Annotated in this window: 39 protein-coding genes and 4 pseudogenes (1 of these 43 running past the window's edge); 18 read left to right on the top strand and 25 right to left on the bottom strand. The window is 69.9% G+C overall.

Annotation, left to right across the window (positions count from 1 at the left end; all coding sequences use genetic code 11):
• Window positions 1-139, bottom strand: partial view of a hypothetical protein gene (locus tag Adu01nite_RS45210; RefSeq protein ID WP_203735579.1) — the 5' end (the start) only. It extends 272 nt beyond the left edge of the window; 139 of the gene's 411 nt are visible here — the first part of the coding sequence; the start codon lies at window positions 137-139; its stop codon lies beyond the left edge, outside the window.
• A 58-nt stretch (window positions 140-197) separates the two neighbouring features.
• Between Adu01nite_RS45210 and Adu01nite_RS45205 the strand changes: the two genes are divergently transcribed.
• On the top strand, window positions 198-602 hold the full coding sequence (locus Adu01nite_RS45205) for a hypothetical protein (protein WP_203735578.1): 405 nt from the start codon (window positions 198-200) through the stop codon (window positions 600-602).
• Here Adu01nite_RS45205 and Adu01nite_RS45200 read toward each other — a convergent pair.
• From Adu01nite_RS45200 to Adu01nite_RS49205, 3 genes and pseudogenes are all read right to left on the bottom strand, one after another.
• Entirely contained in the window at window positions 599-1,261 is a 663-nt protein-coding gene (locus Adu01nite_RS45200; protein WP_203735577.1) for a ThuA domain-containing protein, read from the bottom strand. The genes Adu01nite_RS45205 and Adu01nite_RS45200 overlap by 4 nt on opposite strands.
• 14 nt (window positions 1,262-1,275) lie before the next feature.
• Window positions 1,276-1,608 carry an NAD(P)-dependent oxidoreductase gene (locus Adu01nite_RS45195; protein WP_203735592.1) on the bottom strand — a complete coding sequence of 111 codons (333 nt, stop codon included), beginning with the start codon at window positions 1,606-1,608 and terminating at the stop codon, window positions 1,276-1,278.
• Between the two features lie 544 nt (window positions 1,609-2,152).
• Window positions 2,153-2,308: pseudogene (locus Adu01nite_RS49205) on the bottom strand (DapH/DapD/GlmU-related protein); the annotation flags it as partial.
• A gap of 151 nt (window positions 2,309-2,459) precedes the next feature.
• Here Adu01nite_RS49205 and Adu01nite_RS45180 point away from each other — a divergent pair.
• Window positions 2,460-2,678: a hypothetical protein gene (locus Adu01nite_RS45180; RefSeq protein ID WP_203735576.1), complete on the top strand. Its 219-nt coding sequence runs from the start codon at window positions 2,460-2,462 to the stop codon at window positions 2,676-2,678.
• Window positions 2,679-2,783: 105 nt separating this feature from the next.
• Entirely contained in the window at window positions 2,784-3,869 is a 1,086-nt protein-coding gene (locus Adu01nite_RS45175) for a LacI family DNA-binding transcriptional regulator (protein ID WP_203735575.1), read from the top strand.
• Window positions 3,870-4,003: 134 nt separating this feature from the next.
• Here Adu01nite_RS45175 and Adu01nite_RS45170 read toward each other — a convergent pair whose 3' ends face one another.
• Complete coding sequence (locus tag Adu01nite_RS45170; RefSeq protein ID WP_203735574.1) at window positions 4,004-4,933, bottom strand: NAD(P)-dependent alcohol dehydrogenase; 930 nt, start codon at window positions 4,931-4,933, stop codon at window positions 4,004-4,006.
• Window positions 4,934-4,999: 66 nt separating this feature from the next.
• On the opposite strand from Adu01nite_RS45170, the gene Adu01nite_RS45165 reads away from it, so the two are divergent.
• Window positions 5,000-5,569 (top strand): TetR/AcrR family transcriptional regulator, encoded by a 570-nt coding sequence (locus Adu01nite_RS45165; protein WP_203735573.1) that lies wholly within the window; start codon window positions 5,000-5,002, stop codon window positions 5,567-5,569.
• Between the two features lie 278 nt (window positions 5,570-5,847).
• Here Adu01nite_RS45165 and Adu01nite_RS45160 read toward each other — a convergent pair whose 3' ends face one another.
• The gene (locus Adu01nite_RS45160; protein WP_239133198.1) at window positions 5,848-7,323 is read right to left on the bottom strand and encodes an amidohydrolase family protein; all 1,476 of its coding nucleotides are present in this window, start codon (window positions 7,321-7,323) and stop codon (window positions 5,848-5,850) included.
• Window positions 7,324-7,458: pseudogene (locus tag Adu01nite_RS49025) on the bottom strand (twin-arginine translocation signal domain-containing protein); the annotation flags it as partial. It abuts the gene before it with no gap.
• Window positions 7,459-7,546: 88 nt separating this feature from the next.
• Here Adu01nite_RS49025 and Adu01nite_RS45155 point away from each other — a divergent pair.
• Together Adu01nite_RS45155 and Adu01nite_RS49020 are read left to right on the top strand one after the other, a co-directional pair.
• On the top strand, window positions 7,547-8,161 hold the full coding sequence (locus Adu01nite_RS45155) for a TetR/AcrR family transcriptional regulator (protein ID WP_203735571.1): 615 nt from the start codon (window positions 7,547-7,549) through the stop codon (window positions 8,159-8,161).
• A gap of 344 nt (window positions 8,162-8,505) precedes the next feature.
• Window positions 8,506-9,024 (top strand): annotated as a pseudogene (locus Adu01nite_RS49020) (DUF2264 domain-containing protein); the annotation flags it as partial.
• 36 nt (window positions 9,025-9,060) lie between these two features.
• Here Adu01nite_RS49020 and Adu01nite_RS45145 read toward each other — a convergent pair.
• Complete coding sequence (locus Adu01nite_RS45145) at window positions 9,061-10,878, bottom strand: phosphoenolpyruvate carboxykinase (GTP) (protein ID WP_203735570.1); 1,818 nt, start codon at window positions 10,876-10,878, stop codon at window positions 9,061-9,063.
• A gap of 272 nt (window positions 10,879-11,150) precedes the next feature.
• Here Adu01nite_RS45145 and Adu01nite_RS45140 point away from each other — a divergent pair, with 272 nt between their 5' ends.
• Both Adu01nite_RS45140 and Adu01nite_RS45135 read left to right on the top strand, forming a co-directional pair.
• Window positions 11,151-12,413, top strand: coding sequence for an esterase/lipase family protein (locus Adu01nite_RS45140; RefSeq protein WP_203735569.1), 1,263 nt, complete (start codon window positions 11,151-11,153; stop codon window positions 12,411-12,413).
• On the top strand, window positions 12,410-13,162 hold the full coding sequence (locus Adu01nite_RS45135) for a 4'-phosphopantetheinyl transferase family protein (RefSeq protein WP_203735568.1): 753 nt from the start codon (window positions 12,410-12,412) through the stop codon (window positions 13,160-13,162). The genes Adu01nite_RS45140 and Adu01nite_RS45135 overlap by 4 nt, the downstream gene beginning before the upstream one ends.
• Here the strand turns inward: Adu01nite_RS45135 and Adu01nite_RS45130 are convergent.
• The 6 genes from Adu01nite_RS45130 to Adu01nite_RS45105 are packed head-to-tail and all read right to left on the bottom strand — an operon-like array spanning window position 13,151 to window position 32,007.
• Window positions 13,151-18,712 (bottom strand): ATP-binding protein, encoded by a 5,562-nt coding sequence (locus Adu01nite_RS45130; RefSeq protein ID WP_203735567.1) that lies wholly within the window; start codon window positions 18,710-18,712, stop codon window positions 13,151-13,153. The two genes, Adu01nite_RS45135 and Adu01nite_RS45130, sit on opposite strands and share 12 nt — an antisense overlap.
• A gap of 14 nt (window positions 18,713-18,726) precedes the next feature.
• Window positions 18,727-26,391, bottom strand: coding sequence for a type I polyketide synthase (locus tag Adu01nite_RS45125; protein WP_203735566.1), 7,665 nt, complete (start codon window positions 26,389-26,391; stop codon window positions 18,727-18,729).
• Window positions 26,388-28,079: an acyl-CoA dehydrogenase family protein gene (locus tag Adu01nite_RS45120; RefSeq protein ID WP_203735565.1), complete on the bottom strand. Its 1,692-nt coding sequence runs from the start codon at window positions 28,077-28,079 to the stop codon at window positions 26,388-26,390. Before Adu01nite_RS45120 ends, Adu01nite_RS45125 begins: the two co-directional genes overlap by 4 nt.
• Before the next feature lie 2 nt (window positions 28,080-28,081).
• Window positions 28,082-30,229, bottom strand: coding sequence for a (Fe-S)-binding protein (locus tag Adu01nite_RS45115; RefSeq protein WP_203735564.1), 2,148 nt, complete (start codon window positions 30,227-30,229; stop codon window positions 28,082-28,084).
• A 3-nt stretch (window positions 30,230-30,232) separates the two neighbouring features.
• Complete coding sequence (locus Adu01nite_RS45110) at window positions 30,233-31,201, bottom strand: electron transfer flavoprotein subunit alpha/FixB family protein (RefSeq protein ID WP_203735563.1); 969 nt, start codon at window positions 31,199-31,201, stop codon at window positions 30,233-30,235.
• A gap of 26 nt (window positions 31,202-31,227) precedes the next feature.
• On the bottom strand, window positions 31,228-32,007 hold the full coding sequence (locus tag Adu01nite_RS45105; protein ID WP_203735562.1) for an electron transfer flavoprotein subunit beta/FixA family protein: 780 nt from the start codon (window positions 32,005-32,007) through the stop codon (window positions 31,228-31,230).
• A 241-nt stretch (window positions 32,008-32,248) separates the two neighbouring features.
• Here Adu01nite_RS45105 and Adu01nite_RS45100 point away from each other — a divergent pair, with 241 nt between their 5' ends.
• Entirely contained in the window at window positions 32,249-33,700 is a 1,452-nt protein-coding gene (locus Adu01nite_RS45100) for a nitronate monooxygenase (RefSeq protein WP_203735561.1), read from the top strand.
• A 112-nt stretch (window positions 33,701-33,812) separates the two neighbouring features.
• On the opposite strand, the gene Adu01nite_RS45095 is transcribed toward Adu01nite_RS45100, so the two are convergent.
• The 3 genes from Adu01nite_RS45095 to Adu01nite_RS45085 all read right to left on the bottom strand — a co-directional run bounded on the left by Adu01nite_RS45095 (window position 33,813) and on the right by Adu01nite_RS45085 (window position 37,327).
• Window positions 33,813-35,261: a HAMP domain-containing sensor histidine kinase gene (locus Adu01nite_RS45095; protein ID WP_203735560.1), complete on the bottom strand. Its 1,449-nt coding sequence runs from the start codon at window positions 35,259-35,261 to the stop codon at window positions 33,813-33,815.
• Window positions 35,258-35,941 (bottom strand): response regulator transcription factor, encoded by a 684-nt coding sequence (locus tag Adu01nite_RS45090; protein ID WP_203735591.1) that lies wholly within the window; start codon window positions 35,939-35,941, stop codon window positions 35,258-35,260. The genes Adu01nite_RS45095 and Adu01nite_RS45090 overlap by 4 nt, the downstream gene beginning before the upstream one ends.
• A gap of 222 nt (window positions 35,942-36,163) precedes the next feature.
• Complete coding sequence (locus Adu01nite_RS45085) at window positions 36,164-37,327, bottom strand: amidohydrolase family protein (protein WP_203735559.1); 1,164 nt, start codon at window positions 37,325-37,327, stop codon at window positions 36,164-36,166.
• Window positions 37,328-37,898: 571 nt separating this feature from the next.
• Between Adu01nite_RS45085 and Adu01nite_RS45080 the strand changes: the two genes are divergently transcribed.
• Window positions 37,899-40,052 (top strand): MMPL family transporter, encoded by a 2,154-nt coding sequence (locus tag Adu01nite_RS45080; RefSeq protein ID WP_203735558.1) that lies wholly within the window; start codon window positions 37,899-37,901, stop codon window positions 40,050-40,052.
• A gap of 80 nt (window positions 40,053-40,132) precedes the next feature.
• On the opposite strand, the gene Adu01nite_RS45075 is transcribed toward Adu01nite_RS45080, so the two are convergent.
• The gene (locus tag Adu01nite_RS45075) at window positions 40,133-40,702 is read right to left on the bottom strand and encodes a TetR/AcrR family transcriptional regulator (RefSeq protein WP_203735557.1); all 570 of its coding nucleotides are present in this window, start codon (window positions 40,700-40,702) and stop codon (window positions 40,133-40,135) included.
• 56 nt (window positions 40,703-40,758) lie between these two features.
• Between Adu01nite_RS45075 and Adu01nite_RS45070 the strand changes: the two genes are divergently transcribed.
• From Adu01nite_RS45070 to Adu01nite_RS45050, 5 genes are all read left to right on the top strand, one after another.
• Window positions 40,759-41,400: an NAD(P)-dependent oxidoreductase gene (locus tag Adu01nite_RS45070; RefSeq protein ID WP_203735556.1), complete on the top strand. Its 642-nt coding sequence runs from the start codon at window positions 40,759-40,761 to the stop codon at window positions 41,398-41,400.
• The gene (locus tag Adu01nite_RS45065) at window positions 41,397-42,305 is read left to right on the top strand and encodes an SDR family NAD(P)-dependent oxidoreductase (RefSeq protein ID WP_203735555.1); all 909 of its coding nucleotides are present in this window, start codon (window positions 41,397-41,399) and stop codon (window positions 42,303-42,305) included. Before Adu01nite_RS45070 ends, Adu01nite_RS45065 begins: the two co-directional genes overlap by 4 nt.
• A gap of 449 nt (window positions 42,306-42,754) precedes the next feature.
• Complete coding sequence (locus Adu01nite_RS45060) at window positions 42,755-44,659, top strand: peptidoglycan-binding domain-containing protein (RefSeq protein WP_203735554.1); 1,905 nt, start codon at window positions 42,755-42,757, stop codon at window positions 44,657-44,659.
• Window positions 44,656-45,324: a hypothetical protein gene (locus Adu01nite_RS45055; RefSeq protein ID WP_203735553.1), complete on the top strand. Its 669-nt coding sequence runs from the start codon at window positions 44,656-44,658 to the stop codon at window positions 45,322-45,324. Before Adu01nite_RS45060 ends, Adu01nite_RS45055 begins: the two co-directional genes overlap by 4 nt.
• Before the next feature lie 285 nt (window positions 45,325-45,609).
• A complete protein-coding gene (locus Adu01nite_RS45050) occupies window positions 45,610-46,242 on the top strand; it encodes a hypothetical protein (protein WP_203735552.1) in 633 nt (210 codons plus the stop codon).
• A 148-nt stretch (window positions 46,243-46,390) separates the two neighbouring features.
• Here Adu01nite_RS45050 and Adu01nite_RS45045 read toward each other — a convergent pair whose 3' ends face one another.
• Window positions 46,391-47,140, bottom strand: a complete 750-nt coding sequence (locus Adu01nite_RS45045) for a GNAT family N-acetyltransferase (RefSeq protein WP_203735551.1) — start codon at window positions 47,138-47,140, stop codon at window positions 46,391-46,393.
• A gap of 10 nt (window positions 47,141-47,150) precedes the next feature.
• A complete protein-coding gene (locus Adu01nite_RS45040) occupies window positions 47,151-48,227 on the bottom strand; it encodes an RNA polymerase sigma factor (protein ID WP_203735550.1) in 1,077 nt (358 codons plus the stop codon).
• Between the two features lie 161 nt (window positions 48,228-48,388).
• Between Adu01nite_RS45040 and Adu01nite_RS45035 the strand changes: the two genes are divergently transcribed.
• A complete protein-coding gene (locus Adu01nite_RS45035; RefSeq protein WP_203735549.1) occupies window positions 48,389-51,364 on the top strand; it encodes an AfsR/SARP family transcriptional regulator in 2,976 nt (991 codons plus the stop codon).
• A gap of 79 nt (window positions 51,365-51,443) precedes the next feature.
• Window positions 51,444-51,773, top strand: a complete 330-nt coding sequence (locus Adu01nite_RS45030) for an AMP-binding protein (RefSeq protein ID WP_203735548.1) — start codon at window positions 51,444-51,446, stop codon at window positions 51,771-51,773.
• Here Adu01nite_RS45030 and Adu01nite_RS45025 read toward each other — a convergent pair.
• The 5 genes and pseudogenes from Adu01nite_RS45025 to Adu01nite_RS45005 all read right to left on the bottom strand — a co-directional run bounded on the left by Adu01nite_RS45025 (window position 51,770) and on the right by Adu01nite_RS45005 (window position 56,348).
• Window positions 51,770-52,639, bottom strand: a complete 870-nt coding sequence (locus tag Adu01nite_RS45025; protein WP_203735547.1) for a hypothetical protein — start codon at window positions 52,637-52,639, stop codon at window positions 51,770-51,772. The two genes, Adu01nite_RS45030 and Adu01nite_RS45025, sit on opposite strands and share 4 nt — an antisense overlap.
• Before the next feature lie 223 nt (window positions 52,640-52,862).
• A pseudogene (locus tag Adu01nite_RS48280) lies at window positions 52,863-53,108 on the bottom strand (transposase); the annotation flags it as partial.
• Window positions 53,109-53,247: 139 nt separating this feature from the next.
• Window positions 53,248-55,035 carry a hypothetical protein gene (locus Adu01nite_RS45015; protein WP_239133197.1) on the bottom strand — a complete coding sequence of 596 codons (1,788 nt, stop codon included), beginning with the start codon at window positions 55,033-55,035 and terminating at the stop codon, window positions 53,248-53,250.
• Between the two features lie 414 nt (window positions 55,036-55,449).
• Complete coding sequence (locus Adu01nite_RS45010) at window positions 55,450-55,971, bottom strand: DUF6036 family nucleotidyltransferase (protein ID WP_203735546.1); 522 nt, start codon at window positions 55,969-55,971, stop codon at window positions 55,450-55,452.
• Window positions 55,968-56,348 (bottom strand): hypothetical protein, encoded by a 381-nt coding sequence (locus Adu01nite_RS45005; protein WP_203735545.1) that lies wholly within the window; start codon window positions 56,346-56,348, stop codon window positions 55,968-55,970. Before Adu01nite_RS45005 ends, Adu01nite_RS45010 begins: the two co-directional genes overlap by 4 nt.
• A gap of 654 nt (window positions 56,349-57,002) precedes the next feature.
• Between Adu01nite_RS45005 and Adu01nite_RS45000 the strand changes: the two genes are divergently transcribed.
• Window positions 57,003-57,671: recombinase family protein (locus tag Adu01nite_RS45000; RefSeq protein WP_239133196.1), on the top strand; the 669-nt coding region annotated here is incomplete at its 3' end.

Genomic DNA, 57,671 nt, shown 5'->3' with positions numbered 1-57,671 from the left:
AGTCGAGGGCGACCTGGGCTCTGGTTCCGGCGGCCGCCGGGCCGCCGGTGAGTGTTACGGCTGCCAGCGCGGCGGCCGTGGCGGCACCGAGCGATCTCCGTACGGATTGGTAGGTCAACGTACGTGTCAGCTTGATCATGTACATCTCGCATACTCCTGTTCGCAATGATTCGGGTTCACCACGCGAAGCGCTCGCGGTGCAGTCGGGCGGGCGCGACGCCGGCTCGGCGGGTGGAGCGCAGGACGGCAGCGCGATCGTGACCAATGCCAACGGGGGCGCCAACGGCAGCAGCTTCAGCCTGCGGATCGGCACCACCGCGGCGTTCTCCGGCGGCGTACGGCAGCAGATCACCGTGCCGGCCGGCACCTACCAGCTCGCCGTGTCCACCAAGACCACCGGGACCGTATCCGCCGCCCAGGTGACCGTCACCGATGCCGGCGGCGCCGTCCGGACCCTGACCGTCCCGGCCGGGAGCGCCTGGACCGTTCGCCGTCCGGCGGCTTTCACGCTGGCGGCCGGCACCGCCACGGTCGCCGTCCAGGCGGCCGGCACCGATGGTTACCTCTACGTCGACGGCCTCTCCCTGGTCCGCGCGTCCTAGTGGTCGCGGCCTGCTCCGGGCATGTCAGCAGCCCAGAGCAGGCCGCGTTCGGTGATGGTGTCGACCTCGGGCAGCGCCAGGTCGGCCGGGGCGTGGCCGAGCGTCGAGACGAACACGCGACCCGCCCCGAAACGGCGCAGCCAGACCACCGGCATCACCACCCCGGCCGTTTCGGGCTCGCCGTGCTCGCCGCTGAACGTGGTGGTGGCCAGCACCTCGAGGGTGGGATCGGTGTGGCAGTAGTACTGCTCGGTGTGCACCCGGAAGCTTCCGATCCCGTGCACGACGGGATGATCGCCGGTGATGTCGACCCGATGGTCGATCAACCCGCCCGGATGGCAGAGGAATCGGCCGCCGACCATGTACTGGTAGCGGCGCGCCTCGTGGAAGGTGGCCACGACGCCGCCGTGCCAGCCGGCGAAGCCCGCTCCGGCCCGGACCCGGTCGACGACGTTCTCCTCCTGTTCGGCGGTGATCCGGCCGGCGGTCCAGCACTGCAGGATCAGGTCGGCCCGGGCGAGCGCAGTCCGGTCGTCGTAGACCTCCAGGGTCTCGGCGACCTCCACGGTGAAGCCTCGATCCCGCAGGCGGGGCAGGAACAGCTCGGTGCAGGCCACCGGCTCGTGCATGGCCCCACCTCGTACCACCAGAACTCGCATCGGTTATGCCTCTCTCAGGCGGTGTGTGCCAGGTCGTCGGGGTGGACCGGCCGGAGCAGCGGTTGCCCGGCGGCGAGCCGGGTGAGCTCGTCCAAGGCGCCGTCGGTCATCCGCAGGATCTCTGATCCGGACGATCCGGCCACGTGCGGAGTGATCATGACGTTCGGCAGGTCGTACAGCGCGGAATGCGCGGGCAGCGGCTCGGGATCGGTGACGTCCAGGATCGCGTGCAGCCTTCCGGCGGCGCACTCGCGCTCCAGGGCCGCGGTGTCGATCAGGCTGCCCCGGGCGGTGTTGATGACGCAGCTGTGGTCCGGCAGTGCGGCCAGCTGGGCGGCGCCGATCATGTGCCGGGTAGCGGGCAGCTCGGGCGCGTGGATCGACAGGACGTCCAGAAAGGGTCTCGGCCAGGCCGTCCGGCGGCGGCGAACCCTTGCGCAGGTTCCAGTGCAGGGCGATGCCGAGGCCGTCGACGATGTGGCCGCCGTGCCAGGCGCCGCCGTCCCACGGGAGCCCACGTAGCCCGGCCGCGAGCTCCTGCGGGGTGGGCAGGCGGATCGGCTCGGGGAACTCGCTGCCGAGCAGGTCGAGGGCGTAGCCGGCGCACAGGACGTGGTAGGAGTCCGTGCCGTCGAAGAGGTCGAGGGTGGGGACGTGGTGAAGTCGTTCGGCCTGCTCGTCGGCGGGCAGCTGGGACGGGGCCCGGCCGAGCAGGAGGTCGGCGATCTCGATGGCGTCGCACTGTGCGCGCACGGTGACCTCGCCGCCGGGCTGGTCGGTGAACTGCCGCGAGTCGGGATTCCAAGCGTTGGCCAGGATTGCGGTGGCCTGGTCCCGGGCGCGGTCGGCGAAGACGGTCAGGTCACTCATGGCCGGCCCCGGCTGCGGGACCCGCCAGCGCAGCACCCGGGCCGGGTTGCCGCCGACGACCGCGCCGGCCGGGACGTCCTTGGTGACCACCGCACCGGCGGCGAGCACCGCACGGTCGCCGACCGTGACGCCGTCGAGGATCACCACGTGCGAGCCGATCCAGACGTCGTTGCCGACGGTGATGCCGCGGTAGGACATCGGCTGCCGGAACACCTCGGTGTCCGGGTCGGTCCAGCCGTGGTTGAACCCCAGGATCGAGGTGTGCGCGCCGATCCGGACCGCGTCCCCGAGCCGGATCTTCCCCCGGACCACGGCGTACGCATTTATCGTGCAGTCCCGCCCCGGCCTGCAGCGTCCCGGTGAGGTAGGCGCCGGCCGCGACATAGCAGCGGTCGCCGAGAGTCAGCTCCTCGTTCTGCACCGACGCCAGGCCGGAGACGAAGCACCGGTCGCCGAATTGGTGGCCGCGCCCGGCCAGATCGCGCTGCACCGCCTGCTGGGCTGCCTCGATCTCCGGGGACGCATCACTCCAGAACAGCCAGGGTGAGTAGTCGATGTGGTCTGCCGTCATGTAGCGGAGTAGATCTCGCCGCGTACGATCGAAGCAATCAAAACGTTCAGACTCGAACACGAACGTTCGTGAGGAGCGCGCGTGCCGGCCGATGCGGAACGACTGACCTTCGCCCGGCAGCGGCAGGATCGACTGCTTCGCCTGCTGCGGTCGCAGGGTTCGATCGTGGTGCGTGAGGTGGCCGAGCAACTGGGTGTCTCGCAGCTGACGATCCGCCGCGACATCAACGCGCTCGCGGGCCGGGGCCTGCTGACCCGGGTGCACGGCGGGGCCACCCTGCCCGACGAGCCCGGGCCGGGGCGAGGCTCGCGCTTCACCATCGGCATGGTGGTTCCGCACATGGGCTACTACTGGCCGGAGGTCATCGCGGGTGCGCAGGAAGCCGCTGCGGCGGTGCGGGCCCGGCTCGTCCTGCGCGGCTCCTCCTACGACATCCATGACGACCGGCGGCAGATCGGCTCGCTCGCCGGCACGGCCGGGCTGGACGGCCTGATCGTGGCCCCGGACGTCGAATCCCCGGAGTGGCCGGTGCTGTTGCGCTGGCTGGACTCGCTCCCCGTGCCGGTGGTGCTGGCCGAGCGCCGCCCGCAGGCGCCGGCGCACACCCACGGGCTGGAGTCGGTGGCCTCGGACCATGCGGCCGGCGCGGCCATGGCGGTCCGGCACCTCCACGAGCACGGGCACCGCCGGATCGGCCTGCTGACGCACAAATCCGGCCCGGCGCCCCGGCACCTGCTCCGCGGGTGGCGGGCCGAGTTGCGGGAGCTCGGCCTCGATCCGGACGCCCAGCTGTCCGGATACACCGACGGGTTCACCGAGGCGGGCCGCGAGGTCCTGCTGGACGCGCTGCTCGACGACTGCCGCCGCACCGGGACGACGGCGCTGATACTGCATTCGGATCCGAGCGCGGTCGCTCTGGTGCAGCACTGCGCCGACGTCGGGCTGGCGGTGCCTGGCCGGCTCGCGGTGGTGGCCTACGACGACGAGGTGGCGGCGTTGTGCCAGCCGCCGGTGACCGCGGTCCGGCCGCCCAAACGGCACGTCGGCCGCAGTGCGGGGGAGCTGATCGTCGCCCGGCTCGCCGAGGGGCAGCGCCGCCCGCCCCATCACCTCTCGATCAGCCCGGTGCTGAACGTCCGCGCGTCCAGTGTCCCCTCAGCCGGGTAACCGGTCGCCGACCAGCGCCAGGCACTCGCTCGCGGCCTACGAAACGCTGCTCGAGAGGTGTCGCCTACTCATCGAGCAAGCTCGAAGAGGGCCTGCGCCAGGCCCGCTGACCTCCTCTGGCGCCGGTTTCGGTGTCAGGGGACGAGTACGAGTTTGCCACGGTGGCCGGGTTCGGTAAGGGCGCGGTGAGCGTCGGCGATGCGGTGCAGCGGGAAGATCGTGTCCACCGTCGGCCAGACCGAGCCGGTGGCCACGTGCCCGGCCAGGTCGTCGAGGAGCCGGGTGTCCGGGTAGCTGCTGAACGTGCGGACGCGCTGCTCGCCGAAGACGGTCGAGGCGGCGATGGCCGTCATCGCTTTCGCTGAGCCGAAGTTGATGGTGACCATGCGCCCGCCGCGCTTGAGGCGCCGTCGGTAGGCGAGCAGGTCAGTTCCGGTCGTGTCCACGATGACGTCCGAGGGCTCAAGATCAACCGAGGTCACCGTCCGATAGTCGATGACCTCGTGCGCACCCAGGGACCTCACGAAGTCGAGGTCCTTGGCGCCGGCCAAGGCGGCCACGTGAGCGCCGAGGGCGGCAGCGAGCTGGACGGCGACCATCCCGACGGTGCCGGCGGCGCCGCGAATCAGGACCCGTTCGCCGGGGCGGACCCGGGTCACGTCGCGCAGGGCGGTCAGCGCTGTCGTGCCCGAAGTCACCAGTGCAGCCGCGTCGGTCCATGTCAGTGCGGCCGGCATGCGGGCCACCCGGTCGGCCGGTACCACGACGTACTCTGCGGCGGAGCCGGTGACGTGACCTGATTTCGGGGAGACCATGCCCCAGACGGGTGTACCCGTGGACAGGTCTGTCCCGGCGAAGTCGAGGCCGACGCCGAGCGGGAATCTGCGGCCGGTCACGATCTTCAGGGTGCCGCTGCGGACCACCGCGTCGTGGTGGTTGACCGCGGCTGCCTCCACCTTCACCAGCACCTCGCCGGAACCCGCCGACGGCCGGGGCACCGTCGTCAGTTCCAGCACTTCAGGTCCGCCGTAGCGCTGGAATTGTGCCGCCGCCATCTGCTGCATGGAGAACCTCCGGTTTTTGTTCGATGTGAACGTCACTAACATAGCAGCAATGTTAGAGTCGTCAACATGGCGGAGCGCAAGACTTATCACCACGGGACGCTGCGGCAGGCGCTGGTCGACGGGGCCAAAGAGATCCTCGCCGAGAGAGGGCACGACCAGTTCAGCCTCAATGAGGTCGCCCGGCGTGCCGGGGTCAGCACCGCCGCCCCCTACCGCCATTTCCGCAACCGAGACGAACTACTGAGCGCGGTAGCCGAGGAGGGCTACGTGACGCTTGCCGAAAAGCTCGAGAACGCCAGCGGCCTCGCTCGCCTGGGCGGCGCCTACGTCCGGTTTGCGCACGACAATCCGGGGCTGTTCGTCACCATGTTCCGTAGCCGGCCTGAAGGGGCGGAGTCCGCCGCGGGCCGGGCCGCCTTTGAGATGCTGCTACGGGCGACCGCCGCCGCCCAGGACAGTGGGGAGATCGCCACCCACGCCACACCGGAGATCACCGCCCGTTCCCTCTGGGTCACGCTGCACGGCTTGGCCGTGCTGCACCTACAGCAACCGCACGACCGGTACGGCCTGGGCGAAGAACCGGAACAACTCGCCACGACCACCCTGTCAGCGCTGCTGGGCCTCAAGAGTGATTGACGCGGCGCCTGCCCAGGCCGGCGTGAGGCGTCCTGGACCTGGCGCGCGGCTGGCACCGGACCCGCCGAGGATGAGTTGGGTGACCGTGCGATCGACTTGTTCGACGTGCAAAGGGCGCCTGTCGCACGCGTTGCTGGGCGTAAGGGCGTCGTGCTACACCGACCTGGAGCCGGGCACGGGCCTCGTCGCGGCCGAGAACTGTTCCGAGCTCGGCGGACGTGATGACAAAACCAGCCGAGATCTGCTCGCGGGTCGACAGTAGGCGGGGCCGCGGGGGATCAGTCCTGTGCCGTCATGAGCTGCGCGATGCGTGCTTCGAGGTCGGCGGACGTGTGGGCGTGTCCGTCGCGCATGACGAGGGAGATGGAGCTCAGGCCCTCGATCGAGGCCAGTGGGTCGGCGTCGAGAAGGAGCAGGTCGGCGTCCATCCCCACCGCGATCCGGCCCATCCGGTCGGTGCGGCCGAGGTAGGTCGCCGGCTGGCTGGTCGTAGCCCGCAGAATCTGTAGCGGGGTGAGACCTGCGCGTCCCAGTTCGCGGAACTCGATCGCGAAGCTGTTGCCGACCCCGCGACCATTGCCGTCGGTTCCCGTCATGATCGGCGCTCCTTCCTTCGCCCAGAGACCCACGGTCTGGAGAGTGCGTTCGTAGTACTCGTGGAAGATGTCGAGGTCGGCCGACGGGGTGGAGCGGAACGATGCGACGGCGGCCAGGTGTTCCTCCTGTTCCTTGGCGGGGAGCTGCTTGAGCCAGGGGTCGTCACGGAACTCCGCATCGTCGAGGACGTACTTGCTCCTGATGTTGGCCATGGTCGGGATGTTCCAGGTCCGCCTGTCGACGAAGGATCCGGCGAGCTCGGTCGCGCGGTCCTCGGAGTAGGTCGCGAAGGCCTGTTCCAGGAGAGCGAGCTGTGCGGCATTGGTGGTTTTGGTGGCCGGGCCGAGGAAGTTCTTCTTCAGGAAGGTGTCGAAGGCCCAGCCGGCGAAGGGAATGCTGGCAGCCCAGGTGGGGAACGGCAGGGTGGACGGGGTCTGTGCCCAGAGTTCGTCGGCCTTCGTGGAGAGTGTGAGGAAGACGCTCGAACCGGTCCCGAGATGCTCGATGGAGTCGAATCCCTTCTCGGCCGCAGCGTCGATGTGCACCGGTGGAGGCAGATGACCCGCGATGCGCAGGCCCTTCTCGTGCGCCGCGTCGATGGCGGCGGAGAAGACGTCCTGGTCGGTCAGGATCATCTTGATGAAGTCGGCACCCTGATCCCATTGGCGGGCGATCTCGGTTCGGGCGTCGTCGGCGCTGTTCGCATTGAACGGCAGGAGCAGTGCGCCCGGCATCTGCAGGAGCCGCGGGGCTGTCTCGTTCAGCCCGAGCCGGTTCTCGGCACGGTTGGTCAGAAGCTCCTCGGAACCCTCCATCTGGCGAATCCCGGTGATGCCCTGGGCCAGCATCAGCGCGAAGCCGAGCTCCTTGTCGGGTGACTGGAGCACGTGGGTGTGCATGTCGTTGTAGCCCGGGACGGCGAAGCGCCCCGCGCCGTCGATGACACGCAGGGACGACTGGACCGGCGCCGACGCGGTCGGCATGACCTCGGCGATGCGCCCGTTGCGCACGACGATCGACTGACCGGCACGGCGGCTGCCGTCGATCGGGTCGATGACGGTCACGTGGTCGATCCGCACGCCGTCCGCCGCGGTGACGGTGGTTCGTGGCGGCACCACCGGCGCTGTCGCGCTCCTGATCGTTTCGTCGGCGGCCACCCCGAGCCCCACAGCGGCGGTACCCAATCCCGCGCGCTTCAGAAAGGTCCGCCGGGTGCTGCGCCGCGCCGTCCTCGCCTCCGAAGAACCACGTTCCACCTGCTCATCGACGGGGTCGTCCGTACTCTCAGGCATGTCTTCGTCCTCCGCTCGATCAGGTAATTGATCGTACCACCACTATTGATAGCTCCATCAAAACTGCGGAGTGCGGTAGATTCGAGAGGTGTCAGCCCTCAGTTCGCCGCGTCCCGCCCGGCAGAACCGCCGCAAGGAACGGACCCGCGCGGCCCTTGTCGCAGCAGCACAGCACCTCCTGTCGGAGGGTGCGGATGCGCACGCCAGCATCCAGGCGATCACCGAACTCGCCGATGTCGGATTCGGCTCGTTCTACAACTACTTCTCCTCCAAGGAGGAACTCTTCGAAGCGGCGGCGACCGCGGCCGTCGACGACTATCTGCGCTGGCTCGCCGAGCGCCTACCCGATGGCGTCGATCCTGTTACCCGCCTGATCGAAAGCGTGCGCCACACCGGACGGCTGGCTCTCGAGCAACCGCGGATCGCCGCGATCCTTACCCGCCGCCTCGCACTGCTCGACGACGGCGATGATCCGCGCGGGCAGAGGATCCGGGCGGATGTGCGCGCCGCGATGGCCGTGGGCGGCGCGGTGCCGGAAACGCTCGAGTTCGACATCCTCGTCACCGCCACCCTCGGTGCGATCATGGCCGTTCTCCGGCGAACGATGTCGCTCTCGCCCGCAGAGACCGCCGAAGCCGCCGATGTGCTCGCCCACGCCGTCCTGCGGCTGCTGAGCCTGCCTTCGGCAGGGGCGGTCCGTTGAGCACATCGATGGCTCTTCGAAGTTGAGCGGGGTGGGGTGTTGACGGCGACCCAGGTGTAGAGGCCCTTGAGGAACGTCGGAACGAAAAGTCACGCTAAGGACGATCTTGACAAGAATCGAGCGGGCGTCGAAGCTGACGCTCGCTCGCGGGGTTGGTGCTTGTGCACGGCTCGTTCGCCGGATCGAGGCCGGGCCGCACCCGGGGATCACGCTGCCCGGCTACTGCGATCGGAGGCTGCCGATCGGGGCGCTGCTGGCGATGACCAGGCCATGACGCCAGCCGCCGGGAGCGGATCAGAACCAGTGAGAAGAGATTAGCTCCACTGAGAACCTGCAGTGGGGGCATGACGGTTCCGATCGGAGAGCGGTGGACGAGATGGACTCCGCGATGCGTCGACCGGCTCGCGTCCGCCGAGCGGGACCGCGTGGTCGCCTGGCTGTCCGGCGTGGTCGGCAAGCGCACCCCGGACAGCACCTGGGTGCTGTTCCGGGTGATCACCGGCCAGTTCCTCGCCTCGGTGGGCGGACCGCACGACCCTGGCGAGATCGAGGCCGGCCTGGAGCGCATCGAGGCCTGGCACACCGGCGACGGCTGGTACACCGACGGTCCCGGGCAGAATTTCGACTACTACAGCGGCTGGGCGCTGCACCTGTACTCGATCCTCTGGGCGCGGATGGCCGGCGACGCCGTACGGACGGCTCGTTACGCCGGGCGGCCGGCCGCCTTTCTCGAGAGTTACCAGCACTTCTTCGCCGCCGACGGCCGGCCGGTGTTCCAGGGCCGGTCGCTGACCTACCGGTTCGCCACGGTGGCGCCGCTCTGGCTCGGCGCGCTGGCCGGCGACGACACCGTGCCGCCGGGGCGGGTCCGCCGTCGTCGGCACGATGCGCCTGGGCCGTCAAAGTCGGGCCGGGACCGGCAATGCGGCCTCCAGGCGGGCGCGCAGGTCGGCGAGGTGCGCGTTCAGCTGGGCGGGCAACCGTTCGAAGCGGGCGAAGTGCTCGGCTATCGAGTCCGCCTCCGCCAGCCACTGGACGGTATCCACGTCGAGCAGTTCGGCGACGTCCTCGTCGGACAGTTGCAGGCCGTCCAGATCCAGCGCACCCGCGGCCGGAAGGTAGCCGATCGGCGTCGGCACCGCGGCGGTGCGACCGTCGGTGCGGCCGAACACCCAGGCCAAGACCCGGCTGTTGTCCCCGAACCCGGGCCACAGCCAGCGCCCGTCGGCGGCCTTGCGGAACCAGTTGACGTGGAACACCTTCGGCGGCTTCGCGCCGGGGGAGTCGGCCATGCTCAGCCAGTGGGCCCAGTAATCGGCCATGTCATAGCCGCAGAACGGCAGCATGGCGAACGGATCGCGGCGCAGCTGCCCGACCGCCCCGACAGCGGCGGCGGTCGTCTCGGACGAAACCGTGGCGCCCAGAAACACGCCGTGCGTCCAGTCCCGGGCCTCGATGACCAGCGGCACCACGCCGGCCCGCCGCCCACCGAGAAGGATTGCGTCGATCCGCACACCCGCCGGGTCCTCCCAGTTGTCCGCGATCGACGGACACTGCGCGGCCGGCGCGGTGAACCTGGCGTTCGGATGCGACGACGGCGTCTTCGACGAGGGCGTCCAGTCGTGCCCCAGCCAGTCGATCGCGTGTGCCGGCGGCTCCGGGGTCAGGCCCTCCCACCAGACGTCACCCTCATCGGTCAGCGCCACATTGGTGAAGATGCAGTTGGCGTACAACGTGCCGATCGCGTTGGGGTTGGTCTGCGGACCGGTGCCCGGGGCCACCCCGAAGAAGCCGTTCTCCGGGTTGATGGCGCGCAGTTCACCGTCGGCGTTGAATCGCATCCAGGCGATATCGTCGCCCAGCGTCTGAAGCGTCCATCCGGGCATCGTCGGTACCAGCATCGCCAGGTTCGTCTTGCCGCACGCCGACGGGAACGCCGCGGCGATGTGCCGCACCTCGCCCGCCGGGTTGGTCAGTTTCGCGATGAGCATGTGCTCGGCCAGCCAGCCCTCGTCCCGCGCCATCACCGAGGCGATACGCAGCGCGAAGCACTTCTTGCCCAGCAGCGCGTTGCCGCCGTAGCCGGAGCCGTACGAAATGATCTCCCTGGTCTCCGGGAAATGGGCGATGTACTTCGTCTCGCTGCACGGCCACGGCACATCGGGTTGGCCGGGCGTCAGCGGCGCGCCGACGCTGTGCAGTGCCTTGACGAAATTGCCGGCCGGACCGATCAGGTCGAGGGCCTGCTTGCCCATCCGCGTCATGATGCGCATCGACACGACGACGTACGGCGAGTCGGTGATCTGCACGCCCAACTGCGAGATGGGCGATCCGAGCGGTCCCATCGAGAACGGCACCACATACATCGTCCGGCCGCGCATCGCTCCGGCGAGGCAGGTGTTCAGGGTCTGCCGCATCTGGTCCGGGTCGGCCCAGTTGTTCGTCGGACCCGCGTCACCGGCGTCTGCCGAGCAGATGAACGTGCGGTCTTCGACGCGGGCCACGTCCGACGGATGCGAGCGGGCCAGGAAGCTGTTCGGCCGTAGCGACGGGTTCAGCCGGATCAGCGTCCCCGCGGCGACCAGGGCGCCGGTCAAACGCGTCCATTCGGCCTCGGTGCCGTCGCACCAGATCACGTCGTCCGGTTCGGTAAGAGCGGCGACCTCCGCCACCCAGGACAGAAGCCCGGCGTGCTGGGTGGGATGTTGGTTTTCCATGATTCCATGTCCTCCGTCTTGTCGCGGAGGTGACCACAAATCGTGGGTCATCCTTGGCCGAGTCCATCAGCCCGCCGGACACCACGGCAGGGCCAGAAGACCCGACCGGCTTCGTTCCCCGCACCGGGGACGAGGTCTCCGGCGCGGCGCGTGAAGGCCGACCGCGAGCGGTGACACCGCGTGATCCTCGATGACGGTAGCCGACCAGCACTTGCTCACCGGGCCGGTACGCCGCACGCTGACGGGGAACCTCTATCGGGAGAGGACCGGGGATGGGCGTCGATGAGTTCCGGGCAGCCGGGCGGGTGGTTGGTGACGCGCTGGCGGGGGTCGTGGCCGTGGTGCGGGACACCCACCGGGCGATCGCCGACCGGGCGTTCACGGCGCTGGGACCGGCGGCGAATCCGATCCGCGCCGTGCACGGCGTCATCGCGGGCGGGGTGTACGCGACCGTGCTGACCGCCCACGCCGTACTGCCGCGGGTGGCCGGCATCGCCGTCGGCCACGGGTGGCGCCCCGAGCAGGCTCCGCTGTCCGGTCACCGGGCCGGCCGGATGACCCTCGCCGTGGTCAACGGTCTGTGGGGGGACACGCTCATCGGGCGGCATCCGGAGCTGGCGACACCGATGACGGTCCGGGCACACGACGCCGACGTCCCGCTCACCGCCGCAGCGCTGCGGGCCGCGTTCCCCGCGGCGAGCCCGCGAATCGCGCTGTTCGTGCACGGCCTCTGCGAGACCGAGGAATACTGGTCCCTCGCCGCCCACCGGCACGGGACGGGGCCCACGACGCTCGGCTCGCGGCTGCGGCGTGATCTCGCCTGTACCCCCGTCTACCTGCGGTTCAACTCCGGTCTGCACGTCTCCGACAACGGACTGCGACTGTCCGCGCTGATCGAGGAGCTGGTCCGGCACTGGCCGGTCACCGTGCGGGAGATCACCCTGATCGGCCACTCGATGGGCGGCCTGGTCATCCGCAGCGCCTCCGAGCAGGGCGCGACCGCCGGGCACCGGTGGGTGCCTCTGGTGACCCATGTGGTGTACCTGGGCACGCCCCATCGGGGAGCGCCGCTCGCTCGCGGCGTGCACGTCGCGGCGTGGCTGCTGGCCCGGTACCCGGAGAGCCGGCCGGTCGCCGGGCTGCTCGCCCGGCGCAGCGCCGGGGTCCAGGACCTCGGCTACGGCGCGCTGGTCGAACCGGACTGGCGCGATGCCGACCCCGACGCATTGCCGAGTGACCGCTGCACCGACTTGCCGTTCCTGCCGCAAGCGGAGCATCACTTCATCGGCGCCACCCTCGCCCAGCGGCACGACGGTCCGCTCGGCGCGGTCCTCGGCGACCTGTTCGTCCCGTACCGCAGCGCCGCCGGCATCGGCGCCGGGACCCGGCGGAGCCTGCCGTTCGACCCCGGTAACGGCCGCCATCTCGGCGGCCTGCACCACTTCGACCTGCTCAACCACCCGGCGGTGCACGACCAGGTGTGCGCGTGGCTCGCCGGTCCACCACCGGCGGTGGCCGCTGGGGACCGGCGATGACGGACCCGTTCGCGGCACCCCGCTGGCTGGTCCGGGGTGAAGCGTCGCTGCCCGCCGATACGCGATGGCTGTCCCCGGCCGAGGGTGCCCGCGCCGCCGCACTGCGCTATCCGAAGCGGCGCAACGAATACCTGCTGCGCCGGCTGACCGTCAAGCACGCGGTGGCAGCGGTCACCGGCCGGCCGGCCGACCCGGCCGCGCTGGCCGGTACGGAAGTTCTCAACGCACCGGATGGCGCGCCGTACGTCCTGCTCGACGGTGTTCGACCGCGGTTCGACGTGTCGGTCACCGACCGGGCCGGGTGGGCCGTCTGTGTCGTCGGCCGGCAGGTCGGCTGCGATCTGGAGCTGGTGGAGCCGCGCAGCCCGGCCTTCGTGCGCGACTTCCTGACCCCGGCCGAGCAGGGCCTCGTCGCCGCGCGAACGGACGGCGACGACCGTGACGCCGCCGCCAACCTGATCTGGTCGGCGAAGGAGAGCGCCCTGAAGCTGCTCCGGACCGGACTGCGGAGAGACACCCTCGGCGTGGAGGTGGCCCTCGGCGCGGCCGGCCGGGACGGTTGGGGTGCGCTGTCCGTGCGCAGCGCCGAGGGCCCGCCGATGACGGGCTGGTGGCGCCGGGACGGCGCGTTCGTGCTCACCGTCGTCACCGCGGCGCCGGGTCCGCAGCCGGTGGCCCTCGACCGACCGGACATCCTGACCACCGCGGCGCCGCGGCACTCCTGGCTGGCTCGGCCCTCACCGCGGTGAGCTCGGCCGCCACCGGGGAGGACGGGACATCCCCCGCTCCAGCGCGGCGATGAGGTCCGGTCGCAGCTGGTCGGCACTGATGATGCGGTCCACCGAGCCCACCGCCATCGCCCGCTGCACCGTGTGGATCCGGTCGAACTCGTCGGCTACCTCGCGCAGCTTCGCCGACCGTGCCGTTGCGGTGATCTCGGCCAGCCGGGCACGCAGGGGACCGGCGTCCTGATCCGTGGCGGCGCGCAGCCTCTCGGCCGCCTCGCGGACCCGGGGATCGCTTTTCGTGCGCGCTGTGACGTCTCGTGCGAACACCGTGGCCGCCGCCGGCGCGCCACCGATCACCGACGCGAACGAACCCTCGACGGCGACCATCTCCAGACGCTCGTTGAGCGCCTTGGAGAACACCACGAACGCCCCACCGTGATAACGGGAAACCACCACGAACACGATCGGGCCGCGGAAGTTGGTAATCGCCCGGCCGATCTCCGCGCCGTTCTCCAGCTGCCACTGCCGCATCGACTCCGGCGAGCCGTCGAAGCCCGACAGGTTGGCGAGCACCACCAGTGGCCGGTTGCCGCTGGCGGCGTTCACGGCCCGGGCCACCTTGCGAGACGCCTGCGGGAACAGGGTGCCGGACGTCCACGCCGATGGGCCGCCGGCCGGCACGAAACCGCGCCGGGTCAACGTGTGTGCCTCCAGTCCGAGCAGACAGACCGGGATGCCACCGATCCGGGCGTCCCAGACGATCGCGATCTCCGCGTCGCGCCAGTACGCCCAGCGTTCCAGCGGCACGGCGTCGGTGTCGGTGACGGCCCGCATCACCGAGCGCATGTCGAACGGCTTCTTGCGGTCGCCGTTGAGTTCGGCGGAGAACACGTCGCCGACCGACGTCAGCTCCGCTCCGGCCACTGCGGCGTGCGGCGAGGTCCGCACGTCGCGGTCGACCGGGTCGGTGGTCGAATGCCGGCGCGGGTACGCCTCGCCGGGCACGACGTACGTGTGCTCGTAGTGGCGCAGCAGGACGTCGCAGGCGTCGCCGAGGGTGGCGGCCCAGTACTGCGCCTGGCCGTTCGGTCCCATGATGCGGTCGAAGCCACCGATGCCGAAGTTGTCCTCGGCCGAGACACCGCCGGAGGCGTCCAGCGCCTGCTTGCCGGTCAGCACCATGGTGCTCGCCGGGGTCATCACCAGAATTCCGCGGGTGTGCATGAGCATCGTCGCCTCGGCGTTCCAGTACGGCTGAGCACCCACGTTGATGCCGGTGACGATGATGTTCACCTCCCCGCCGGCCTGTGTGAACTCGATCAGCCGGCGCAGGACCACGGCGATCCAGTCCATGTTCTCCGTGCCGCTGTCCATCGCGATCCGAGCGCCGGACGACAGGGCGAACCACTCGACCGGTACGCGTAGTCGCTCGGCCAGATCGAGCGCGGCGATCACTCGCCGGCATTCCGGCTCGGCGAGGTTGCCCAGGCCGCGGGTCGGGTCACCGAACAGCGCTACCCGCGCCATTCCCTCGGGCACCGTCACCGTGTCGTTGGTCAGCACTCCCACCACGATGTTCGCCGTGTTCAGGCCGTACGGCCGGGAGACCTCGGTCAGGTCGCCCCGCTCGTCAAGGTCGTATTCGGTGAACCGGCCGACCGGGAACCGGGAGACGGCGCCGGGCGGCGGGGAGAGCAGCCGCACGATCTCGTACGGATAGGGCGCACCGAACCGCCGGGCCCGCAGGAGTTTCTGCCGGTACGGCGTCAGCGGCCGGACGGGTTCCTGACCCGGCGGCCGTTCGCGCACCGTGACCCCGGTTTCCCAGCCCTCCACGTGCAGGACGGTGTCCCGGCCGTCGGGCCGCCGCACCCGCAGCACCACTTTCTCCAGCCCGGCGCCGGCGGCCAGCGGTGCCAGCGAGGCGGCCAGCTCGGTCCACACGTCCGGCGTCAGGTCCCACGGCGGCCGGACGTAGAGCACGATCCGGTTCGCGGCCGGCGCGTCCGCCGCCGGGAAACCGGTGAGCGCCTCCCGGATGCCGGACAACGCCCGCAGTCCCATCAGTTCGAGGCCCGGGTACCGCAGGGCGCCACCCGCGTTCTGGGTGGGCCGCAGGTCGCGGACCTCGGCGAGGGCGAAGAGCCGGTGGTCGCCCGGGTTGTCGTGGGCGACCCCGTGGAACAGGTAGACGTCCTCGGCGGACCGGAGCCGCTCGAGCCGGAAGTTCGCCAGCCGCCACAGGTCGAGCCGCTTGGCGAGCATCGGATGCAGGTTGCGGTACAGCCGGTCCTCGACGAACTCGCCGTCGTGCTGGCGGTAGGTGACGTGATGAGTCCGGAACCGCTCCGGGGCCGAGCCATCGACCGTGGTCACGGTCACGTCGAGGCGCCGCAGCCGGCGGCCGAAGTCGCACTCCGGCAGTATTTTGCCGAGCTCCATCAGGACGCCTTCGGCGTCGATCGGCTCCCCGTGCCGCCAGGTGGCCAGATCCACCACCACGTCGCGACCGGCGCCGTCGGTGCGCAGGTGGGCGGCCACGGCGCGGGCCGTTCGGGGCAGGTCGGCCAGCCGCGCGTACGCCGTCACCAGGTGGATCTTGTCTTCGGTCAGGTCGTAGTCCGCGCCGCACAGCAACTGGCCGTCCACTTCGGTGATCAGCGGCGCGGGCAGCGTACGAATGCGGTAGAAGCGGCGGGTGTAGACCTCCAGCAGGATCCGGTGCGCGGCCGGATCGGTGGTGCCGCGCCAGCGGCGCAGCAGCAGACCGCGCAGCGGCTGCGGGCAGCCGACCAGCCGGTCGATCAGGTCGATCAGGTCGGCCCGCTCGGGCGGCGGGCCGGCGCTCAGAGCGTCGAGAGCACTGTCCGCCCAGGCGTACTCCTCGGCCACCGCGGAGTCCAGCAGCGGTTCGTCGAGATAGCGGAATCTGATGTCCCGGGCCAGGTCGGCGATGACGGGATGATGTCCCTGGGCCGCGGCGGCGAGCCGGTCGAAGCGCTCGCGCGTATCGGCGTCCGCCAGGCGGGCGAGGTCACCGTGGTGCCGCAGCCGCCGTTCCAGAATGTTGATGACCACCGGCGCCAGCTCACCCACCCGGCGCAGCGAGCGGAACATCCACAGGACTGCCTCCTGGAGTTCCGGAGTGCGGTCGAGGCCGGCCACGCCGTACCGCAGCAGCGCCCGCTCCAACCGGCGACGGTACTCGTCGGGCAGCCCGGCCCGGTCGACGTCCAGCCACTGCAGATAGGACAGCAGATGCTCCTGGGCGCTGCCGTCGGTGGCGGCGTCGTCCGCCTCGACCGGGCCACGCGGCCGATACAGCGCGCTGACGTCGGCGTACAGGTCGAGCAGGCTGTTCTCACAGGTGAGCAGGCCAGGGTCGGCGGCCTGGGCGATTTCGCCGAGGCGGCGCTGCCGGGTGGTCATGGCCCGGACCGAGGCCGGGTCGAGGTCGTAACCGAGCAGATAACCGCGCAGGGCCGCGTACACCCGCTCACACGGCGGGGCGCCCGGCGGTGGGGCGGCAACGAGCCCGGTGAACTCCAGCCGCGCACCCGCGGCATCGGTCCGCGTGCCACCCGGCCGGATCCGCATCACCGGCGCTCCGGCATCCACCTGCACGTTCTCGGCGGTCTCGACCGACACCACCGTCCCCGCGACGGGGGCGGTGAGCGTCGACTCCATCTTCATGCTCTCCAGCATCGCGAGCGGCTGCCCCACGGTGACCGGGTCACCGGGTGCGACCAGGACCGACACCACGAACGCCGGGCCGGCACTGCGCACCACGCCGCCGTCGTCGCGCGAGATCACATGGGAACATCCGTCGACGTTCACCCGGATGGTGGCGCCCTCCGCGATGGCGGCGACGCGGTAGGACCGGTCGCCGACCCGTACCCGGCTCTGGTAGCCGTCCCGCCGTTCCACGACCAGGTCGGCGACACCGGCGCCGGTGATTCGGTAGCTGCGCCGGCCGGTGCGGTACACCCACAGGTCATAGGGCTGACCGCGATAGCGCAGCCGGCATCGCTGCCCCACCGGGCCGGTCGACTCGGCGCGACCGCGCCGCGCCCGCGCGTGGAACGCGGCCTGGTCCGCCGCCTGGTCGAGTTCGTACGACGTCAGGGCAGCCATCAGCAGCGCCACCGGATCGGCGGCGGGCAGGTGCGCTCCCTCGGCGGTCAACCGGTCCAGCCAGCGGTTGTCGTAGCGTCCGGCCCGCACCTCCGCGCGGCCGAGCACGCCGAGCAGGAAGGATCGGTTGGTGGTGCCGCCCTCGATGATCGCCGTGGTGTCGTCCAGGGCACGCCGCAGCCGGGACAGCGCCTCGGTGCGGTCCTTCCCCCAGGCCACGATCTTCGCGATCATCGAGTCGAAGTCGGGTGGGATCTGGTCGCCCTCGCGGAAACCGCAGTCCACCCGGATGCCGGTGCCGATCGGCAGGACGAGCCGGGCGAGCCGGCCGGGTGCGGGAACGAAGCCGTCCTCCGGGTCCTCCGCGCACAGCGTGGCCTCGACGGCGTGTCCGCGCACCGGCGGTCGCCCACCGGCGAGCCGGCCGCCGCAGGCCTCCTGCAGCTGAAGCTTCACCAGGTCCAGGCCGGTGGTGACCTCGGTGACCGGGTGCTCCGCCGGCAGCCGGGGGTTCACCTCCAGGAACAGCCATCGTCCGGTGTCCGGTTCGACGAGGAACTCGACCGTGCCGGCGCTGCGATAGCCGGCGGCGGTGACCAGTCGGACCGCCGCGTCGCGGATCGCGTTCTCGGCCGCGGCGTCCAGCACCGTCGAGGCGGACTCCTCGATCACTTTCCGGTGCCCGCGTTGCAGCGTGCAGTCGCGCACCCCGACCGCCCAGACCTGCCCGTACCCGTCGGCGATCACCTGGACCTCGACCTGCCGGGCGTTCGGCACCAGCTTTTCCAGGAAGACCGTCGGGTCGCCGAAGGCCGACCGCGCCTCCGCCCGTGCCGACGCGAACGCCTCGGCGAGTTCCGCCGATGTGTGCGCGAGCCGGATCCCGCGCCCCCCACCGCCGGCTGCCGCCTTGACCACCACCGGGTAGCCGATGCGGCCGGCCTGTACGACGGCCTCGTCGAGGTCGCCGACCGGCCCGTCGCTCCACGGCGCCACCGGCAGGCCCGCCTGCTGCGCCAGCCGCTTCGCGGACACCTTGTCGCCCAGCAATCGGATGGTGGTGCTGTCCGGACCGACGAACACGATCCCGGCCTCCGCGCAGCGCTGCGCGAAACCGGCCCGCTCGGCGAGGAGGCCCCAGCCCACCCAGACCGCGTCCACACGGGCGCGGACCAGCGCGTCGAGCATTGCCTCCTCGTCGAGGTACCGGGACCGGCGGTCACCGGAAACCGGGTCGAGGGTGGTTGCCGAACCCAGCGACACCGCCTCGTCGGCCGCCCAGACGAACCACGCGTCGGCGTCCGGCTCGGTGTACAGAACGACCGTGCTGATCCGCGGCTGATCGCCCACCTGGTTCAGGTCGCGCACGGCGGTCAGGGCGCGGATCGCCGGCTCACCGCGGGTCGCGATCGCCAGCCGCCGAATGGTCTGCAGCATGCTGCCCGTCCCCCTCATCCCGCAAGGCTGTTCATGGCCGACCGGAACGGGGCGACCACGGCCTCGGGCAGCGGTTCGGGGAGCCGCACCGTGCGGTATCCCTCGACCCGGACCACCACGGCGCCGTCGCCGGTGCGGACCACGCAGTCGAAGCCGCCCCGTCCGTCCGGCCGGGCCACGGCCAGCAGCCCGGGATCCTCCGCCGGGTCGGCGCCGAGCCGGATCGCGTCGACGTGGCCCGGCAGGGCCAGCCGACCCTCCTGGGCGGCCTCCCACAGCCCGGCCGTCTGGAAACAGAGCTCCACCAGGCGCGGTGCGGTCAGGGTCGGCGCGCCGGTCTGGATCGGCAGGCCCGGCGCGAAGCGGGCCGCCGCGCCGTCGTCCTGACGCCACGCCGAGCCGACCACCTGGTAGGCGGGACCGTGGAAGTACAGCCGGTAGACCTCGTCCGAACTGAGCTCCGGCGCCTGCGCGGCCACCTTGCGCTCGTCGTGGCCGGCCGGGCATGGCTGTGCGGCCAGGCGTACCGACCCGGTGAAATGGATCGTGCGCTGCACCTGGCCGGTGCCGGGCAGCGTGCGTTCGGCGGACAGCCGGCACTCGGCCAGCAGGTCAGCGCCGGCCGGGCGCACCAGCGCCGTGACGCGCAGCGTGCGAGGCTCGTCGCGGTAGAACTTCACCGGCGCCGAGAAGTCCACGTTCTCGACGGCCACCACGTGCCAGCCGGGCACGAGCAGGCGGGCCGCCTCGGCGAAGGCCTCGATGCCCATCACCCCCGGCAGCACCGGGGTGCCGCCGATGCGGTGGTCGTCCAGGAACGGTGTGGTCGCCGGGTCCAGCGTCGTGTGCACGACCAGTCCGTCGTGGACGCTGATGCCGATCGGGGAAGCCGCAACCGGTCCGCCGGCCGGCAGGTTCGCCGGGTCCAGCCCGCCCGTCCGGTGATACTCGGCGGCCATCTCGCCCAGCGCGCCGGCGACAACCACCTCGCCGCCGGCCGAGCCGGAGGTCAACTCCCGCCGGATCCAGGCCACGCCGGCCGCAGCCGGGAGCATTTCGACTCCGGCCCGCGCCATGAGCGTGGGGATCGAGCCGCGCGTGGCCATCCCGATGTCGCCCCACGCCGTCCAGTCGATCGCGAGGGCCCGGACCTCGGGACGGTTGCGCCGCAGACTGCTCAAGATCTTGCACTGCAGGTCGTTCGCGGCGCTGTAGTCGGTCTGCCCGACATTGCCGAACCGGCCCGCGACCGAACTGAACGCGATGACAGTGCCCAGCGGCAGCCCACGCGCGGCGTGCAGCACGTTGAACAGCCCGTCGCCCTTCACGCCGAGCACGAGGTCGAACTCGGCCGGTTCCTTGTCCGGCAGGGCGTGGCTGATCTCCACCCCGGCCGCGTGCAGCAGCACGTCGATCCGGCCGCCGGTCTCGCGCACGCCGGCCATGGCACTCTCGACGGCGGCGGGATCGGTAAGGTCGACGCTGTGGTAATGAGCTGATCCGCCGGCCTGTTCGACCGCCTGCACGGCCGACAGCGCCGCCCGCAGCCGTTCGAAGCGGGCCAGTTCCCGATCGATCAGCACCGGGGTGGGCCGCTCGCCGCGCTCGCGAAGCCGGTCCGCCAGTTCGGCCTTGAAGCCGTCCCGATCCTCGGCGTACCGGCGCAGGTCGGGGTCCGCCGGGTCCGGCTTCGGTGTCAGGTCGAGCAGGTGGAAGGTGCCACGTGAGGCGGCCGCGAGGTCGGCCGTGATCGCCGACACGATACTGCCGGCCGCACCGGTGACCACGAAGACCTGGTCCGGGCCGAGTTCGGCGTCCGCGACCGGGAACGGCCGCTCCGCCAGGCCGACCCCCCAGCGCCGGCCGTCGGCGTACCCCACTTCGACGCAGCCGGGATCCCGCAGCGTCTCCTCCACCAGCCGGTCCGCCGGTGCCGCCGTCTTCCGGCTGACCTCGAAGTCGACCGCCTTGACCAACGCGTCCGGGCGCTCCCGGCGGTATGCCTTGGCGAAGCCGGTGACCGCACCGCCCATCGGGCAGGTGGCGCCGGCCTCGTCGTAGCCGTGGTAGCCGCCGAGCCTGCTCGCGGTCACCAGGAACGGGCTGTCGTCGTAGAGCCGCCGCATGGTGGTGTAGAGGCCGCGAACGCGCCGGTTCAGCGCCGCCCGCCAGCCGCCGAGGTCGAGCGTGTCCAGTCCGCCCTCGTCGTCGAGCGCCGCCAGCCAGTACACGCCGTGCACCGGACCGGCGGCCAGGGCCGGCTCCAAAGCCGCGCCGGGGTCGTCGGGGTCGAGGGTCACCACCTGGACCCCCAGCCGGGTCAGCCGGGTCACCAGCGCGTCGCCGACGCCACCCTGGTCGGGCAGCACTACGACGCGGGTGCCAGCGTCCAGCGTGACGCCGGTGGGGACACAGGCGGCCGACTCCGGGCGCAGCGCCGCAACCGGCATCCGCCGGACGATCCCGTCGGTGGCCGCGAGGTCACCGACGACCGTGGCCGCGTCACCGGTGACCGCTGCCGTGTTCGGCGACCCGGCCCCGGCTCGCGCCCGCGAAGCCGGCTCGCCGGTCTTTTCCCGGACCCAGCCGATGACGTGGCTGAGGGTCGGGAAGTCGCGGAGCCGCAATTCGTCGTCGCGGGGCACGGCGAACCGTTCCCGGACCGCCGCGAACACCTCCGCCTGCTTGACCGTGTCGACACCCAGATCCGCTTCCAGGTCCAGGTCCACGTCCAGCAGGTCCGGCGGGTAGCCCGTCAGCCCCGAGACGATCTCCACCACCGCCTCGGCGATCTGGTCCCCGGCGGGCGGCTCGACCGCCGCCGGCCGAATCGGCTCGGGCGGTGCCGTCACCTGCGCGACGGCAGGCTCCACGGCCGGCGCCGGCCGGGCCGGCGGCGCCGCGGCGACGTGCTGGTCGATGACGACCGACGGTGCCACCGGCACGGGGGCGGCGGCCGGCACGGGGACGGCCGGCGCGGGTCGCGCCACCGGCGCGCCGCTGTCGGCGACGCGCAACCGGCGCTGCCGGACCTCCACCTGGGCGCCCGGGCCACCCGCCTCGGTCAGCCAGCGTTGCCACGCCGCCGGGTCGACGATCCGGTACGCGTAGCCCAGTTCGCTGGGCGCCCGGTGCCGGCCGTCCGCGAGCGGCGTCCAGCGCAGCAGTGACATGGCGATCTGCGAGCCGAAACCGGCCGCCAGCCGCAGCGCGTACCGCACCGGGTAGGCGCCGCCGGTGGACAGGTTGAGCGACCCCAGCTCGGGGTCGGGCTCCTTGAAGTTGGGCACCGGCGGAACCAGCCCGGTCTCCAGCGCCTTGATCGCGACCACGTCCTCGATACCGGCACCCATCGCATGCCCGGTGAAGCCCTTGGTGTTCGTGATGACGACGGCGTCGGCCTCCGCGCCGAACACCCGGCGCAGCGCGTTGATCTCGGCGGACGCGCTGCCGCCGCGCGCCGGGGTGTAGGTCTCGTGCGACACGAAGACGGTTTCCGGCGCGATCGCGTGGCGGCGCACGCCGCGAGCCTCGGCCTGCTCGAGAAGCCGATCCATGACCTGGCCGATGTGCTCGACGTCGAGCCGGGTGCCGTGGAACGCGCTGTTCGCGGTGACCGCGCCGAGGACCTCGCAGATCGGCTGCAGCCCCCGCTCGCGCGCCGCGTCGGCGGACTCGACGACGAATGCCGCGGCGCCCATCCCGACGATCATGCCGTGCCGCCGCCGGTCGAACGGCGTCGCCGCCTCCTCGACGATGTCGTCGGTCGCGGCCGCCCCGGAGGCGAGGAATCCGGACGCCAGCCAGGGCAGCAGGGCGTCGGAGGTGGCGTCATCGGCGGACACCACGACGACCCGCCGGCACCGGCCGGCCCGGATCCAGTCCTCGGCCAGTGCCGTCGCCTGGGTCGTACTCGCGCAGGCGGCGTTGATCTGGGTGTTCGGCCCGCGGGCTCCGATGAGCTCGGCGAACTGGGAATGCCCCATGGACAGTGTCCGGAACAGGAACCGCCGGTCGAAGGCGTACGGATCGGTGGCCAGCAGGTGGCGCAGATCTACGATGCGCCGGTCCACCTCGGCGGTGGCCGGTCCGTCGGCGTCCAGCCGGTCCCGGACGGCCTCGAGGGCGAGCAACTGCTCGCGGCGGCCCCGGTCGGTGACGTACCGCTCGATGTCCTTGGCGAAGTTGTCGTAGCCCGGGAACGCCGACGCGAAAATCACCCCGGTGTCGTCGCGCATCGAGGCGGGCAGGCCCCAGCGGTCGGGCAGAGTGGTACCCAGGGTGGTCGTCTTGTACTGCTTGACCAGGGGGATGCCGGCGTCGCGCAGCGCGTCGAACCCGGCGCCGATGGCCAGCCGGGTGGCGTTGTCGAGCGCCACGTCGCGTTCGGCGTCGACGCCGAACTCGGTGACCAGATCGACCGGTGCGCCCCGGCCGGCGAGCTTGACGACGTCGGACTCGTTGTCGATCGTCTCGAACGTGGGGTCGCCGGATTCCCGCTTCACCAGCCGGGTGATGTGCCGGTCGACCATCGCCCGGCGCAGCCGGTGCGGGATGGTGTCGATGAACTGCTGGCCGGCCAGGATCCGAGCCACGTTCTCGTCGTCGAAAACCCGCTGGACGCCGGGCAGTCCGAGCGCGGCGCCGGTCACCACCACCGGCTCCGCGACCGTGGCCGGTGGCCGTCCGGGGGAGGAGCCGGTGTAGACGTGCATACCGCGTTCGAGGACGTCGGCGAACAGGTGGCCCAGTTCGGTGTACCGGTCGGTGGTCATGGGGGTCCTCCCCGCAGTGGTCGGGTTGCCGGTGGCGATCGGTTCCGAGATGGCTGGGCGGCCGGCGGCCGGTGGGGTGAAACCCAGACCGGCGGCATACAGGCCGCAGAGCGCCTGGTTGAAGGACACCACGTCGCCGGCCTTCGGGTGGTTGGTGAACAACGCCGTCACGTCGTCACCGAGGACGTCCTCGACGAATCCGTGCAGGGCCTTCTTCGGGCCGACCTCCACGAAGACCCGGGCGCCGGCGGCGTACAGCGTGCGCAGTCCCCGGACGAACTGCACCGGCGACGCGACCTGCCGGCCGAGCAGGTCGAGCATGGTCTCGACGTCGGCGTCGGCCGGGTAGAACTCGCCGGTCACGTTGGCGACGATGGGAAGTGCCGGTGCCCGGACGTCGAGTCGGCGCAGCGCCACCTTGAGCGGCTCGCTGGCCGGAGCGACGATCGAGGTGTGGAAGGCGTGGCTGACCGGGATCCGGGTGGCGGTCAGGCCGGCCTGCTGGAACGCCGTGGTCGCCCGCTGCACCGCCTCGGTGGCGCCGCCGACGACCGCCTGCTTGCTGCTGTTGATGTTCGCGACGACGACGTATCCGTCGGTCTCCGCCACGATTCGCTCGATCTCCTCGAGCGGGCCGAACACCGCCACCATCGCGCCGTTGTCGGTCATGGTGAGGCTGGCCATCTCCCGGCCACGGGCGCTGACCGCCTCCAGGGCCGCCTCGAACGACAGCGCGCCGGCGGCGACCAGGGCGCCGTACTCGCCGAGGCTGTGGCCCATCACCAGGTCGGGGCGCAGGCCGTAGGAGTCCAGCAGCCGGGTCAGCGCCAGGTCGGTGGCCAGCACCGCGGGCTGGGTGATCTCGGTCTGCATCAGTTGCTGTTCCAGCCGCCGGCGGGTGGCCTCGTCGGTTCCCTCGTCGAAGATGTACGCCGACAGCGGCCGGCCCAGCAGCGGCGCCATCACCCGGTCCGCCTCGGCGAAGGCCTCGGCCACGACGGGTTCACGGGCGCGCAGCTCGTGCAGCATGTTCACGTACTGCGAGCCCTGTCCGGTGTAGAGGAACGCCATCCGGCCCGGAGCGCCGCGTCCCCGGAACACGCCCTGGGCGCGCAGCAGCCGCCAGCGGGCCGGATCGTCGGCACGCAGCGCCTCGACCGCCTTGGTGGCCTTGGCCGCGAGGTCGGCGGCGTCGGCGTAGTCGATGGCGACCCGGACGGCCGCACCGGCGAGCGCGGGATCGGGCGCTGCGGGAGCGGGAGCCCGGCCTGCCGCCGCGTCGGCTGCCAGCCGGGCCAGCTGCCCGGCCACGTCGGCCGCGTCCCGGCCACCGACGACCGCCGCACCACGCAGCGGAGGCCTCGGCACGCCGGCCGAGACCGCAGCCGGCTCCGGCACACCGGCTGACGCGGATGTGCGCCGGCCGAGGTCCGCCCCGGCGTACGAGCGGGAGGTCTGGCCCGGCGGGCGGTGCCGCCCGGGCCGGTACTCCTCGACGACCGCGTGGAAATTGGTGCCGCCGAAGCCGAAGGCGCTGACCCCGGCGCACCGGATGCCGTGCCGGGGCGCCGGCCACTCGCGCAGTTCGGTGTTGACCCGGAACGGGATGGCGTCCCAGTCCACGTTCGGGTTGGGCTGCACGAAGTGCAGACTCGGGGCGAGCACCTTCTCGTGCAGGCCGAGGACCGTCTTGAGCAGCCCGGCTGCGCCCGCCGCGGCCTTGAGGTGGCCGATGTTGGACTTGACCGAGCCGAGCGCGATGGAACCGGTCGTCGCGCCGGCCTTGGCGAACACCTCGCTGAGGCTGCCGAGCTCGGTGGCGTCACCGACCCGCGTCGAGGTGCCGTGCGCCTCCACGCAGGTGGCCAGCGCCGGGTCCAGCCCGGCGATCTGCCAGGCACGCTCCACCGCGAGCCGCTGCCCGACCGGGTTCGGGGCGGTGATGCCCTTGCCACGGCCGTCGCTGGAGCCGCCGAGGCCGAGCAGGACGGCATAGATGCGATCGCCGTCCCGTTCGGCGTCGGCCAGGCGCTTCAGGACGAACAGTGCTGCGCCCTCTCCCATCACGAACCCGTCGGCGCCGGCGTCGAACGGTCGCGTGCCGGTGGCCGACAGTGCACCGATCTTGCAGAACTTCACGAACGCGGCCGCATTCATGTTGCGGTCGACCCCGCCGGTGACCGCGGCGTCGAAGTCGCCGGCCTGCAATCCGCGGACCGCCGCGGACATCGCGGCCAGTCCGGAGGCGCACGCCGCGTCGGTGGTGAAGTTGGGGCCGCGGAAGTTGAAGAGGTTGGCGATCCGGCCCGCGATCACGTTCGCCAGTTCGCCGGGCATGGTGTCCTCGGTGATCTCCGGCAGCCCGGCCAGGAACGACTCGCGGGTCTCGGCCAGGACCGCGGAACGCACCGCCGGCGGCAGCGCCGCGAACGACGGCGCGGCGCTCAGCCGGTGTGCCACCTCGGCCAGCTGCACCCGCAGGACGGTGCGGTACTGCTTGTCACCGCCGATGGCGTTGCCGATGATGACCGCGACCCGCTCCGGATCCACCGTCCAGTCCGGCCAGCCCGCGTCGAGCAGGGCCGACCGGGCGGCGGCGACCGACCATTTCTGGCCGTCCTCCATCTGGGCGGAGACGGCCGGCGGCACGGGCAGCCGCCAGCCGAGCGGATCCCAGGTGAAGTCGCGGACCCAGCCGCCGATCCGCGAGTACGTCTTGTCGGGGGCGTGCGGGTCCGGGTCGTAGAAGAGCCCGGGATCCCAGCGCTCCGGCGGCACGTCGCTGATGGAGTAGCGGCCGCCTTTGATGTTCGTCCAGAACGTGGCGGCGTCCGGCGCGTCGGGCATGATGGCGCCGAGTCCGACGACGGCGACGGGAGCGGGCGCGGCGTGGGGGACAGTCATGATGACGCAACCTCCGCAGGAGATGTCCGGTCGTACAGGGCGTCGGCGATGTCGTCCAGGTCGGCGAGCAGGCCGGCCTGCGCGAGGCGTACCCGGTCCAGCGGAAGCCCGGCGGCCAGGTCCGGCCGGGGATCCGGCCCGGTGGGGGCCGGCTGCGCCCCGACGATCCACCGCAGGCCTTCGTCGGCGAGCTTCAGCGCGGTGTCCCGGGCGAAGACGCGGCTGATCGCCGCCAGAGCGGCCGGTGCGAATCGCCGGTCGGCCTTCTCCGGCAACGTGCCGGCGGCGGCCGCGGCGGCGCGGCGGGCGAGGGCGCCGGCGCTCTCGGCGTACGCGATCAGCTCACCGAGGCGTAGCAGGATGTGCTGGCTGCGGGTGAGCCGGCCGGTACGGCAGGCGTCGAGCACCGCGGCGAGGCAGTCCAGTGCCAGAGCCGCGGTCGGCCCGCCGGACTCCGGCGGCAGTTCGGCGAGTTGCCGTGCCATGTCCCGGTGGAAGCGGCCGGCCGTCTTCAGATGCTGCTGCCATCGGTCCCGGGCGATCGTCATCTCGAGGATCTCCGACGTGCCCTCGTAGATGGTGGTGATCCGGACGTCCCGTTTGATCTTCTCCACCAGATAGGGCCGGGTGTAGCCGTACCCGCCGTGTGCCTGGATCGCGGCCTCGGCCGCAGCGTTGCCGGCCTCGGTGGCCAGATATTTCGCGATGGCGCCCGCGGTGTTCAGCGCCCCGTCCGCCGCGCCGGCGTCGAGCAGCCCGGAGGTCTCCTCGAGGAAGGCGCGAGCGGCTTCCAGGCGCACCGCGTGCGGCACGATGAGCTTGTGGGTGTAGCCCTGCTTCTCGGACAGCGGCGTACCGCCCTGGATCCGGTTGACGGAGTAGGCGATGGCCCGGTCGAGTGCCTCCCAGCCGCCGCCCAGTCCGAACGCCGCGACCATCACCCGCGTGTAGCCGAAGACCTGCTGCGCCTGGACGAGCCCGCGGCCCTCGACCCGGCCGATCAGGTTCTCGGCCGGCACCAGCACGTCGTCGAGGAACAACGCCGCGGTGTTCGACAGCCTGATCCCGTGCTTGTCCTCGGGGGTGGCGGCGGAGAAGCCGGGTGTGCCCCGCTCGACGACGAACCACGACGGCCCGCCCGGGGCGAGGGCGAGGATCGTGCAGAAGTCCGCGATGGACCCGTTGCTGATCCACTGTTTGCGCCCGGTCAGCCGGTACCCGGTGACCCGGCCGTCGGACTCGACCGGCGTTGCCGTGGTGGTCAGCGCGCCCAGGTCGCTGCCCGCCTCCGGTTCGGTGGCGCCGTAGGCGAACAGCACGCCCTGCTCGGCGATCCGGCCGAGCCACTCCTTGCGCTGCTCCGGGGTGGCGCCGACCAGGATCGGATCGCTGCCCAGGAAGGTGGCGAACACCCCGGTGGCGACGCCGATGTCGATCCGGGCCATCCGCTCGCAGATCCGGTACGAGTCGAACGCGCCACCGCCCAGGCCGCCGTACTCCTCCGGGATGAAGACCAGGTGTACGCCGAGGTCGTCGCCGCACATCGCGCGGATCGTCTGTTCGGGACAGATGTCGTCACGGTCGAGGTCGAGTCGTCGGCTCTCCGGCAGTTCCTGGGCGACGAAGTCGTCCAGCGAGGACAGCATGAGGTGGAGCGTGTCCCGGTCGAGGCCGGTGGTCGTCGTCATGGCTAGGTCCTTCCGGGGTCGTCCGCGGTGATGGGTGCCGGCCGGTCCGCGCCGGTCGGCGGGGCGGCGGGATCGTGTACGGCGCGCAACAGGATCTCGGCCACGTCGGTCACCGTGACGTGGGTGCCGGCCCGGCCCTGCTGCCGGCGCAGCGCCACCCCGTCGGCGAGCATGTCGACGCAATAGGGGCAGGCCGCCGCGACCATGTCCGGCCCGGTCTCGAGCAGTTCGTCGGTCCGCTTCTCGTTGATCCGGGTGCCGAGCGTCTCGTCCAGCCACATCCGGGCCCCGCCGGCGCCGCAGCAGAAGGACTTCTCCCGGGTGCGCTCCGGTTCCGCCAGGCGGACGCCGGGCAGGTTGCCGAGAATCTCGCGAGGAGGGGTGAAGATCCGGTTGTGCCGGCCGAGGTAGCACGGATCGTGGTAGGTGACGGTGGCGTCGACCGGCGTCACCGGGGTGAGGCGGCCGTCGGCGACGAGTCGGGCCAGCAGTTGCGTGTGATGCAGCACCTCGTAGTTCCCGCCCAGTTGCGGGTACTCGTTGGCCAGGGTGTTGAAACAGTGCGCGCAGGTCGCCACGATCCGGCGGACGCCCGCGCTGTCGAGGGTCTCCACGTTCTGGGCGGCGAGCTGCTGGAACAGCACCTCGTGGCCGATCCGCCGGGCCGGGTCGCCGGTACACGTCTCGCCGCTGCCGAGCACCGCGAACCGCACCCCGGCGGTGTGCAGCAGTTGGGCCACTGCGCGGCTGGTGCGTTGCGCGCGGTCGTCGAAGGCGCCGGCGCAGCCCACCCAGAACAGGTATTCGACGTCGTCGGGAAGCCGGTCGCCGTCCAGCGTGCGCACCGGGAAGTCGAGCCCCGCGGTCCATTCGGTACGGGCCCCGGCTCCCCGGCCCCACGGATCACCGGCATGTTCGAGGTTGCGCAGCAGCACTCCGGCCTCGGGCGGGAAACTGGACTCCATCAGCACCTGGTAGCGACGCATGTCGACGATGTGGTCGACGTGCTCGATGTCGACCGGGCACTGCTCCACGCAGGCGCCGCAGGTGGTGCACGACCAGAGCACGTCCGGGTGGATGACGCCGTCGGTGCCGACCAGCGGGGTCTGCGCGGCGGCCGCGGCCAGCGCGTCCACCCGGGACTTGGCACCGGCCAGCAGGTACGGCGCGGCGGCGAGAGCATGGTCACGCAAATCCATGACCAGCGATTTGGGGGACAGCGGCTTGCCGGTGTTCCAGGCCGGGCACTGCGACTGGCACCGCCCGCACTCCGTGCAGGTGGCGAAGTCGAGCAGGCCTTTCCAGGTGAAGTCCTCGATCGAGGCGCGGCCGATCCGGTCATGTTCGCCGGGGTCCTCGAAGTCGACCGGCTTGCCCGCGGAGTACACCGGCAGCAGGGCGCCCAGCGCCCGCGGCCGGCGGCCGAACGCCACGTTGCCGGCCGCGGTGAAGATGTGCAGGTGCTTGGAGTGCACCACGAGAACCAGGAACAGCAGGAGGATGCCGAGCGCGGTGAGTAGACCGGCGGTCTCCACGACGTCGTTACCGGTCGCGCCGAGCGGCCGGATCAGCCGGGCCACGGCCTCGGAGACGAAGGCGCCGCTGCGGTACGGGAAATTGCCGGTGTTGATCTGGGCACCGCGGTAGAGCACCAGGCTCCACACCACGTTGAAGATCATGAACAGCACCAGCCAGGCGGCGTCCAGGTGCGAACCGAAGAAGCGTGAGCCGCGGCCTTCCCGGGCGGGCGAGTGCCGGATCCGGATCGCCGCGAAGATGAGCACCGACGCCAGGGTCGCGACGACGAACAGGTCCTCCAGGAAGCCGAGCCAGGGCTGGTTCCCGATGAGCGGCAGGTGGAAGTCGCGCTGGAACAGCGCACCGTACCCCTCGATCACGGTCAGGCCGAGGACCAGAAAACCCCAGAACGCCAGCACGTGCGCCAACCCCGGAACGGTCCAGGTCAGCAGCTTGCGCTGGCCGAGGACCTCGGTGAGTTCGGCGCGCAGCCGGGCGGCCCCGCCGCGGGTGCGGCCCGGCTCGACCGGCTGGGCCACCCGGCCGAGCCGGACGAGCATGGCGAGCCGCCGGCCGGCGACCGTGAACGCCAGCCCGGTCATCACCAGTCCGAGGATCATGCGCAGCGCCATGCCTCAGCCTCTTCGATTTTCGATCTCACCGATCAACGCCGGCAGGACGACGTGCAGGTCGCCCACCACGCCGAAGTCGGCGATCTGGAAGATCGGCGCCTTCGGGTCCTTGTTGATCGCCACGATGGTCCGGGATCCCTGCATGCCGGCCCGGTGCTGGATCGCCCCGGAGATGCCGCCGGCCACGTACAGCTGAGGGGCGACCGTCTTGCCGGTCTGCCCGATCTGCAGCTCGTGCGGGCACCAGGTCAGGTCGGTGGCGGCCCGGGACGCCCCGACCGCGCCACCGAGTACGTCGGCCAGCCGCTCGATCAGCCGGAAGCCTTCGGCGGAACCGACACCGCGGCCGCCCGCGACGACGACGGTGGCCTCAGTCAGTTCCGGCCGCCCGGTCGTTGCCTTCGGACGGCGCGCCACCACCCGGGGGACCGCGGGTGAGGCCGGATCCTCCAGATCGACGCGCTCGACAACCGGCCGGACGGGGGTCGCCACCGGCTCCGGAGTGACGGCGTTCGGCCGTACGGTGATGATCGGCGTGCCGCGGCGCACCCGGCCCTCCACCAGCCAGGTGCCGGCGAACACCGACTGGGTGACCACCGGGCCACCGGCCTCGGCGCGCACCTGTACCGCATCGGTGACGATGCCGGCGTCCAGCCGGACCGCGACGCGGGCCGCGACCTCGGTGCCGAGCGGCCCGGAGGTGATCAGGACGGCGGCCGGGGCGGTGCGGGCGGCGAGTTCGGCCACTGCCAGCGCCTCGGCCACCGGCGGGTACGCCGGTGGGGTGAGCGGGGTGACCGCGTACACGGTTGTCGCGCCGTGCCGGCCGAGGGCGTCGACCAGGGCGTCGCTCACGTCGCCGTGGACGACCGCCGCGGGATCACCGAGCCGGCGGGCCAGAGTCAGAAGTTCCAGGCTCGACTTCTGGACGGTCCCGCCGTCGTGGCGGACCAGGACCAGGATTGTGCTCATCTTCGTGGCCTCTCCGGGCTCGTGGTCTACAGGAGCTTGTTGGCGGCCAGGAACTCGGCCAGCCGTACGGCGGCGTCGCCCTCGTCGACGATGACCGTGCCCGCCTCGCGGGGTGGGCTGGGCCGGACCGCGAGTACCTCGGTGGCGGCGCCGGCGGTGCCGACCCGCTCGGGTGCGATCTCCAGGTCGGACAGCGACCAGGTGGTCACCGGCTTCTTCTTGGCGGCGACGATCCCCTTGAACGAGGGGTACCGGGCCTCGCCGGACCGATCGGTGACCGACACCAGGGCGGGCAGGGGCGCGACGACCTCCTCGATCGCGTCGTCGGTTTCGCGCTCGGCGGTCAGGGCGGAACCGTCCACCCGCAGCGTCACCGCGTTCGCCACCGCCGGGAGCCGGAGCAGGTCGGCCACCATCACCGGCAGCACCGACATCTCGGCGTCGGTGGACGCCATGCCGAAGATGACCAGGTCGAACTCCATCCGCCGGAGCGCGGCCGCCAGGACCGACGCGGTGCCGACGGCATCCGAGCCGTGCAGCGCGTCGTCGAGCACGTGCACCGCCCGGTCGCCGCCCATGGCGAGTGCCTTGCGCACCGCGTCGACCGCCCGGGCCGGACCCATCGTCAGGTAGCTGATCTCGGTGGCGGAGCCCGCCTCGACCAGCCGGACCGCCTGCTCGACGGCGTACTCGTCCAGTTCGGAGAGGCGGCCGTCGACGCTGTCCCGGTCGAGCGTGTGGTCCTCGGCGAAGCGCCAGGCCGCGGTCGCCTCGGGAACATACTTGATCAAAACAGCGATCTTCATGTCGAACCGCCCTGGTGTCGTGGTGTCCTGACTACGCAGCGTAGAGACACGCTTCGATCCAAATTCAGGCTCGGACGACCCTTGTCGGCAGAGTCTTCGGACCTCTCGACTTCGCCATCCGGCCGATCTGGAGGGTTCGGGCCGAACGGCACTGGCGGATGCCCGCGCCGTGGCGAGAGTCTCGGCGGGACTGGGTAACACCACCGGCAGGCTCCCGGCACGGCCATGGGGAGACATGATGATGACAAAGTCAGCTCTCGGCCCACGGATCATTCAGGGCGGCATGGGGGTCGCGATCTCCGGCTGGCAACTCGCCCGGGCCGTGTCGCAGGCCGGCCACCTGGGCGTGGTGTCCGGCACCGCGCTGGAGGTGGTCTGCGCCCGCCGGTTGCAGCAGGGTGACCTGGGTGGCGACGTACGCCGGGCGTTGAGCCGTTTCCCGGTGCCGGGTGTCGCCGAACGGATTCTGCGCACGTACTACGTGGCCGGCGGCAAGGCCGCCACGGCACCGTTCCGCCCGGTGCTGCGGTTCAGCCTTCAGCCGTCCCGCGCGCTGGCAGAGCTCACCATCGCCGCCAACTTCGTCGAGGTGTTCCTGGCCAAGGAAGGTCACGACGGCCTGATCGGCATCAACTACCTGCGGAAGATCGACCTCCCGATCCCGTTCGCCTGCTACGGCGCGATGCTCGCCGGCGTCGATCATGTTCTGGTCGGCGCCGGCAACCCGGCCGACCTGCCCGCACTGCTGGACGGGCTGGCCCGCCATCAACCGGTCGAGCTGCCGGTGCGGGTCCGGGGCGGCACGTCCGCGGACGGCGAACACGCGATCCGGTTCGACCCTCGCGCGTACGTCACGCCCGGCCAGGCACCGCCCCGGCGCCCTCTGTTCGATGCGATCGTCGCCTCCGTCGACCTGGCCGCGGCACTGGCCGCGAACCCCGCCACCCGGCCCGACGGCTTCATCGTGGAGGGTCACGAGGCCGGTGGGCACAACGCGCCACCTCGCGGCCCGCGTCGGCTGGACGACGCCGGTCAGCCGGTCTACGACGACCGTGATGAGGTCGATCCCGGACAGATGGCCGAGCTGGGCATTCCGTTCTGGATGGCCGGTTCGTACAGCACTCCGGCCGCCGTGGCCAGGGCGGTGTCCGCCGGCGCCGCCGGCGTCCAGGTGGGTACCGCGTTCGCGTACTGCGAGGAGTCCGGGATGGCCCCCGAGTGGAAGCGTCGCGTCCTCGAACTGGCGGCCCGGGGTGCGGTGCCGGTCCTCACCGACGGGCGCGCCTCGCCGACCGGATTCCCGTTCAAGGTGGTGCAGCTGCCCGGCACCCTGGCCGACGAGGAGGTCTACACCGCCAGGGATCGCGTGTGCGACCTCGGCGTCCTGCGCACCCCGTACCGCAAGGCCGACGGCGCCGTCGGCTACCACTGCCCCGCGGAACCCGTGACCATGTATCGCAACCACGGCGGACGGGAGGCCAACACGGTCGGGCGGAGATGCCTGTGCAACGGGCTGATGGCGGCGGCCGGGCTCGCTCAGCAGCGAGCCCACGACTACACCGAGCCGCCGGTGATCACCGCCGGCACGGACTTCACCGGCGTACGGCACCTGCTGCGGCGCCGGCCGGGCGACCGGCCGACCTACCACGCCGCGGATGTGGTGGCCTATCTGCTCGGCCCGGCCGAGGACTGAGGCTTTCCGATCGGTGGTGGTGCAGGACCGGTGGCCGGCGCAGGACCAGGATCGCCTGCCGGTAACTTCCGCGGCCGGTCGGCGCCCGCGCCCGCCGCACCCCAGGGGCGCATCAGCGCACCGCGGTACCGTTCCCGGCGGTGAACCACTGGCTCCCGGTGGGTGGGGACGCGGCCGGAAGGCCGACCTGGAGCAGCGCGCCACCGCGGGTGGAGCGGCCGGCCGTGACCCGGCCGCTGTGGGCGTCGACGACCCGCTGCACGATAGACAGCCCGAGACCGGATCCCGGCAACGCCCGGGCGCTGTCGGCACGGTAGAACCGGTCGAACACCCGCGGCGCGTCGGCGGCGTCGATGCCTGGTCCGGCGTCGTCGACCTCCAGGATCGCCGACGCGCCGACGGCACGGAGCCGGACATGGACCGGTTGGTTCGCGGGGGACCACTTGCCGGCGTTGTCGATGAGGTTGAGCACAGCCCGCTGCAGCGCGGCGGGACGCCCGCTCACCCACACGGAGCTCACGTCGAGCGCGACCTCGATGTCGGGCATGCGCGAACGCGCCCGGGCCGCGGCGGCCACCACCACGTCGGCGAAGTCGATCAGCTCGGTGCTCTCGTCGCTGACGTCACCGCGTGCCACCTCGGTCAGCTCGGCGGCAAGGGTGCTCAACTCGGCCACCTGGGCGCCGAGATCGTTGAGCAGCCGGGTCCGGCTCTCCGCCGGCAGTGAGCTGTCCAGGGTGCCCCGCCGATCGAGCCGGATCAGCAGCTCGACGTTGAGGCGCAGGCTGGTGAGCGGGGTCTTGAGTTCGTGGGCGGCGTCCTCGGCGAGCAGCCGCTGAGCCTGCCGAGAATCCCGCAGCGCGGCGAGCATGTCGTTGATCGACCGGATCAGCTGCCGGATCTCGCCACCGCCCTCGTCCGGGATGTCGGCGTCGAGGTCCCGGGTGTCCGCGACATGAACCGCGGCGGCGGTCAGCCGGTCGATCGGTGCCAGCGCGGCCCGCGCCACGGAACGCCCGACAAGGGCGCCGCCGGCCACGCAGAGCAGCCCGATCAGCAGCATGCCGAACCCGAACTGGTTGACCGGGCTGTCGTCGGCGAGGTCGGCCACCTGGACCGCACCGTCGCCCACCCGCAGCGTGTAGACGCGGTAGCCCTCGTTCCAGTCGGTCGACTCCAGCAGGTCGATCGACGCGCCCTCCGCGACGCGCCCGGCTTGCTCGCTGACCGGGGGCAGCGCTGGTTGGCCGGCCGGCGTCCTGGTTGACCCGTCGGACAGGATGACCCGCACCAGCCGACCGGATCCCGGGTACGGCGGCAGCTGGACCTGGGCCAGACCGGCGCGCTCCGCGTTGGTTGCCAGGACGCGGGAGTCGGCGTGCAGCTGATCCTCGGCGGCGTCCAGCAGCTTGCGGTCCATAAGCTCGCTGGCCACCTGGAAGGACACGAACACGCTGACCGCGATGGCGGTCGCCGCGATCACCGTCACCCTGGTCCGCAGAGAGCGCCCGCGCCACCACCGGGTCAACCGGCGCCGCTCCCGGCCCCCGGACCTGCTCACGGAGGAGTCTCCCGCAACGTGTATCCCAGTCCGCGCAGCGTGTAGATCAATCGCGGCTCACCCTCCGCCTCCATCTTGCGGCGCAGGTAGCTCACGTACACCTGAAGGTTGTTGTCGGTGGTGCTCATGTCGAAGCCCCAGATCGCCTCGAACAGCGCGTCGCGGGTCAACACCCGGGTCGCGTTGCGCACGAGCACCTGCAGGAGGGAGAACTCGGTCCGGGTCAGGCGCAGCAGCCGCCCGCCGCGCCACGCCTCGAAACGGTCGGGATCGATCCGCACGTCGGCGAACGACAGGACCGGCGACTCCGCGCCGGCCGGCGCGCGCCGACGCAGCAGGGCCCGCACCCGGGCCAGCAACTCCTCGGTGGCGAACGGCTTGGGCAGGTAGTCGTCGGCGCCCGCGTCCAGTCCCGCGACCCGGTCGGAGACCTGATCCCGGGCGGTCAGCATCAGCACCGGAAGATCCCGGCCCGCCGCCCGCAACCGCCGACAGGTCTCCAACCCGCCGAGACGGGGCATCATCACGTCCAGGATCAACAGATCCAACGTGTCACCCGCCATGCCCTCGACCCCGTCGAGCACAGCGAGACCGTTGGCAACCGTACTGGTGTCGTACCCCTCGACCTGGAGCACCCGCTCCAGCGACTCACGGATGGCCGCCTCGTCATCCGCGATCATGATCCGCACTCCAGCCCTCCTCCAACCGACCAACCGACGCCTTTGACGCTCATCCTCCCCGATCAACCTGAGGTCAGTATTAAAGTCGCCGCCGCTGTGCCGTGTTCACGGATGCACGACGATCTCGGCCACGCAGCCAAGGACGTGCCGGCCGCGGATAACCAGGCGGGTCGACCCGCTGGGGATCTCAGGAGAGTCGCTACTGCTATCGACGCCGGCGCATCACTTCACGGACACTTTCATTCTGAACAGTTTCTCTGCATTTCGGAACGCGATTTTCTCCTTGTCCTCGCGTGGCAAATCGACTCCGCGGAACCAGTCGGTCTGCGCCCGTATGTCCGCGAACGGGTAGTCGGTTGCGAACATCACTCGATCCACGCTTATGAACTTCAGCAGGAGATCGAGCAGTTCGGTCTGGGGGAATGCGCTGGTTGTGACCCAGAAGTTGTCCTGGAAGTATTGCTCGAAGGGCTTCTTGAGCGAGTTTTCGGTCGGCTCGCCCATGTCATTGACGATCCGCTCGTAGTAGAAGGGAAGCCCTTCGCCCATGTGGCCGATGATGATCTTCAGTTTGGGGAATCTGTCGAAAACCCCGTACGTGATCATCCGAATACATTGGGTCAGCACCTCCTGGTGCCAGCCATATCCAGACCCACTGAAAATGTAGTCTTGGAACTCTCCCGTGTAGTTGGACCGTGTGGTGCTGTAAAGGATCTTGAAGATCTCGTCAGCTGGATAGCCGGGATGCAGGTAGATCGGTACGTCGAGCGCAACGGCACGTGCCAGCACAGGCTCGAAATCGGGATGATCGAGATACCTCTTCGTGATGTGTCCGTTGGTCAGTGCGCCCAAGAAGCCATCTTCCCGAACCGAGCGCTCCAGTTCGTCCGCCGCCGCCTCCGGACTCTGCAAGGGCAAGGTGGCAAAAGCCTTGAAGCGGCCCGGATATTCGGCGATCGGCCCGTCTACAAGTTTCCGGTTAAGACGATAGGCAAGGTCGATGCCCTTTTGCCCCGGCACATTTTGTACGGACGGTGTATGGGCAGAGAGGATTTGAACGTCGAGTCCCCCGGCGTCCATGTCGCCGATGCGGCGTTGGCCTAGATCCGCAAGGCCAATTTCCTCGAGGAAAGCTATGTGATCCTCATTGATGGAGTTCAGCTTCAACAACGTGGGAGTCGAAAATGTCTCCTCCGTGCCGATGAAGGGCAGGTCCCGGTCTCGCTGGTAAATTTCCGCGGTCTTGTCCGCGTTCTGGTCCGGAGTCTTCTCCGGAGTCTTCTTGTTGTCGCTCGCTGCCGAGGCGATGGCATGCGAGGACACGCCGGCGCCGATGCCGAGTGCCGTGGCGGCGGCCAGGAAGCTGCGGCGTCCCATGGGCTTCATGTCAGTCTCTCTTCAGGTGTTTGTCTGGTGTGGTGTCCGTGCGGCATCCGCCTGGTGGACGCCCCGAACCTTGACAGCCCGGGCGGCGCTTCCCTGACGGCGCTGCATCCGCGGTCATCACCAGCCTCCAGCCGGCCGATTACCCCGCTTGTCTGACGCCGACTTCGTACCTGTCGAATCTGAGACGATCATTAATGTGCTGCTCAGGCCGGTTGTCCGAACCAGGTGCCCGGGGTCGAACGGCTTCGTGGCGTCCTCGCCGGGCTGCCGCTACCGCAGCGCACGGGCGTCTGGTCCTGGCCGTGGACGTCAGTGCCCGGCTGTGGACCGCACCGTCAACACCGTCACCGCCCGCACGGACCCGGGCGACGTCGACGCCTCGCTCATCCCGCCCAACGGCTGGTGCCCAAGACGCGCCCACCGAGTGTGACCTCGACGTCATGGTGCCGGCGTGTGCGCCGGGCACCTGGCTCGCACAACCGGCCTGAACAGCACATTAATGATCGTCTCAGATTCACTCGGTACGAAGTCGGCCTCGGACAAGCAAGGTAACGCCCGCTTAGGAGGATCGATGACAGTCAACGTAGCGCCGACCAGGGAAGCGCCGCCTGGTCGGCTGGCCGGCCGGTGGGTGCCGTGGGTGGTAATCGGCTTGTGGGTGACCCTGGCGGCGGTCATGGTGCCGTTGAGCGGCAAGTTGAGCTCGGTTACCACCGACAAAGCCGTGGACGCCCTGCCGGCCAGTGCCGAGTCCACCAAGGTGGCGATGCTGGAGGAGAGCATTCCCGGCGCGGAGGACAACACGTTCGTCTTCGTGTACCACCGCGCCGGCGGCTTGACCTACGCCGACCGCGCCACGGTCGAACGCCACTACGACACCCTGGCCAAGCGGTACCCGCCGAAGACGGCGACGTCCGGCGAAGAGGATGACGACGGTCCCCCGATCAGGCCGTCCACCAACGGCAAGGCGATGATGTTCACCCTCGACCTGAGCACGACCTACGGTCCGCCGGAGGAGCTCGTCGGCCCGTTGCGTGACGCCGCGAAGGACCGGCCCACCGGCCTGGAACTCGAGGTGACCGGCCCGGCCGCCATCGACGGCGACCTGGACGCCGTCTTCGACGGCATCGACCTGCAGGTCTTCCTCACCACCGTCATCGTCGTCGCGATCCTGCTCATCCTCACCTACCGCAGCCCGGTGTTGTGGTTCGTCCCGCTGGTAGTCGTGGGCGTGGCCGCCCTGACCTCGATGGCGACCGTCTACCTGCTCGTCAAGGGCTTCGGCATCGTGGTCGACAACCAGAACTCGGCGCTGCTGACGATCCTGGTGTTCGGCGTCGGCACCGACTACGCGCTGCTGCTCATCGCCCGATATCGGGAGACACTGCATCACCACCAGAACGTCCGAGTCGCGATGATCCACGCGCTGCGTGGGGCCGCGCCGGCCATCATCGCGTCCGCGGCCACCGTGGTCGCGGGCCTGCTCTGCCTGCTCGCCGCGGACCTGAACAGCATCAGCGGGCTCGGCCCGATCGGCGCGGCCGGCATCCTGTGCGCGCTGGTGGCCATGCTGACCCTGTTCCCGGCGGTGCTCGTGGTGCTCGGCCGCCGGATCTTCTGGCCGGCCATCCCGCGGTTCAACACGGCCATGCAGGAGAAGCCGGGGCTGTGGGGACGGCTCGGCACCGCCATCAGCCGCCGCCGGTGGGTGGCGACGCTCGGCTCGTTCGGCATCCTCGGCGTGCTCTGCATCGGCCTGACGGGTAACACCGGCGCTCTGCGGGAGCAGGACCAGTTCCTGTCCCCGCCGGAGTCGGTCACCGGCTTCACGGTTCTGCGCCAGAACTTCCCGGAACTCGGCGGCCAGCCGATGACCATCTACACGCGGCCGGCGTACCAGAAGCAGATTCTCGACGTCGTCAAGCGCACTCCCGGCGTGGCGCAGGCCGAACCGGGCCAGACCGTCCAAGGCTGGACAGACATCTCCGTGTACCCGACCGACGCTCCGGACACCCTCGCCGAGTACGACACCATCAAGCGGGTGCGCACCGCCGTGCACGCGGTCAACGGGGCGGAGGCAATCGTCGGCGGGCCGAGCGCGGAGAACCTCGACACCGAGGTCACCACCAGCCGCGACGAGAAGCTGGTGATCCCGCTGGTGCTCGCCGTGGTCCTGATTGTCCTCGGGCTGCTGCTGCGCGCGATCACGGCCCCGCTGGTCCTGATGGCGACGGTGATCGTCTCGTTCGCCGCGGCCTTCGGCGGCAGCGTATTTGTCTTCGAGACGATCTTCGGGTTCAAGGGCATCGATTATTCGGTGCCGCTGCTGGCATTCCTGTTCCTCGTGGCGCTCGGCGTCGACTACAACATCTTCCTGGCCGGCCGAGCCCGGGAGGAGACTGTACGTCTTGGAACCAGAGACGGCATGCTCAAAGCCCTCTCCGCCACCGGTGGCGTCATCACCTCGGCAGGCCTGGTCCTGGCCGCCACGTTCGCGGTCCTCGGCTCACTTCCGCTGGTGATGCTGGTCGAGGTCGGGTTCCTGGTCGCCTTCGGCGTGCTGCTCGACGCCCTGCTCGTGCGGTCGGTCCTGGTGCCCGCCCTTACCCTGCTGATCGGCCGCCGGATCTGGTGGCCGAGCCGGCGGTCCCGGCCGGTGGCGGAGGCGCCGCCGACGGGGCGGCACCCGCTGGCCGACGACGAGGAGCCCGCGCTGCAACGGTAAGCGCGTCCGCGCGGAGGAGATCCGCGACCATCCGACGATCGTGGGGATACCGGCGCCTTCCGTCAGTGTTCGGTGTCAGCTCAGCGCGCGGTCCAGGTCCCGATCGCGGCGATCGAAGTTTCGATAAGCGTCGAGTCGGCGGGACCGTGCTCGATCGTGCAGCGGTAGTAGATCGGGCCGACGAGCAGGGCAGCGGCGTCGCGACCGGGCATGGCGAGACTGACTTCGCCGCGTACCTGGGCAGTGGCGAGAGCGCCGGCGAGGCGGTCGGCCAGGATCGTTGCGAACTGTGCACGCCGGGCGTCCATCTGCTGGTCCCAGAGCGCGGTGCTGGCCAGGGTGGTGGCCACGGCGCGTACATCGTCCAGCTCGAGCTGCCGGGCGAGCGTGGTCAGCTCACGCGTCAGCCACTGCCGGGTCGGGATGGTCGGGTTGGCGAGCAACGGCATCGGCACCGTGGCCATCGCCTCCGCGAGCAGCTCATCGGCGCGCGGCCAATGCCGGTAGACGGTCGCCCGGCCCACCCCGGCCCGCTCCGCCACCTGCGCGTGTGTCACCGCGACCGGGCCCTTCTCCAGAAGCAGCTCACGCGCGGCGGAGAGGATGGCCTGCTGGCTGCGCTGGAAGCGCGGATCCGACTCGGTGTTCACCACCTCATTCTACGAGACATCTTGACTCATAACATACCGCGGGCCATACTCAGGCTATGAGACAAGATGTATCACAGGCCCTGAAGATCGGCGTCGTCGGAGCCTCGGGGGCAACCGGGCGGCACGTGGTGGCTACCGCACTCGAGCGCGGACACATCGTGACGGCTTGCGTCCGCCGGAACGCGACATTCGCCAAGCAGGAACGGCTGACTGAGGCGATCTGGCCGGACGTCAACGACACGCCGGCGCTGACCGATGCCTTGACCGGCGCCGACGTAGTGATCAGCACTCTCGGTGGCGCCGCCGGCGGGCCGACGACGGTGTGCACCGACGGCATCCGTACGACACTGACGGCGATGACGGCGACCGGAGTTACGCGCTTGATCGCCGTCAGCGCCCACGGGGTGCTGGAGACCCACGACCGGTCGCTCTACTCTCTCGCGGTATGGGCCGGCGTGGCCGACCGGATGCGCGACAAGGAGACGATGGAACCGCTGATCACCGCTTCCGGTCTCGAATGGACGATCGTGCGGCCGCCGAAACTGTCGAATCATCCAGCCACCGGGAGCGCCCGGATCGGAACCGACCTGCCAATCCGGGTGTGGAGTTCCCTCAGCCGCGCCGACCTCGCCGCCTTCCTGATCGACGAGGCAGAAACCCCGCACCACGCACGGTCCTACCCTCGGATCACTCGATGAACGCCGCGATTCCCGACCTCAGGCACCACACCGCGGTCGTGACCGGAGCAACCGGCGGCATGGGGCAGGTCATCGCCGCCACACTGATCAACGCGGGCGCCCGCGTAGTCACCGTCGCCCGCAACCCGGCCCGCGCAGACGCCCTGCGCGCCCATATCGGCCGGGACAACGAGCGCCGGCTCGACATCATCCCGGGTGACCTGACCCGGCGCGAGGACCTCATCACGACAGCGCAGGTCATCGAGGACCGCTACGAACAGATCCACATCCTCGTCAACAACGCCGGTGCGCACTTCCCCGACCACCGGGTTTCGCCCGACGGCATCGAGATGCACATCGCCCTCGACTACCTTGCCGCTTACGGCCTCATGACCCGCCTGGACACACCGCTGCGGCGCGGCCGGGCACGCATCGTGAACGTCGCCAGCGACACCGTCAACGACACCCGCCGGGTCAAGCTCGCCCGAAAACCCCGCCCGGCGACCCTGGATCTGACCCACGTGGACGACCTGGCCGACCTCAACCCGCAAGCCGGATTCGTACCGTTCGAGGCCTACGCGCGGGCAAAGCTCATGACCGTCACCGCCGGCTATGCCCTCGCGCGCTCGTTCACCCCCGACGGTGTCACCCTCAACGCCGTACACCCCGGCATCGTCGCCACCGACATCATCGACGACCTGGTACCGCCACTACTGCGCCCGTTCGGCGCCATCATCCGCCGCACCATGCGCACTCCCGCCGACGGGGCTGGAACCGCGCTGCGCATCGCCACCGATCCCCAACTCGCCGGGGTCACCGCCCACTACTTCAACCAAGGCTCGGCTGCGGTCACGCCACCGGTCTCCCACGACCCCGCCGTCCAGCAGAAGCTCCTCACGCTCAGCGAGGCCCACTTCGCACGATGACCGCATACCGCCTGTTGTCCCAGTGGCACTGTTGTGTTGTTCCGGGACCAGGTCGGCGACCACGGCCGGGTGGGCCGCTGCGGCATCGGTCACCACCTCCGGCGCCACCTTGAACGACTTCAGCGCGGGTGAAGAACCGGCGAGCCGCGACGGCATCCCGCCGGGACAGCAGTACGTGGGGCTGTACCACGAACGGCACCTCTCTTTGTCAAGGCGTCGGTAGCAGAGAGGTCTTCGTTCGCGTACGGACCCGGGGCAAGCTGTCTGGACCCAAGGAAGGTTCTGGCGGGGTTCATAGGCCGACGACGACCCACCCCGCGACCATCGCGCAGGGCCTGGTGATCAGCCCGTAGGTTTGCTCGAAAGGACGCCCGAACGCCCCTGGCGGGTTTGGGCGCGGTCAGCAATCCTTCGCGGTAACACCCGTGACTTCGGGGAGGAGTCGTGCCATGACCGCCCCGGAAGGACCGATCCCCGGCCAGCGGATAGTCAAACCGGCGGATGCGCCCGATACCAACGTCCCGGGCCCGCTGCGGTTGCCCGCGGCCGGCAACGCCGCCATCGCCCGGCTGCTGCAGAGCGCGCCCTCGCCGGCCGCTCTCGGCGATCTGATGCAGCTCGCCGGCAACTCGCTGCTTGCTCGCATCGCCCTGCCGTCGGCCCCCGCCGGGGGAGCGCCCCCGGCCCCGGCCGGCCTGGCCGGCGGCGCCACCGGCAGCGAGATCGCCGACCTGCAGATGAAGCTCAGCCGGTTGCAGGCCTCGGCGGCCCCGCTGACCGAGGACGGCAAGTTCGGCCCGCTGACCGAGGCGGCCGTGCGCACCTTCCAGGGCAGCAACGGCCTGGAGGTCACCGGCCAACCCGACGCCGCCACCAGGACCGCGGTCGACACCGCGTTCGCTGCCCTGTCGCCCCCGGTGCGGGTGCAGGTCGCGCTGGGCTCCACCGGTCTCGACGTGGGCTTCGCTCAGCAGAAGCTCAACGCGGCCGGGGCCACCCCCCGGCTGGCGATCAACGGGGTCTTCGACAACACGATGCTGGGCGCGGTGATCGCGTACGAGATCGTCGCCGTCCACCGGTTCCCGCAAGGCATCGTCGACGCCACTGTCTGGGCCGCTCTTGACGCCGGCACCCAGGGCGGCTTCGTGGCCGACGAGGGCGCCAGCAACACCCCGATCGAGCAGCTCACCCCGAGCGGCACGGCCAACGCCCTGGGCGTGCAGGTGGCCGGCACGTCCCTGCACCCGGTCACCGGCGTCGGCGGCCTGACTTCGGGGCCCGCCGTGCACGAGCTCCAGCAGAAACTCAACACGGCGGGCGCCACCCCGCCGCTGAAGGACGACGGCTCGTTCGGGCCCAAGACGCGGGCCGCGCTGCAGGCCTTCCAGAACGGCAAGGTGCCGGTCACCGGCACGGCCGACGCGGCAACCTGGGCGGCCCTCGACGCGGCCGCCCCGGCCACGACGACCGGCTCCATCTCGCGGACGTGGGACGAGGTGGTCGGCGGCGCTACCTACGGCCTGACCTCGAACTACTCGTGGGAGATCCAGAAGACCCGGATGGTGGTCACCGCCAAGGTCAACTTCGTCGGCCTGGCTCCGCCCGCCGCCTGGTTCGGCCACGTGCCGGCGAAGTGGAACCAGTTCCAGGGCGTCGACCCCGCGACCGGCCGGACGATGCCGATCGACTTCCAGATGACCCGAGGCGGCGGGGGAGACTCCAACACGGTGGAGGTCAAGCGGGGCAACGACCGGGCCAACGCCGGTGAGTGGTACCTCGGTGACACCGACGCGGCCAACACCATCCCGCATGAGTACGGCCACCTGATCGGCCTGCAGGACGAATACCAGCTGCACCCCGCCGACTACGTGCGCGTCACCGGCCACGAGCCGCCGGTCGGCGACGCCGGCGGCCCGGCCACGCCGCCCGCGACCATCGCCACCGGGATCCAGGCGGCCATGGTGGCCCGCAGCGGCGTCGCCGCCAAGGCCGCGACGGTCGGCGCCGGACTCAAGCCGGGGGCCTACGCACAGCGAGTGGTCGCGGAATACGCCCTGCTCGCCCCGGTCAACCTGGCGGCGGTGGCGGAAGTTCCCGGGCCGCCCAAGATCACAGGTTTGCCCGCCTTCACCACCACCGGTGAAGTGCTCTCCGACCTCGACAACGCGCTGCGCGACGACCTGCCCCGCTACGACACGATCCAGGTGCTCAGCTATTCGAGCGGCTCCATCATGGGCGACCAGAGCCGGGTGAAAGACCCGCACGACCACGGCGCGCAGCCACGCCACTTGGCCCAGTTCATGACTATCCTCGGCCAGGCACTCGGCGGCACCTGGGAGGCGAGACGGCGATGATCCTGCGGTTCGAGATCACGAACGGCAGCCGGTCGCCGGCGCTGGCGGAGAGCGTCGAGCTCGGCGACGACGGCACGATCAGCGGGTGGCGCACGGTGAGCCCGGCCGGGGTCGGCTGGTTCGCCGGGCGGCTCCCCGAGGCCGAGCTGGCCGAGGTCCGAGCACTGGCCGGCGCGGTCAGGACGGCCCCCGCGCCGTCGCTGGCCCGGCCGGGGGCGTCGACCGAGACGCTGGATCTCGACGCGACCGGACCGTACTCGATCGCCGGAAGCCGAGACGGCCTGGCCGTCGCCGCCCGGTGGTTGGTGCAGCGCCTGACCGATTTTCCGAGAGCGGCCGTGACCGTCACGCATCCGTCTCCGGAGGTCGCCCGCCTGGAGCATCGCGGCACCGAGCCGCTGCGTCTCGACCTGACCTCGGTCGCGGTGAGCGCGGCCGTCTGGCGTGGCTACTACGAGCCGGCCGGCACCTGGTCCGGCGTGATCGGCGGGCCGGGCGAGATGGAGGCCGGGCCGGGGTGGACCCTCGACCTGCCGCTCGAAATCGACGCACCCGCCGACCCCGGCATTACCGTCCACCTGGCCGTCGACTTCGCCATCCGGCACGGCGGCTCGTCCATGCCGGTCGAAGCTCGCTACGAGCCGGACATCGAAGCGCCGGAGTGAGGCCGCGCCGGCCCTTTCCGGCCGGCGCCGGCCCCGCGGGTGCCGAAAACCTCATCCATCCTGGTCACAGCCATTTTGATCGTCGAGGTGTGCGGGCGGCCGGGTCGTGCGGGCGGCCACCGCCGCCCCGGCGGGCACGTCGGTGCTGGTCGCCGACCCCGGCGATGCGCTGGTCGCGTTGTTCGTGCCGGCGAGCTGACCGAAAGGCGAGGGGCCGCGAGGCGTCGGCCTCGCGGCCCGGCGAGAACCTACCCCTCCGGGGTACGAGCGATGAACGGAGACACCATGGCGATCACCGGAGACGACTTGTTCTGGGAGCTCGTCGAACCGATGTACGCCGATCTGGCGGTACAACGCTCGACGATGATGGGGCTGCCATGCGTACGCCTGCACGGCAAGTTCTTCGCCTCGCTCGACCCCCGCACCGGGGCACTGCTGGTCGAGCTGCCCGCCGACCGGGTCGGGCAGCTCGTCACCGCGGGCGACGGGGAGCCGTTCGCCCCCGCCAGCCGGGTGTTCCGCGAGTGGGTGGCTCTGCCCCGGCCGGACCGGCGACGGTGGCACGCGTTGCTCACCGAGGCCCGCGACCACGCCGCCGGCACCGGCGTCGTGCACCAGGCAAGCGCCAACGGGTTCCCGGGATTCGGTGCCGCCGGGTTGACGTTCCTGGCGCACTGGAACGCGACAACACCAAACGCTGTCCGGAAGGCGAGCGCCGCGTCCTCTCGCGGTCATTCCGAGGGGAGCTGTAGCGGCTCAGGGCCATGCACGACGTCGTCACGCACAAATGGCACGTCGGGTAGGCGCAGGCGGCTCGGCTGCTGCGTTCTGGCATTCCGGACGCATACGCTGCGGGGTTCCGCGACAGCGGGCACTTCGCCCACCTCGAGGAGGCCGAGCGCTTCAGCTATGTGGTGATGGAGTTCGCCCGGCGGGTCTCCGACGGGGGCCCCGGCGAGTTCGTTCGTCCCGGCCGTGTCAAGGGGCGGCCGGCCACGTGCTCCTCGGCGACGTTCGACATGACGCCGCCCGGCCGGATGGGTCCGGCCGGGCGATTCACGCCGGATCACTCGGGTAGTTGGTAGAGATCGTAGTAGGCCACGGTCTGGAAGCCGATCTTCTCGTAGACCGCAAGGCCGTCACTGCTGGACTGGAGGGTGGCGAATCGCCGGCCGGTTTCCCTGGTGATCCGCAGCGCCTCCAGGGTCAGCGCGGCCGCGATGCCGCGCCGGCGATAACCGGGGTCGGTGGCGATGGTGTAAAGGCCGCCGACGTCCGCGGTGCCGAGGGAAAGCGTGCACGTGCCCACGGTCTTGCCGTCGACGACGCCCGCGAGCCGCACCATGTCGGGATAGAAGTTCAGCTCCCTTTCGACGACGGGGCCTAGGTCGCCGGTGACCCCGAGCGGCCCGGCCCAGGTTTCGACGTACCGCTGGATCTCGGCCGGTTCCACGGCGAGGTGGATGCTCAGGCCTTCCGGGACTGCCGGAGCGGCGACCGTGGTGACGTCCACCGCCATGATCGGCGTGTGACTGATCTGCTTCGCGCCGTGCGCCAGCAGGCTCTCGGCTATGCCCTCGTCGCTGTCCTGCTGCACCCACCAGCTCCAACGGGAACCGGTCAGCCGTTTCCTGGCTTCCACGATCGCCTCCTCGATCGGCTGGTTCCGGACCCGCAGCACCCCATTGAGCAGGACGTGCTGGATATCGGTCCGATAGATCGGCAGGTCGTCGTCGAGTGAGCCGCCGCCGTCCCAACCGCTCCAATAGCGGCGGTTGGCAGCCAGTTGCGGCTCCAGATCGTGGATAGATTTCATGGTCATACCCTCAGGAGTCGCTGCGCCCGGGGAAAGTTCGATCGTCGGAGCGGTCGGCTTTCGGCGGCGCCGGTCGTGGCGTGCGCATGAAGCGCACCTCGGTCACCATGCCATCGTTCTCGTGGAGCAGCCAGGTGGCGCCCGGTGGGCAATGGAACGGGTCATCCGGCGGGTTGATGAACGCGTTTTCCCAGATAGTGACGCCGGCGCCAGCCACCACCCCGGTAATCCTGTGACCGACGCCGGCGTCGTAGTCCAGCCGGAAGGTGTCGATGAGCGGTTGCAGTCCGACTGTCCGGGTTCCGTCCGGCCAGAGGAAAGCCAGATCCTTCGCCCAGCGACGCGCCACGCGGTTCATGGGCACGCTGTCCGACACCGCGGACAGAACGGAGACCGCCTCCTCGCAGCGCTCGGCGTGGAGGGCGGCGGTGGCGTCATGACTTTCGTCGCTGGTCAGGGGCAGGACAATCGCCAACTGCCGCCGAGCCTCGCTGAGCCGGCTGCGGACGGTGCCGACCGGGATCCCGCAGAGCGTCGAGATCTGCTCGTACGAGTTGTTCTCGGTGAAGTAGCGCAGCATCGCCACGGTCTGCGTGGCCGGTGTCAACTGCCGCAGAGCGTGCCAGATCCAGTCACGCTGAGCGCTGCGTTCAATGCAGGTGACCGGGTCGTCCTCGGCTGAGGCGAGCAGATTCTCGCCGGCCACCCCGACGGCGACGGGCCGACGGGTGCGCAGGAACGCCCGGCAGTTGTTGCGCACGATGGCGTGCAGCCACGGCCGTACGGCGGAAGCGTCCCTCAGATCGCCGATCCGAGCGAAGGCGATAATGGAGGCGTCCTGACAGGCGTCCTCCGCATCGGGCACGTGGCCCAACATCTGGTACGCCACGCCCAGCATGCCCGCATAGTGCAGCTGGAACAGCAACGTGAAGCTGCGCGAGTCGCCCTGTTGGGCAGCGTGAACCATTTCCTCCGTTTCACCGGCTGACACGGGTCCGGTGGTTCTGAGGAGCATGTAAGGACGGTAGCCCAGGCGGGTGGAAAACTTCTTCCTCGGCGGGTCGAACTTCGCGCCGAGACGATGCATCAGCAAAGCATGTGCCCCCACACCACGCGGCTCTCCGCCTGTTCGGCTCACAACCAATCAAGTACTTGTCCACCAACCTTCTCTAGTCTTCGCCGTGATTTTCGGCCCTCGACGGCGAGGAGAGCGGCATCGGCGACGACCGCCAGAGAAGAGGCGACGGCATGACCGGCCCGACCACCCATCCTTCGCCCGACGAGGGGGACGAGACTTTGCGTCTGCAAATCATGGGGCCACTACGCCTCTGGCGTGGCAAGAAAGAGCTCGACGGCGGGCCCCGTCAGCAGCGTTGTCTGCTGGCGCTACTCCTGGCCCGCGAGGGACGGCCGGTCAACACCAATGAGCTGGTCGATCTGATCTGGGGCGCGGACGCGCCGGCCAGCGCGGTGAACGTCATCCATAAGTACGTCGGTACGCTGCGTCGGCTGCTCGAGCCCGACCGGCGGCTACGTACCTCGGGCACCTACCTGTTGCGGCATGGGAACGGATACCGTTTTGCCGCGGGCCAGACGGCACTCGACCTGGTCATGTTCCGCCGGCACGTCACCGAGGCGAGGTCCAGCCAGGCCCGCGGGGAGCTCGATCAGGCGCTCGATCACTATTTGGATGCCCTCCGGCTGTGCCACGGCCCGGCGGGTGACGCGCTCGCGGACAGCGCTGCCGCGGCCGCGACCTTCGCCAGCATCGACGGTGAGTTCTTCGACGCTGTGACCGCTGCCGCGGACGTTGCCGTGCAGGTGCGGCGGCCGACGCGGATGGTCGCCCCGCTACGGCTGGCGGCGCAGATGAGCCAGCTGAACGAGCCGGTTCAAGCCAGCCTGGTGGCGACGCTCGCCGCCTCTGGTCACCAGGCCGAGGCATTGTCCGTCTACAGGGCGATCCGGATGCGTCTCGCCGACGAGCTCGGTATCGACCCGGGCCATGATCTGCAGGCCGCTCAGCGGCGGGCGCTCACCCAGGAGACGATGCCGCCGGCCGGTCTCGAAGCACCGGTGCCCGTGCCGGCCCGGCCGATTCCGCTGGTGCGCCCGGCTCAGCTTCCGCCCGACCTCCCGCTGTTCGTCGGCCGCGACGCCGAGCTGAGCGCTCTGCACCATCTGTTCAACGGGATGCGCGATGCCGGCCGGACCAGCCCGCTGGTCATCGCGATGGACGGCATGGGTGGCGTGGGCAAGTCGACACTGGCCGCGCGCTTCGCGCACCTGGTGAGTGACGACTTCACCGATGGGCAGCTGTATCTCGATTTGCAGGGTCACCTCGGAGAGGATGAGAGCGTTCCGGCGGGCGAGGCTCTGCGTTCTCTGTTGTATGCGCTTGGAGTGCCCGCGTCCGACGTGCCGGACACGTTCGACGCGCGGGTCGGCATGTACCGCAGTCTGACGGCGTCGCGACAGGTGCTGGTCCTGCTGGACAACGTGCGCGACGCCTCCCAGGTACGCCCTCTGCTGCCGAATTCGTCGGCGAGCCTCGTGCTCATTACCAGCCGCCGGTCCCTGGTCGGCCTGGCCGCGTTCGACGGAGCCCACCTTCTGTGGGTCGACCTACCCGCTCTGCCGGACGCCCGCGCGTTGCTGGAACGCCGACTCGCCGGCCTGCCGGCCCGGACACCCGATGCCGGCGGGGACGCGCGGATCGTCGACGAGATCATCGAACTGTGCGGCCGGCTCCCGCTGGCGCTGGCCATCCTGGCCGCTCGGATCGCCGCCCGCCCGCGCCTGTCGCTGGCCACCGTCGCCGCCGAGTTGCGCAACGGCGCCCGCCGGCTGGAGGCCTTCCCCGGCGGCCGCGGCCTCAGCGATCCCCGTACGGCGTTCTCCTGGTCCTACCAGCAGCTCAGCTCCGGCGCCGCTCGGCTGTTCCGGCTGCTGTCGGTCGCTCTGGCGCCGGGCGCCACCGCGGAGGCCTGCGTAAGCCTGTCCGGCCACCGCGCCGACGACACCCGGGCCGAACTCGCCGAACTCGCTGAAGCGGCACTGGTCACCGAGCACGAGAACGGGCGCTTCACCTCACATCCGCTGGTGAAGGCGTATGCGGAGGAACTCTTCCAAGCCGAGGAATCGGTGACCGAACGGGAGGCGGCGCTCACTCGCCTGCTCCAGTACTACCTGCACAGCAGCTTCAACGCTCAGGTGGCGCTGAAGCCGAACCGTACGCCGATCGCACCGCCCCCGGCACTGCCCGGCGTTGTGCCCGCGCGGTCAGCGACCTACGACGAGGCCATCGCATGGTTCGCGGGACAGCGGGAGGAGCTCAAGGACGCGGTGCGGCTGGCGGCCGACGCCGGGTTCGGCATCATCCCCTGGCAATTGGCGATCACCATGCAGCAATACCTGCAGTGGGCCGGATACTTCCAGGACTGGGAAGACACCATGAGGGTGGCTCTGCGCGCGGCCCGGAAGAGCCACGACGCTGTCGGTGAGGCGCATGTGCTGCGCAGCCTCGCCGGCGCCCGGCACTCATTCGATGCCAACGAGGAGTCGATCGCCCTGCTCGCCGAGGCTCTGCGCATCTTCAAGGACCAGGGGATGAGTCTCGAGGAAGCCCTGGTACACAACAACTACTACCGCCTGTACCGCGCGATGGGCCGGCACGACCTGGCGCTCGAGCGCAGCGAGAGGGCTCTGTCATTGTTCCGCCTCCTGAACAACCGCCGGGGCGAGACTGTCAGCTTGTTGTTCATCGGCATGTCCCGGACCTCCCTGGGACGGCTCGACGAGTCGGACGAGGCGCTGCGGGAGGCGTTGAAGCTCACCCGGGAGAACGGCAGCAGCCTTGAGGAGCGCGAGATCCGGACCGCGATGGCCCGCAATCTGGCGGAGAACGGCCGCATTGAGGAAGCGGCCGAACAGCTCGAGCTTTCGGTCGAGATGTCGCGGCAAGCCAGTGATAGCCCACAGCTGTTCGGCACGCTGTGGCAGTTGACCGACATGTTGATCTCGGCCGGTGACGTCGCCGGCGCTGAACGGGCATTACAACGTGCCCGTGCCGTCCTCGAGGAACTGCAGGACGGTGGCACAGAGCGCATGCGTTCCGCCCTCGCCGCCCTCGCCGAGCGGATCTCCCAGCGCTGTCATGGGCAGGCCCGGTCAGGTTTCGCCGGTCTTCTGCTTTCCGACCATTCCGAAAGCCGCCCTTCGTGAATGCGGACGCGACCGGCGGAATGCGGGCGGAAGTCTTCATCCACTCGGTGTCCAGAGTGCGTGAATAGCATCGCTTTCGATGTTTAATCTTGCCATGCTCCTCGACGGCAGCACCCGCAATCAACCGGACCGGACCGCGGTGGTCGTGAACCCGCAGGACTGGACCTACGCCGACGTCGACGCACAGGCCCGCAGGGTTGCGGCCCTGTGCGTCGAGCGCGCCATCGCACCGGGAGACCGGGTGGCGCTGTCCTGTCCGAACATCCAATGGTTCCCGGCTATCTACTACGGGATCCTCATTGGAGTACTCCGGTTTCGTGAAAAGCGTCGCAACTTCACCTCGCCGGAGGTCTACTCATTGATCAAGCCGCCACGCCGCGTCAACAACGGTCGTGATCACTACAGCTAGACGACCACCCTGGACAAGGCGCTCCGGACAAAAGGAATGATAGTGAAGAGGTAGTCGCCGCTCTCGATGGTAACCCCCCGAATCGCGCCCCAAGCCGCGGACAATTTGACGCCGAAGTTCTTTACGCTTTGAGCGACTGTATTCAAAAGCGTCGGAATCGTATTCTTCCCCCACTTGAGTGCAGCCTCACCAAAAGCACTGAGCCCGGCCGAAACCAAGACGTTGACAAGCGTGTTACCCCACTCTTCTGCGCTCGCCAGCTTGTGGTCGAAGCCCTGCAGAATGACGTCCTTTACCAGCTCTGCCACTCCGCCGCTGAGTCCACCGCAGAACGGCGTAAAACCGGCTGCCGGGAAGGCGGCTGCGCACAAACCATAGGTCGTCACCAGGGCTACGAACGCGGTCAAATTCGCGATTGTAGTCTGCCACCAGTTAACTTGGGTGGTCACTTCGCCCTTGGTGACGGTTACGGTGAGTATGTAATTGCTCATGGAGATCGAGCCGTTGAACTGGGTGTTCAAAAACCTTTCCTGGAAAGGCGCGTGTGCGGGCAGCGCGGCGAGCGTCTGCTGCATGTACACCCCGATACCCTTATTCCGTGCCTCGGAAAGGATTTCGTTTATTGCCACCTTGCGGTATTTGGCGCTACTGAAGTCGGCCGTTATTTTAATAACTCTACTGGACGACAATGGGACGTTACCCGACGGTGATCCTGTCCCAACCGTAATTGGGGCACCCGTATTCGGGGCAGCCGTAATTGAGGTAGCGGCCGCTGAAATCGCGGCCGAGTTCACATCTGCGTGCGCGCTGACAGCGACGCTGCCTGCCACCACAACTGCGGCGGAAGCCAGGACGGCAACGAGCATCCTCTTCTTTCTCAGAACGTTCTCCTAAGGTAGTGTTGAATTCGCTGCAGTGTCATGGCGGTCGCACGGCTCTCGCCGCAATCACGTAAATAAATAGGCATTACGACCAGAACTACTCAACACTCACTGCAGCTTTCCATTCTGGTGAGCAGCCTAATGAGCCGGACTTGACGAAAACTTACTTGCGGCTCCGGCAGGAGATCCGTTTTAGGGTTCGGTGAGGGCGGAGTTCGTTGACGGTGATGTCGATCAGGCCGTCGGGGCTATCGGTGCCGGCCGTGGTGGCGGCAGCGAGGAACGCGTGGGCGGCGATGACCAGGGTGGTCCAGCGATGCCAGGCTCTCCAGCGGCGATGCTGATGTCGGTCCAAACCGAGGCCGGTTTTGGTGGCCTGGAATGACTCCTCGATGCTCCACCGCCGTCCGGCGACCGCGACGAGTTGGTGCAGGGCAACGGTTTCGGGTGACCAGCGATAGCTGCGGCCACCACGGCGAACGCCTCTGCCCGCGCATCCGCGAGCACAGAACCGACTCCACGGAACCCGGGGAAGATCATCAGGTCCACCAAACCGGGGGAAGCTCATGTCGAACCGGGACTCAGGACGCCCGTCAGTCAAGGCTGAGCAGCACGTCCCCGCCGATCTCTCGCCGGGTGATTCCAGGCCCGGTACGCGCCTCCAGGGCAGCCTCGAACGGCGTGCCGACGACCCGATCGCGCAGCACCACCACGCTGCGGACGCCAAGTTGGCGCAGTCGGTCGAGACTGGCCTCGCTGGGAAAGCTGTGCATTACCTCCCGAATCGCCCGCCGTTCTGGGCTTTCATAGCTTGCTGTTCCATTCACCATGGTCGGGAAGCGAACTGTCGACCAAAGCATGGCGGTGCTGTCGAACGCGTCGTCTGTGGGCAGCACGATGAAGGGCGCTGTCGCAGCGGCCATCGCTGCTGGTTCGCCCGGCTCGGTCACGTGCGCAAGGTTCGGTATGCCCTCGAGAAGCACCATTATCAACAGGGGTACGGTCACCACTCGGGCCGCAGCTACTGACCACTGCGGCAGGGTGACGTCGCGAGCGACCGTCGCGAGCCGCGTGACGAAGCCTGCGGCGAGAACAGCTAAGCAGATGGTCGGCCAGAGAATCAGCCTGCCAGGAGTCCGCCCGCCGTCGAAGCCGTGAACATAGAGGAACAGCAGCCGATACGTCGGGCCGTGGGTGCCCATCGCGCACAGCACCCCGAGGACCGTGCCGGTCAGCAGCCCCAGCCGTTGCCGTACCGACCATACCGACAGGAACAATCCCCCGAAGGCCAGCAGGTACAGCATGTATCCGCAGAGCAGCTCCTTCTCGTTGTCGGCGTTGCCGAGGGCGGCCCGGGCGGCCGCCTGCGGCGTGCCCCAGAGCGAGGAGGCGGGGGCCACCAGCAGGCTGCGGGGAATCGGCGAGAAGGTCGCCACGTAGTCCCACTGACGTAGCACGTCCGGGTAAAGGTCGCGGACGTGCTGGTAGATGTATGCGAGCGATAGGGTGGTCGCAGTAAAGAACAGGCCACCGGCGAGGTCGCCGACGATCAGCCGCCGCGGCAGCGGAGGGCGGCCACGCACCACCCAGCTCGTCACCGCGGCGAGGCACGCCACGGCGAGCAGGTAAACGAACGGCAGGCCGATGCCGAAGCCCAGACTGACCTGCCAGCTGGCGACCAGCCAGCCGGCCATCGCCCAACCTGGGCGCACCCGGTCCCGGCGATAGCCGTCGGTCATCGACCAGCCGTGGCCACGGGCAAGCATCGCGAAGGCGAGGGTGATACCGCCACTGGACAGGATGTTCAGGTGCCCGACATGACCGTAACGCCACGGGGCGTAAGCCAGGGCCGCGCCAGTCACCGTGCCCGCCACCCGATCGGCACCAAGCTGGCGAACTAACGTGTAGCCCCCGAGAAACACCAACGCGAACGTCAGCACGAACAAGATGTTGTAGCGCAGCATCGCGGCCGTCACGCCATTACCCAACAGCCCGATCGGCGCGTAGCCGAGCAGCATGTCGCTGAACGCCAAGGCGTCTTTGTCGGGATAGAACGCATTGGTGTTCCAAAGCCCGCTCAACCCGTGCCGTAACGCATGCCCGTCCCAGGCGATGAGCCACGCCTGCGCCGCTGGGTCTCCGCCGTCACCGGCGAGCGTGCGCGCTGGATTACCTACGGTCGCCGGCTTGACTCCACCAGAGATCAAATCGCTGGCGTACCACGGCAGCAGCCACGTCATCATGATCGCGAGCAACGCCGATCCGACCGACGCCAACGTCCACTCGTGCCGGAGAAAACCCGTCAGCCGGGCGCTCCGGACGGCCGGCTCGGAGCCCCCGGCTGCGGATTCGGTCACCTCTTCAACGGCGACATCGGACACGCGCACCCCTCAGGCTGTTGCCGGCCAACGCGAAGTGACGCTGCTCAGAAACATGCCCATTCGCCGTAATGCAACGATCGGCTCTCGATGTCCCGAGGGCTGAGCCGCATTCGGGGCGGCCCTGACCTCCCTCAGCGGATGCGGGGGTGCCATCGTTGATACGGCTGTCTTGGTGGTTGCTGCCACGCCGGCCGCACGAAGAAGGCTCTGGGCTTTCATCCTTCTACTCTCAGGCTTCACGCCTGGACAGGGACTTGACAATGACTTGATCGGAGACGGCCGATTGCACGCCTTGGGTTCACGAACGCGCCCGGAAAGCCGAACGCGCCGACGCCACCCGTATCAGGGTCCGTAACGCGAACGGCTGGCGGGGATCGCCCTGAGCTTTGGGGGCGTTTGTGGAACGAGGTCGTATCAGGCGAACAGATCTTCGAGCATCGCTCGGGATCTACCGGCGAGTTGCTCGCCGGGGAAGAACTGTGTGCAGAGTTCGAGGGCCGCGTCGACCGTGGTTATCCCGATGATGGTGGCCAGGGCGCGTAGGTCGTCCTCGTCGCGGCTGCGGGCCGCGAAGGCCTTCATAGCGAACACATGTTCCGGTGAAGCAGCCATCACCCTGATACCGGGATGGTCGAAGACCTCACGTCTACCCGCGTCCTTCTGGGTGGAGACGTAGGCGCTCGCCTGCTCGTTGAGCCACCACGGCGGCAACCCCATCGCCTCTGCCACGTTGCGGGCCTCTTCCAGGACCACGCCGTGCGGGACGAACGTTGCATCGACGTCGCGGGTCACTCGTTGGGAGTCGTAGGCGAGTGCCATGGCTGCTCCGCCCACGATGAACAGGTCGGCGACGACACCTCGGCGGACCAGGCGATCGCCGAGCGCGGCGAAGGCGCGTTCCAGCTCGGCCCGGCCCAGCAGTCCGTCGTCGCTCACGCAGCTTCCAGATCATGAGACGAGAGATACACGCCGTGCTTGCGGAATGCCGCCGGCGCCCAGACCAGCGCTTCCATTCGCTTGGACGGCAGCGACGAGGGAAACCACGGAGTCGCCAAGACCCGCGACCGCGTCCACTCGGGCGGAGAGCAGTCAACCTCGGACGCGAGATGCTCCGCCAACGCTCCCAGGAGCACGTCCCACCGCTGGTCCCCGGTCGGCGATGGTTCCTCCAGCAACAGCGCGGCCCGCTTCTCGACGGGCTCCCACCGATACTCTTCGAGGAACTCCCAGACGTGCTTCCATTGGATCTTCTCGTCCGCCTGACGGGAGAGATGACGGGCAAGCCCAGCGAGCGTCATCGCCTCATAAGTCATTGCTCGCTGCGCCTCCTTCACCGTCCGCAAGACCAATCTTAGAGAGGCAAGTCGTGGCAGCTCAGCCGCGCCTGTACTGAACACGGTAAGTAGGGCAGCGACAAGGACCTGCAGTGCGGCTGGGTTGTGCTCTGCTGGGAGTTTACGTGGTATTTAGGGCGTATCCCACGATTTTGAGCCTGAGTACTTCACCGTTTGCAACGCGATGAGCGACCGGCGATGTCGCGAAGTGCGGCGTTCTCCATGCCGCCGGATACGACTGTCAGCCGCTTCGTTGGCCACTGGCTCCCATTCGTTGCCGCCCGTGATCCTGGTCGCCCGCGACGCGCAGATGCACACCTGCAATGGGCCCCCGATCGAGGGTCTGCCGTATGGCAGACGAGTGCAGCCTCAGCAGTCCGGTCGCTCGTAGGAGGTACAACCCTCGTCGAGGTGACCGTGGCCAGGGTGAAGTCGCTGATGGGAGCCGAGACCCGAGACCCGCTGGTGCTATAGAAGAGTGGCGGCTTGCTTCCTGGGATCGCGGTGATCGATATGCCGTCGACAGTGGTTTCACCTCCATCAGCCTGGTCGTTCAACGCTTGGCTGCAGACACCTTCTGCAGCGGTTACGCGGCAGCGGGGGCGGCGTTCTGGCTCGCTGCGTTCGGTCGGATTGCGGTTCGCGTTCTACGGACGGATCTCGACGGCTGGCTATCAGGATCCGGTGTCGTCGCTGTCATGGCAGTCCGAGGCGGCCGACCGGCTGGTCGCTGGTCGGGGCCGGATCGTGGTGAAGTATTTCGACACCGGTGTCTCGCGGAGTCTGCCGTGGCCGCGTCGGCCCCAGGCAGCGGCGTTGCTGGCGGCAGCCGCGGATCCGAACCGAGAGTTCGATGCGGTGGTGGTGGGCGAGTTCGAGCGGGCATTCGCTGCTGGGCAGGCCCAGCCGATCATCGTGCAACTGAACGCCTATGGGGTACAGGTGTGGCTGCCGGAGGTGCAGGGACCGATTGACCTGAGCGAGCCGGATCATCGGGCCATCCTGATGATGCTGGGCTACCAGTCTGAACGAGAGGTGCTGCGTAACCGGTTCCGCACCACCGCGGCGATGGCGGCGCAGGTGCGCGAGCAGGGCCGGTTGCAGGGTGGCCGGCCGCCGTACGGGTACCGGCTGGCGGATGCCGGCCCACACCCGAACAAGGTCCATGCCGGGTGGGGCCGCCGGTCGCACCGGCTTGAGGTGGACCCGGTGACTGGCCCGCATGTGCGGTGGATCTTCGCCCGCAGGTTGGATGGGTGGAGCGCGGCGGGGATAGCCCGAGGGCTGAACGAGCGGCGGGTG

Source organism: Paractinoplanes durhamensis (genome assembly GCF_016862175.1).
GTDB classification, from domain to species: domain Bacteria; phylum Actinomycetota; class Actinomycetes; order Mycobacteriales; family Micromonosporaceae; genus Actinoplanes; species Actinoplanes durhamensis.
The sequence above is the reverse complement of the archived record's forward strand: the minus strand, read 5'-3'. Positions and strand labels throughout refer to the sequence as shown.

Coding starts and splice junctions, on each gene's coding strand:
- Adu01nite_RS45055 (WP_203735553.1), top strand. CDS start 44,656: ATGATCCTGCGGTTCGAGATCACGAACGGCAGCCGGTCGCCGGCGCTG.
- Adu01nite_RS45065 (WP_203735555.1), top strand. CDS start 41,397: ATGAACGCCGCGATTCCCGACCTCAGGCACCACACCGCGGTCGTGACC.
- Adu01nite_RS45105 (WP_203735562.1), bottom strand. CDS start 32,007: ATGAAGATCGCTGTTTTGATCAAGTATGTTCCCGAGGCGACCGCGGCC.
- Adu01nite_RS45025 (WP_203735547.1), bottom strand. CDS start 52,639: ATGCTCGTTGCCGTCCTGGCTTCCGCCGCAGTTGTGGTGGCAGGCAGC.
- Adu01nite_RS45085 (WP_203735559.1), bottom strand. CDS start 37,327: ATGAAGCCCATGGGACGCCGCAGCTTCCTGGCCGCCGCCACGGCACTC.
- Adu01nite_RS45040 (WP_203735550.1), bottom strand. CDS start 48,227: ATGCATCGTCTCGGCGCGAAGTTCGACCCGCCGAGGAAGAAGTTTTCC.
- Adu01nite_RS45200 (WP_203735577.1), bottom strand. CDS start 1,261: ATGCGAGTTCTGGTGGTACGAGGTGGGGCCATGCACGAGCCGGTGGCC.
- Adu01nite_RS45165 (WP_203735573.1), top strand. CDS start 5,000: ATGGCGGAGCGCAAGACTTATCACCACGGGACGCTGCGGCAGGCGCTG.
- Adu01nite_RS45070 (WP_203735556.1), top strand. CDS start 40,759: ATGAGACAAGATGTATCACAGGCCCTGAAGATCGGCGTCGTCGGAGCC.
- Adu01nite_RS45060 (WP_203735554.1), top strand. CDS start 42,755: ATGACCGCCCCGGAAGGACCGATCCCCGGCCAGCGGATAGTCAAACCG.
- Adu01nite_RS45120 (WP_203735565.1), bottom strand. CDS start 28,079: ATGACGACGACCACCGGCCTCGACCGGGACACGCTCCACCTCATGCTG.
- Adu01nite_RS45170 (WP_203735574.1), bottom strand. CDS start 4,933: ATGCAGCAGATGGCGGCGGCACAATTCCAGCGCTACGGCGGACCTGAA.
- Adu01nite_RS45115 (WP_203735564.1), bottom strand. CDS start 30,229: ATGGCGCTGCGCATGATCCTCGGACTGGTGATGACCGGGCTGGCGTTC.
- Adu01nite_RS45135 (WP_203735568.1), top strand. CDS start 12,410: ATGACGGACCCGTTCGCGGCACCCCGCTGGCTGGTCCGGGGTGAAGCG.
- Adu01nite_RS45050 (WP_203735552.1), top strand. CDS start 45,610: ATGGCGATCACCGGAGACGACTTGTTCTGGGAGCTCGTCGAACCGATG.
- Adu01nite_RS45090 (WP_203735591.1), bottom strand. CDS start 35,941: ATGATCGCGGATGACGAGGCGGCCATCCGTGAGTCGCTGGAGCGGGTG.
- Adu01nite_RS45005 (WP_203735545.1), bottom strand. CDS start 56,348: ATGACTTATGAGGCGATGACGCTCGCTGGGCTTGCCCGTCATCTCTCC.
- Adu01nite_RS45130 (WP_203735567.1), bottom strand. CDS start 18,712: ATGCTGCAGACCATTCGGCGGCTGGCGATCGCGACCCGCGGTGAGCCG.
- Adu01nite_RS45080 (WP_203735558.1), top strand. CDS start 37,899: ATGACAGTCAACGTAGCGCCGACCAGGGAAGCGCCGCCTGGTCGGCTG.
- Adu01nite_RS45045 (WP_203735551.1), bottom strand. CDS start 47,140: ATGAAATCTATCCACGATCTGGAGCCGCAACTGGCTGCCAACCGCCGC.
- Adu01nite_RS45145 (WP_203735570.1), bottom strand. CDS start 10,878: ATGGAAAACCAACATCCCACCCAGCACGCCGGGCTTCTGTCCTGGGTG.
- Adu01nite_RS45125 (WP_203735566.1), bottom strand. CDS start 26,391: ATGACTGTCCCCCACGCCGCGCCCGCTCCCGTCGCCGTCGTCGGACTC.
- Adu01nite_RS45195 (WP_203735592.1), bottom strand. CDS start 1,608: ATGATCGGCGCCGCCCAGCTGGCCGCACTGCCGGACCACAGCTGCGTC.
- Adu01nite_RS45035 (WP_203735549.1), top strand. CDS start 48,389: ATGACCGGCCCGACCACCCATCCTTCGCCCGACGAGGGGGACGAGACT.
- Adu01nite_RS45100 (WP_203735561.1), top strand. CDS start 32,249: ATGACAAAGTCAGCTCTCGGCCCACGGATCATTCAGGGCGGCATGGGG.
- Adu01nite_RS45030 (WP_203735548.1), top strand. CDS start 51,444: ATGTTTAATCTTGCCATGCTCCTCGACGGCAGCACCCGCAATCAACCG.
- Adu01nite_RS45110 (WP_203735563.1), bottom strand. CDS start 31,201: ATGAGCACAATCCTGGTCCTGGTCCGCCACGACGGCGGGACCGTCCAG.
- Adu01nite_RS45140 (WP_203735569.1), top strand. CDS start 11,151: ATGGGCGTCGATGAGTTCCGGGCAGCCGGGCGGGTGGTTGGTGACGCG.